This is a genomic window from Eubacterium ventriosum (genome assembly GCF_025150745.1).
Taxonomy (GTDB): domain Bacteria; phylum Bacillota; class Clostridia; order Lachnospirales; family Lachnospiraceae; genus Eubacterium_G; species Eubacterium_G ventriosum.
On the sequence record NZ_CP102282.1, the window covers coordinates 2,732,501 to 2,790,171 of the forward strand.

Annotated in this window: 50 protein-coding genes, 1 pseudogene and 1 riboswitch (2 of these 52 running past the window's edge); of the genes and pseudogenes, 7 read left to right on the top strand and 44 right to left on the bottom strand. The window is 34.4% G+C overall.

The window, feature by feature from the left end; translation table 11 throughout:
- The 13 genes from tsaD to NQ558_RS12550 form a co-directional block, all read right to left on the bottom strand.
- Nucleotides 1-603, bottom strand: the 5' portion of a protein-coding gene (gene tsaD / locus NQ558_RS12490; protein ID WP_005362056.1) for a tRNA (adenosine(37)-N6)-threonylcarbamoyltransferase complex transferase subunit TsaD. It extends 423 nt beyond the left edge of the window; the window shows 603 of its 1,026 coding nt (coding positions 1-603); its start codon is at nt 601-603; its stop codon lies off the left edge, out of view.
- Between the two features lie 42 nt (nt 604-645).
- Entirely contained in the window at nt 646-1,554 is a 909-nt protein-coding gene (locus NQ558_RS12495; protein WP_005362057.1) for a ribonuclease Z, read from the bottom strand.
- Between the two features lie 28 nt (nt 1,555-1,582).
- Nucleotides 1,583-1,822 carry a hypothetical protein gene (locus NQ558_RS12500; RefSeq protein WP_005362058.1) on the bottom strand — a complete coding sequence of 80 codons (240 nt, stop codon included), beginning with the start codon at nt 1,820-1,822 and terminating at the stop codon, nt 1,583-1,585.
- Between the two features lie 76 nt (nt 1,823-1,898).
- Entirely contained in the window at nt 1,899-2,318 is a 420-nt protein-coding gene (rimI, locus tag NQ558_RS12505) for a ribosomal protein S18-alanine N-acetyltransferase (protein WP_156774983.1), read from the bottom strand.
- 4 nt (nt 2,319-2,322) lie between these two features.
- Nucleotides 2,323-3,051: a tRNA (adenosine(37)-N6)-threonylcarbamoyltransferase complex dimerization subunit type 1 TsaB gene (gene tsaB / locus NQ558_RS12510; RefSeq protein WP_005362061.1), complete on the bottom strand. Its 729-nt coding sequence runs from the start codon at nt 3,049-3,051 to the stop codon at nt 2,323-2,325.
- A complete protein-coding gene (gene tsaE / locus NQ558_RS12515; protein WP_040446903.1) occupies nt 3,048-3,473 on the bottom strand; it encodes a tRNA (adenosine(37)-N6)-threonylcarbamoyltransferase complex ATPase subunit type 1 TsaE in 426 nt (141 codons plus the stop codon). Before tsaE ends, tsaB begins: the two co-directional genes overlap by 4 nt.
- Before the next feature lie 186 nt (nt 3,474-3,659).
- Nucleotides 3,660-4,265, bottom strand: a complete 606-nt coding sequence (locus NQ558_RS12520) for an ECF transporter S component (RefSeq protein ID WP_005362064.1) — start codon at nt 4,263-4,265, stop codon at nt 3,660-3,662.
- A gap of 210 nt (nt 4,266-4,475) precedes the next feature.
- Nucleotides 4,476-4,602: riboswitch (FMN riboswitch) on the bottom strand.
- Between the two features lie 71 nt (nt 4,603-4,673).
- Nucleotides 4,674-6,002: an aspartate kinase gene (locus tag NQ558_RS12525; protein ID WP_005362066.1), complete on the bottom strand. Its 1,329-nt coding sequence runs from the start codon at nt 6,000-6,002 to the stop codon at nt 4,674-4,676.
- A 62-nt stretch (nt 6,003-6,064) separates the two neighbouring features.
- On the bottom strand, nt 6,065-7,267 hold the full coding sequence (locus NQ558_RS12530) for a homoserine dehydrogenase (RefSeq protein ID WP_005362068.1): 1,203 nt from the start codon (nt 7,265-7,267) through the stop codon (nt 6,065-6,067).
- Between the two features lie 78 nt (nt 7,268-7,345).
- Nucleotides 7,346-8,461 carry a peptide chain release factor 2 gene (gene prfB, locus NQ558_RS12535; RefSeq protein WP_259907586.1) on the bottom strand — a complete coding sequence of 372 codons (1,116 nt, stop codon included), beginning with the start codon at nt 8,459-8,461 and terminating at the stop codon, nt 7,346-7,348.
- Between the two features lie 89 nt (nt 8,462-8,550).
- Complete coding sequence (gene secA, locus NQ558_RS12540) at nt 8,551-11,121, bottom strand: preprotein translocase subunit SecA (RefSeq protein ID WP_118025456.1); 2,571 nt, start codon at nt 11,119-11,121, stop codon at nt 8,551-8,553.
- A 236-nt stretch (nt 11,122-11,357) separates the two neighbouring features.
- On the bottom strand, nt 11,358-11,897 hold the full coding sequence (gene hpf / locus NQ558_RS12545; RefSeq protein ID WP_005362075.1) for a ribosome hibernation-promoting factor, HPF/YfiA family: 540 nt from the start codon (nt 11,895-11,897) through the stop codon (nt 11,358-11,360).
- 452 nt (nt 11,898-12,349) lie between these two features.
- The gene (locus NQ558_RS12550) at nt 12,350-13,744 is read right to left on the bottom strand and encodes a C40 family peptidase (protein ID WP_215725028.1); all 1,395 of its coding nucleotides are present in this window, start codon (nt 13,742-13,744) and stop codon (nt 12,350-12,352) included.
- A gap of 421 nt (nt 13,745-14,165) precedes the next feature.
- Between NQ558_RS12550 and ymfI the strand changes: the two genes are divergently transcribed.
- A complete protein-coding gene (ymfI, locus tag NQ558_RS12555; RefSeq protein ID WP_005362079.1) occupies nt 14,166-14,882 on the top strand; it encodes an elongation factor P 5-aminopentanone reductase in 717 nt (238 codons plus the stop codon).
- A 241-nt stretch (nt 14,883-15,123) separates the two neighbouring features.
- Here ymfI and NQ558_RS12560 read toward each other — a convergent pair whose 3' ends face one another.
- From NQ558_RS12560 to NQ558_RS12585, 6 genes are all read right to left on the bottom strand, one after another.
- Complete coding sequence (locus NQ558_RS12560; protein ID WP_050750974.1) at nt 15,124-16,965, bottom strand: hypothetical protein; 1,842 nt, start codon at nt 16,963-16,965, stop codon at nt 15,124-15,126.
- A 7-nt stretch (nt 16,966-16,972) separates the two neighbouring features.
- A complete protein-coding gene (locus NQ558_RS12565; protein WP_005362082.1) occupies nt 16,973-19,867 on the bottom strand; it encodes a glycosyl hydrolase family 28-related protein in 2,895 nt (964 codons plus the stop codon).
- A gap of 112 nt (nt 19,868-19,979) precedes the next feature.
- Nucleotides 19,980-20,309 (bottom strand): cupin domain-containing protein, encoded by a 330-nt coding sequence (locus tag NQ558_RS12570; RefSeq protein ID WP_005362084.1) that lies wholly within the window; start codon nt 20,307-20,309, stop codon nt 19,980-19,982.
- Nucleotides 20,310-20,370: 61 nt separating this feature from the next.
- On the bottom strand, nt 20,371-21,663 hold the full coding sequence (locus NQ558_RS12575; RefSeq protein ID WP_005362086.1) for a M14 family metallopeptidase: 1,293 nt from the start codon (nt 21,661-21,663) through the stop codon (nt 20,371-20,373).
- A 153-nt stretch (nt 21,664-21,816) separates the two neighbouring features.
- A complete protein-coding gene (gene nrdD / locus NQ558_RS12580; protein WP_215725025.1) occupies nt 21,817-24,006 on the bottom strand; it encodes an anaerobic ribonucleoside-triphosphate reductase in 2,190 nt (729 codons plus the stop codon).
- A 208-nt stretch (nt 24,007-24,214) separates the two neighbouring features.
- The gene (locus NQ558_RS12585; RefSeq protein ID WP_005362091.1) at nt 24,215-25,603 is read right to left on the bottom strand and encodes an MATE family efflux transporter; all 1,389 of its coding nucleotides are present in this window, start codon (nt 25,601-25,603) and stop codon (nt 24,215-24,217) included.
- A 235-nt stretch (nt 25,604-25,838) separates the two neighbouring features.
- Between NQ558_RS12585 and NQ558_RS12590 the strand changes: the two genes are divergently transcribed.
- Nucleotides 25,839-27,353 carry a 4Fe-4S dicluster domain-containing protein gene (locus NQ558_RS12590; RefSeq protein WP_005362093.1) on the top strand — a complete coding sequence of 505 codons (1,515 nt, stop codon included), beginning with the start codon at nt 25,839-25,841 and terminating at the stop codon, nt 27,351-27,353.
- A 2-nt stretch (nt 27,354-27,355) separates the two neighbouring features.
- Nucleotides 27,356-27,916 carry an ECF transporter S component gene (locus tag NQ558_RS12595; protein WP_005362095.1) on the top strand — a complete coding sequence of 187 codons (561 nt, stop codon included), beginning with the start codon at nt 27,356-27,358 and terminating at the stop codon, nt 27,914-27,916.
- Between the two features lie 226 nt (nt 27,917-28,142).
- Here the strand turns inward: NQ558_RS12595 and mgtE are convergent, their stop codons facing one another.
- Nucleotides 28,143-29,570: a magnesium transporter gene (mgtE, locus tag NQ558_RS12600; protein WP_005362096.1), complete on the bottom strand. Its 1,428-nt coding sequence runs from the start codon at nt 29,568-29,570 to the stop codon at nt 28,143-28,145.
- Between the two features lie 718 nt (nt 29,571-30,288).
- Here mgtE and NQ558_RS12605 point away from each other — a divergent pair.
- Entirely contained in the window at nt 30,289-31,368 is a 1,080-nt protein-coding gene (locus NQ558_RS12605) for a sensor histidine kinase (RefSeq protein WP_005362098.1), read from the top strand.
- Nucleotides 31,369-31,419: 51 nt separating this feature from the next.
- Nucleotides 31,420-32,130 carry a response regulator gene (locus NQ558_RS12610; RefSeq protein WP_005362099.1) on the top strand — a complete coding sequence of 237 codons (711 nt, stop codon included), beginning with the start codon at nt 31,420-31,422 and terminating at the stop codon, nt 32,128-32,130.
- A gap of 44 nt (nt 32,131-32,174) precedes the next feature.
- On the opposite strand, the gene pyk is transcribed toward NQ558_RS12610, so the two are convergent.
- Entirely contained in the window at nt 32,175-33,596 is a 1,422-nt protein-coding gene (gene pyk / locus NQ558_RS12615) for a pyruvate kinase (protein WP_005362100.1), read from the bottom strand.
- Between the two features lie 300 nt (nt 33,597-33,896).
- On the opposite strand from pyk, the gene NQ558_RS12620 reads away from it, so the two are divergent.
- Nucleotides 33,897-34,373, top strand: a complete 477-nt coding sequence (locus NQ558_RS12620) for an HD domain-containing protein (protein ID WP_005362101.1) — start codon at nt 33,897-33,899, stop codon at nt 34,371-34,373.
- 536 nt (nt 34,374-34,909) lie between these two features.
- Here the strand turns inward: NQ558_RS12620 and NQ558_RS12625 are convergent.
- The 21 genes and pseudogenes from NQ558_RS12625 to NQ558_RS12725 all read right to left on the bottom strand — a co-directional run bounded on the left by NQ558_RS12625 (nt 34,910) and on the right by NQ558_RS12725 (nt 54,577).
- Nucleotides 34,910-35,587: a YjjG family noncanonical pyrimidine nucleotidase gene (locus NQ558_RS12625; protein WP_005362102.1), complete on the bottom strand. Its 678-nt coding sequence runs from the start codon at nt 35,585-35,587 to the stop codon at nt 34,910-34,912.
- A 14-nt stretch (nt 35,588-35,601) separates the two neighbouring features.
- The gene (locus NQ558_RS12630) at nt 35,602-36,429 is read right to left on the bottom strand and encodes an undecaprenyl-diphosphate phosphatase (RefSeq protein ID WP_459539773.1); all 828 of its coding nucleotides are present in this window, start codon (nt 36,427-36,429) and stop codon (nt 35,602-35,604) included.
- A gap of 481 nt (nt 36,430-36,910) precedes the next feature.
- Entirely contained in the window at nt 36,911-37,666 is a 756-nt protein-coding gene (locus NQ558_RS12635) for an amino acid ABC transporter ATP-binding protein (RefSeq protein ID WP_005362106.1), read from the bottom strand.
- Between the two features lie 11 nt (nt 37,667-37,677).
- A complete protein-coding gene (locus NQ558_RS12640; RefSeq protein WP_040446927.1) occupies nt 37,678-38,328 on the bottom strand; it encodes an amino acid ABC transporter permease in 651 nt (216 codons plus the stop codon).
- 41 nt (nt 38,329-38,369) lie between these two features.
- Nucleotides 38,370-39,179, bottom strand: a complete 810-nt coding sequence (locus NQ558_RS12645; RefSeq protein WP_005362110.1) for a transporter substrate-binding domain-containing protein — start codon at nt 39,177-39,179, stop codon at nt 38,370-38,372.
- 343 nt (nt 39,180-39,522) lie between these two features.
- Nucleotides 39,523-40,350, bottom strand: a complete 828-nt coding sequence (locus tag NQ558_RS12650) for a Cof-type HAD-IIB family hydrolase (RefSeq protein ID WP_005362112.1) — start codon at nt 40,348-40,350, stop codon at nt 39,523-39,525.
- 32 nt (nt 40,351-40,382) lie between these two features.
- Nucleotides 40,383-40,640 (bottom strand): HPr family phosphocarrier protein, encoded by a 258-nt coding sequence (locus NQ558_RS12655; protein ID WP_040446906.1) that lies wholly within the window; start codon nt 40,638-40,640, stop codon nt 40,383-40,385.
- A 196-nt stretch (nt 40,641-40,836) separates the two neighbouring features.
- Entirely contained in the window at nt 40,837-41,781 is a 945-nt protein-coding gene (locus tag NQ558_RS12660; RefSeq protein WP_005362123.1) for a transketolase family protein, read from the bottom strand.
- Nucleotides 41,769-42,605, bottom strand: coding sequence for a transketolase (locus tag NQ558_RS12665; protein WP_005362125.1), 837 nt, complete (start codon nt 42,603-42,605; stop codon nt 41,769-41,771). Before NQ558_RS12665 ends, NQ558_RS12660 begins: the two co-directional genes overlap by 13 nt.
- A gap of 31 nt (nt 42,606-42,636) precedes the next feature.
- Nucleotides 42,637-43,290 (bottom strand): fructose-6-phosphate aldolase, encoded by a 654-nt coding sequence (fsa, locus tag NQ558_RS12670; RefSeq protein ID WP_005362127.1) that lies wholly within the window; start codon nt 43,288-43,290, stop codon nt 42,637-42,639.
- A gap of 339 nt (nt 43,291-43,629) precedes the next feature.
- Complete coding sequence (locus NQ558_RS12675; protein ID WP_040446907.1) at nt 43,630-43,914, bottom strand: PTS sugar transporter subunit IIB; 285 nt, start codon at nt 43,912-43,914, stop codon at nt 43,630-43,632.
- Nucleotides 43,915-44,026: 112 nt separating this feature from the next.
- Nucleotides 44,027-44,455 (bottom strand): annotated as a pseudogene (locus NQ558_RS12680) (PTS transporter subunit IIC); the annotation flags it as partial.
- The gene (locus tag NQ558_RS12685) at nt 44,425-44,877 is read right to left on the bottom strand and encodes a PTS sugar transporter subunit IIA (RefSeq protein ID WP_005362134.1); all 453 of its coding nucleotides are present in this window, start codon (nt 44,875-44,877) and stop codon (nt 44,425-44,427) included. The gene NQ558_RS12685 and the pseudogene NQ558_RS12680, both read right to left, overlap by 31 nt.
- Nucleotides 44,878-44,991: 114 nt before the next feature.
- Nucleotides 44,992-47,022, bottom strand: a complete 2,031-nt coding sequence (locus tag NQ558_RS12690; RefSeq protein WP_259907587.1) for a BglG family transcription antiterminator — start codon at nt 47,020-47,022, stop codon at nt 44,992-44,994.
- Nucleotides 47,023-47,154: 132 nt separating this feature from the next.
- A complete protein-coding gene (locus NQ558_RS12695; RefSeq protein ID WP_005362140.1) occupies nt 47,155-47,379 on the bottom strand; it encodes a hypothetical protein in 225 nt (74 codons plus the stop codon).
- 7 nt (nt 47,380-47,386) lie between these two features.
- On the bottom strand, nt 47,387-48,526 hold the full coding sequence (locus NQ558_RS12700; protein ID WP_005362142.1) for an aldo/keto reductase: 1,140 nt from the start codon (nt 48,524-48,526) through the stop codon (nt 47,387-47,389).
- A gap of 214 nt (nt 48,527-48,740) precedes the next feature.
- A complete protein-coding gene (locus NQ558_RS12705) occupies nt 48,741-49,637 on the bottom strand; it encodes an ROK family protein (RefSeq protein WP_005362144.1) in 897 nt (298 codons plus the stop codon).
- 10 nt (nt 49,638-49,647) lie between these two features.
- A complete protein-coding gene (gene mngB, locus NQ558_RS12710; protein ID WP_005362146.1) occupies nt 49,648-52,365 on the bottom strand; it encodes a mannosylglycerate hydrolase in 2,718 nt (905 codons plus the stop codon).
- Nucleotides 52,366-52,464: 99 nt separating this feature from the next.
- A complete protein-coding gene (locus NQ558_RS12715; protein WP_259907588.1) occupies nt 52,465-53,574 on the bottom strand; it encodes a PTS fructose transporter subunit IIC in 1,110 nt (369 codons plus the stop codon).
- A gap of 237 nt (nt 53,575-53,811) precedes the next feature.
- Nucleotides 53,812-54,123, bottom strand: coding sequence for a PTS fructose transporter subunit IIB (locus NQ558_RS12720; RefSeq protein ID WP_005362150.1), 312 nt, complete (start codon nt 54,121-54,123; stop codon nt 53,812-53,814).
- Between the two features lies 1 nt (nt 54,124).
- Nucleotides 54,125-54,577, bottom strand: a complete 453-nt coding sequence (locus tag NQ558_RS12725; protein WP_005362152.1) for a PTS sugar transporter subunit IIA — start codon at nt 54,575-54,577, stop codon at nt 54,125-54,127.
- A 523-nt stretch (nt 54,578-55,100) separates the two neighbouring features.
- On the opposite strand from NQ558_RS12725, the gene NQ558_RS12730 reads away from it, so the two are divergent.
- Nucleotides 55,101-57,029 carry a BglG family transcription antiterminator gene (locus tag NQ558_RS12730; RefSeq protein WP_005362154.1) on the top strand — a complete coding sequence of 643 codons (1,929 nt, stop codon included), beginning with the start codon at nt 55,101-55,103 and terminating at the stop codon, nt 57,027-57,029.
- Nucleotides 57,030-57,089: 60 nt separating this feature from the next.
- Here NQ558_RS12730 and NQ558_RS12735 read toward each other — a convergent pair whose 3' ends face one another.
- The gene (locus tag NQ558_RS12735) at nt 57,090-57,506 is read right to left on the bottom strand and encodes a hypothetical protein (RefSeq protein WP_259907589.1); all 417 of its coding nucleotides are present in this window, start codon (nt 57,504-57,506) and stop codon (nt 57,090-57,092) included.
- A gap of 30 nt (nt 57,507-57,536) precedes the next feature.
- On the bottom strand, nt 57,537-57,671 hold the final stretch of the coding sequence (locus NQ558_RS12740) for a PP-loop family protein (RefSeq protein ID WP_005362156.1). Its footprint extends 996 nt past the window's final position; the window shows 135 of its 1,131 coding nt (coding positions 997-1,131); the start codon falls outside the window, past its right edge — the gene reads right to left on this strand; its stop codon occupies nt 57,537-57,539.

Here is a 57,671-nt window from a genome sequence, read left to right on the forward strand (position 1 = left end):
TGGAAACTCATATGCATGAGGGTTGCCTTCTTTTGAGATTTTGTCAATTTTAGGGCCTCCCGGGTATCCTAAACCTATTGCTCTTGCAACCTTATCAAAAGCTTCACCTGCTGCATCATCTCTTGTTTTCCCAAGAATTTTGTATTTTCCATAATCTTCAACAACAACTAAATGAGTATGTCCACCTGATACTACAAGGCACACAAATGGGGGCTCTAATTCCTTGTTTTCTACATAATTAGCGCAAATATGTCCTTCAATATGGTGCACACCGATTAAAGGTATGTCCTTTGCAAAGCATATAGCCTTTGCTTCTGCCACACCTACCAATAAGGCTCCAACTAAGCCCGGTCCATATGTAACACCTATTGCATCTATGTCATCTAATGTGCAATTAGCGTCCGACAAAGCTTTTTCTATAACATAATTTATATTTTCAATATGTTTTCTTGATGCGATTTCAGGCACAACACCACCGTATAAAGTATGTAAATCTATCTGAGATGAAATAACATTAGATAATGCTTCTCTACCGTTAACTACTACTGCTGCCGCTGTTTCATCACAAGAACTTTCAATTGCTAATATTTTCACTTCTTCCATGTTAACACCTTTTCTTTTTCTGTCTAATTAATGTTAATAATTTTAGTCCTCAAAACATAAATTAACAGACATTCCATCCTTTCCTGCTTTAGCATTTTCAAATATATCCGTAACTGTATCCATATACTCTAAAGGTCTTACTAATGAAGGGCTGAAATGTGTAAGCCACATTTCCTTAGGTTGTGCCTCTTTTGCAATCTTTGCAGCCTCTTTAAATGTCATATGTTTATGTTCTCTTGCCTTGGCATCCTTATCAGGTTCGCCATACATCCCTTCGCATATAAAAAGATCCGCCCCTTTTGCCGCCTCTGCTATTACAGGCACTGGTCTTGTATCTGTTGTATAAGTAACTTTTAAACCTTTTCTTGGCGCACCAACTACCATATCAGGTGTAAATGTTACACCATCAACTTCAACCGTCTCACCTTTTTGAAGTTTTCCCCAACTTCTTATAGGTATGTTAAGTTTTTTTGCCGCTTCAGGGTTGAACTTTCCTCCACGATCTATTTCTATGGAATATCCGTAGCAAACTATATTATGCTTTACTCTAAAAGCTTTAATCCTGAAATCTTCAAATTCCAGTGTTTGCTCACCTTCAGTAAGTTCAATAAAATTAATGTCAAAAGGTAATTCAGGTGCTATGGTTCTAAGAGCATTGACAACTTTTGTCAATCCTCTTGGACCTATCATTGTAAGAGGTTCCGTTCTCTCTGCATTTCCCATTGTTAAAAGTAAACCCGGCAAACCACTAATATGATCTGCATGATAATGTGTAATGCAGATAACATCAATAGGCTTAAATGTCCAGCCTTTTTCTTTGATTGCAACCTGAGTACCCTCTCCACAATCTATTAATATATTTTTTCCATTATATCTGCACATAAGGGCTGTAAGCCATCTTCTTGGAAGTGGCATCATTCCCCCTGTGCCAAGTAAACAAACATCTAACATACCTTCTCCATTTTCTAAATGATTAAAATCATAACAATTCTGTATAATTTTTTGTATTTATTTTGTATAAAAATTTTTCTGTTATTTCATCATAGCATTTTTCGCACAAATCAAAAGTGTCTTCTCTTCCATCTTTTTTTGAAAAATACCCCCACTTATAATCTGCGAAAAATACACCTTCCTCTATTGTGAAATTATTTACTTTAATATTTTTTCCACAATTGTTACATACTACTTTCGTTAGTTTTTTATCTTTATATACTCTCATACTTTCCTCCTGTGTCAATAATTAGTCTTGTTTCATTCTAACTATAAACACTTTCAAATACTAGTGGAAAGTTCTTCTAATCATGTTTCCACATAATAAGAGCATTTTCAACAGGTTTTTCATAAAAATTCTTACGTATTCCCGCTTCTTCAAAGCCTAGTTTTTCATATAAACTTATTGCCGGAACATTAGTCTCTCTTACTTCCAAAGTAATATCTGACACTCCTTTTTTCCCGCATTCATAAAAAAGTTTATTTAACATATTCTCAGCCACATTCTTTCTTCTAAAATTTTCTTTGACTGCCACATTGCTAATGTCAGCTTCTTCAAAAGAAATATATGCTCCACAATATGCCACAATTTCATCTTTAATTTCTGCTACTATATATACAGTATTTTCGTTTTTTAAAGAATCCAAAAAGGATTTTTCAGACCATGGTAGAGAAAAAATTTCCTTTTCTATTGCTGCAACCTGTTTTATATCCCCTTCACTCATTAACCTATAGATTATTTCCTGCATCTTTTGTTCTTTCCATTTTTTCTTTTAATTCTCTTTCAGCCTGAGATAATCTTAAATATTCCGGTGCGTGCTCAGCTGCTGTTTCAGTCTTCCCTTCTTTGTAATAAATTTCTGCCAAAGATGCCAAAGATGAAGCCTTTGCTCTGTTTACAGATGCAGGCGCATAATAATGCTCTGTTGTCATTTCTTCTTCGATTATATCTTTGTAAGCATCCACGCCATCACCATTAAACATGACCGCCTGTGACATATTATTTAATTCTTTTACAAGATCTCTAATCATCATAATGCACTGTGGTTTTATAACTTCCATTGTTGTACCGTTAAACTTGTAAATTCCTGTGTAAACCTGTTCTCTTCTTGCATCCATAATAGGGCAGATAACAAAAGATGAAGAGAAAAGATTATATGCTAACGCATCCATTGTTGGAATATTTATAATTGGAATATTAAGTGCCAGTCCAAAACCTTTAGCTGTGGCACTTCCAATTCTAAGGCCTGTGTATGACCCCGGACCACCTGCAATTGCAATTGCATCTACCGTATTCATATCCAAATCTATATTCTTCTTTATTTCATCTATCATAGGCAATAAAGTCTGTGAATGTGTTTTTTTGTGATTAATTGTATATTCTGCTGTTAAGACACCATCTGTTACAACAGCTACAGTTGCCACCATAGATGAACTGTCTATTGCCAAAATTCTCATAGTCCTTCCACCGTAACCTTTCTATAATCAAGACCTTTTTCTAAATCTTTCTCTATTAATACAGTTGCTGCATCACTTGGAATTAATTCTTCAATTAATTTAGACCATTCTATTAAGCATACCCCTTCCCCAAAGAAATAGTCTTCATAACCGATTTCATACATTTCTTCGGGATCACCAATTCTATAAACGTCAAAATGATAAAGTGGTATTCTTCCTTCATCATACACCTGAATTATTGTAAAAGTAGGGCTGTTTACTGTTTCTTCGATTCCGAGTCCCTTAGCGAATCCTTGGGTAAATACAGTCTTTCCCACTCCTAAATCACCATTAAGACAAATAACCTGTCCTGGCTTTGCCTGTTGTCCTATTTTTTTCCCAAGATTAAATGTGTCTTCCCAACACATAGTCTCATAAACCATATATCCTCCAAACAAAATTTTTGATTGAATAAATTGCCAAGCAAAATTCACTTGTACAATCCTAATAAGCAATACCATTGTAACACAATATAATTTTTTTTCCACAAAAACTAAAAAGACGGCACTTTTAATGCCGCCCTCTAGGTTAAAATAATGGATTTTACTTGCTATTTAATTTTTTATACTTTATAACTTTATTGTTTTTACGAAAGCACTAATGTGCTTGTAAATTAATGCTGTTACCAAACTTACTATTATGCCCTTAACAATGTTAAACGGTGCCACACATACTATTGTAAAACTTAATTTGTTTGTAACTAAAGGCTGAATCTTTGCCCCTGCACCAATAATTGCTTCTAATGGCATTCCAAATGCCTTAACATAAAATGGTATCATTACGAAATAGTTAAGAACAACACCTGCTACAGCCATGAACAACGTTCCAACTAACATTCCAATGAAGGCATTCTTTTTTGTTTTGTGTTTCTGGTAAATTATACTTGCAGGTACTACCAAACATACTCCTATACAGAAGTTTGCGAAATCTCCAACATATGCTGTTGAAGTTCCCTTAATTAATAATTTAAGGATAATCTTTATTGCTTCCATAATTACTCCCGATACAGGTCCCATAATAAATGAACCTACAAGAATTGGAATCTCACTTAAATCAATTTCATAAAAGTTTGGTGCTATAAAAGGAATTGGAAATTCCCATAACATTAACACTGCGGCAAGTGCTGAGAACATTGCCATAAGAACCAGATTTTTTGTAGTAAATACTTTTTTCATTTTAAATCTCCTTTTTCTTTTTTCAAAATTCTTCAACACTTATTGGTGATTTGATTTGCCGTATCTTTCTTTTTGTGGCAAAAAGAAAACCCCGGAAATAGTTTCCAGGGCTTAAATACAAAGCAAATATAGAAATGTAATATTCATAAATTACTGATTGCAAGATTCCAGTGGCTTTTAGAATCCTTAATCAATCTACGATAATTACGCTCCTGTCTTCTCTCATCCAGACTTTACTGTCGGTTATGGATTCACACCATATCATGCCATTGGCTCGCTGACTTATGCATTCGCAATCACAGCCGGTAGGGAATTTCACCCTGCCCCGAAGAATTTTTTAATTTTTACTATGTCATTATAGTACTTATATAAATCTTTGTCAACTTTTTAACAAAGGTTGTCTGCTATTTATTTTTTTACCTTGATAAATGCATTGTAAATAGCTTTCATTGCTACTTCAAAGTCTTCCTCTGCAACACCGATAATGATGTTTAATTCTGAAGAACCCTGATCAATCATCTTAATATTTACTCTTGCATCTGCTAAAGCTGTAAATAAGATTGCCGCTGTACCTCTTGCACTCTTCATTCCACGACCTACAACTGCAATAAGAGCTAAGTTGCTTTCAATGTATAACTGGTCAGGATGCACTCTTGATCTAATTTCATCAAGAATTGTTGTTTCCTTGCCTGCTAACTTATCTGTCTGAATAACAACGCTCATTGTATCTACACCTGATGGCATATGTTCAAAACTTACATTGCTCTTTTCTAATGCACGAAGAACGTTTCTACCAAATCCAACTTCGCTGTTCATTTTGTCTTTTTCAATATTGATTACAGACATACCTTTTTTACCTGCAATACCTGTAATAATATGTTCACAAGGTTCTGCTGTTTCTGATACAATCATTGTTCCTCTATCCTGCGGGCAATTAGTATTCTTTATATTTACAGGAATGCCTGCTGCTCTTACTGGGAAAATAGCATCTTCATGAAGTACAGTTGCACCCATATATGCTAATTCTCTAAGTTCACTATATGTGATTGTGTTAATTGGAGCCGGATTGTTAACAATTCTAGGATCACAAATAAGGCATCCGCTAACATCTGTCCAGTTTTCATAAAGCTTAGCTTCTGCTGCTCTGGCAATAATAGAACCTGTTACGTCAGAACCTCCACGTGAAAATGTTTTGATTGTTCCATTTGGCATTGAGCCGTAGAATCCCGGTACTACTGCTTTCTCTGTTGCTGCAAGCTTTGGAATTAATTTTTCTGCTGTTTTGTCCCAGTCAAACTGTCCCATATCATCAAAGAAAATATATTTTGCAGCATCAATAAAGTCAAAGCCTAAATACTTAGCTAAAACCTTACTGTTAAGAAATTCACCACGGCTGGCTGCATAATCACGGCCTGCCATATGTGAAAAAGCTCCCTTTATAATTTCAAAATCTTCCTCTAAAGAAAAATCTTCAATTCCTAAGTCCATAATAATGTTATTATATCTGTCCTTAATCATCTGGAACTGCTCATCAAAGTTCTGTCCTTCTGACGCCATTTCATAGCATTTGTAGAGCATATCTGTTACTTTAATGTCTTCCACATATCTTTTTCCCGGTGCAGATGCTACAACAAAACGTCTTGTTGGATCATCTAATATTATTTCTGCAACCTTTTTAAACTGCTTAGCGTCAGCTAATGAACTTCCCCCAAACTTAACAACCTTTGTTTCCTTCATGTTATATTTTCCCCTTAATCTTATTTTATATTATGCGGTTATATGAGATATAGTTAATAAAATTAACCTTCTATTCTAATTCTAGAGATTACTGTGCCTAATTCATCTGCTTTTTTTGCAAACGTAGCTTCACTAATCTTTTCTGTAATAAATCCAAATTCTCCATCAATGTTAGCATCAACATATTCAACATTGCCAAATACCTTTTCAATGTCTTCTTTTGAACTACTACTTCTAACAAAGAATTTCTTCTTTGACTTTGAAAAGTCTTCTAATTCTAATTTTTCTTCATCCCACATTACTGTTGTTGATACATTAAGATGTCTTACACTATCCACCACGTCAGACACAACTGCGCTGGCTGTTGGAAGCTTTCCTGCACCACTACCGATAAATACTAAGTCACCTACCATATTTCCACGTACAAGTATTCCGTTTACAACACCACTAACGTTAAATAATGGATGATCCGGTGCCAAAAGTCTAGGTGCTACAGATGCAACTACCTGATTATCCTCGTTCTTGCACTTACCTAATAACTTAATTGATCGTCCCATAGCCTTAGCATATTTAAAATCTTCTGCTGTAATTTTTGAAATTCCTTCTGTATAAATTTCTTCAAAGTTTACAGTTTTACCTTTTGCTAAAGATGCTAATATAGCAATCTTTCTAACTGCGTCATAGCCTTCGATATCAGCTTCAGGATTTCTTTCAGCATAGCCTAAATCCTGTGCCTGTTTTAAAGTGCTGTCAAAGTCAGCTCCTTCTTTGTCCATTTTTGTTAAAATGTAATTTGTTGTACCATTTAAGATACCTGTTATTTCACATATCTTATCAGCTGTAATATGCATGTTAAGTGGACGTATAATAGGGATTCCACCACCTACTGCAGCTTCAAACAAGAAGTTTCTGTTATGCTGCTGGGCAATCTTAATTAATTCTGCACCATATTTTGCAACAAGTTCTTTGTTTGATGTACAAACACTCTTGCCTGCTTCTAATGCCGACTTAACAAAATCGTATGATGGTTTAAGCCCTCCCATTACTTCTATAATAACCTCAACTTCAGGGTCATTTAAAATAATATTGTAATCATGAACTAATACATTCTCACAAGGATCTCCTGGAAACTCTCTTAAATCAAGTACATATTTTATGTCAATTTCCTGTCCTGCTTTGTTTGTAATTAATTCTTTGTTCTCTTTAATAATCTGGAATACTCCTGAACCTACTGTTCCGTATCCTAAAATTGCCACTTTTATCATGTTTATTCCTCGCTTGTTAAAGTTTAGTTTATTTTACCATTGAATAATAGCACGGTTAATGGTAATCCGCAACAAAAATTAGTTATCTTTCTTAATATTAATCCATTTTAAGTATGCATTTATAAAGGGATCAATGTAACCATCCATTACTTTTCCAACGTCTGTTATCTCCTGATTTGTTCTGTGATCCTTTACCATTGTATATGGTTGCATAACGTAAGAACGTATCTGACTGCCCCATCCAATCTCTTTTATTTCTCCTCTAATTCCTGAACGTTTTTCCTCTTCTTCCTGTTTTTTTAGAACATAAAGTTTAGCTTTTAACATCTTCATAGCCTTATCTTTATTCTGAAGCTGAGATCTTTCATTCTGACACTGTACAACAATTCCTGTAGGGTTATGTGTTATTCTTACCGCCGATGATGTTTTGTTAATGTGCTGTCCACCGGCACCACTTGAACGGTAAGTATCAATTCTAATGTCATCATCATTTATTTCAACATCAAGGTCTTCCTCAATATCAGGCATTACATCACATGAAGCAAAAGAAGTCTGTCTTTTTCCTGCTGCATTAAAAGGAGATATTCTAACTAGTCTGTGAACTCCTTTTTCTGATTTCAAATAACCATATGCGTTTTCGCCGTTAACCTGAAATGTTATGGACTTTATTCCTGCCTCGTCTCCATCAAGGAAATCAAGTACTTCTGTTTTATATCCCTTACTTTCTGCCCAACGGGTATACATTCTATATAACATACTTGCCCAGTCACAAGACTCTGTTCCCCCTGCTCCTGCATTGATTTTTACAATGGCATTGTTTTTGTCATATTCTCCTGACAAAAGAGTCTCTATTTTAGTTTTTTCAAATTCATCTATAAACTCTTTCGTTTCCTGCTCAACTTCTTCTACTATTGAAGCATCATTTTCCTCTTCACCCATTTCAATTAAAGTTCCAAGATCTTCATATTTCTGCTGAAGGTGTTCAATGGTTTCAAGACTGTCTTTTAATTGTTTTAATTCTTTTGTTATTTCCTGAGACCTTGTTAAATTATCCCAAAATCCCTGTTCTTCCATTATTCCTTCAATTTCTTCTATTCTTTCTTTTTTTGCCTGTATGTCAAAGGCTTTGCGCAGTTCTTCCAATTGATCTGCATATTGATTCCATTGATATTTGTATTGTTCAAGTTCTACCACGTCATACCTCAATCTTACTTTTTCTAGATTTTTAAAAAAGAAAGGAGTCGTCTAAAGCAACCCCTTTCTTTATAATTCAAGCCGTTGTATTAAGCCTTACGTCCACAACAGTTTTTATACTTCTTTCCTGAACCACATGGACAAGGATCATTTGGATAAATCTTTTCAGATTCTCTGTGTTTAGTCTTGCTAACACCTGTATCATCCTTGTTTGTTCCTGTAACTTCTGCCACCTCTTCACGTTCAACTTTCTGTTCAACCTGAATATGATATAAAGTCTTAACAGTTTCAACTTTGATACCTTCAATCATGTCATTAAACATTTCAAAGCCCTGAATCTTGTATTCAACAGCAGGATCTCTCTGACCATAAGCCATAAGACCAATACCCTGTTTCAACTGTTCCATATCATCTAAGTGATCCATCCACTTTCTGTCGATTACTCTTAACAGAACGATTCTTTCTAATTCTCTAATATGTTCAGGTTCTGGGAACTCAGCTTCCTTAGCTTCGTAAAGCTTAACTGCAGCTTCCTTCAATAACTGTTTAAATTCAGCTTTTGAAAGATGTTCAATCTCGCTCTTTGGAATTTCAAGTTTTACAGGAATAATTTCAAATAATGACTGACTTAAACCTGCCACATCCCAATCCTTAGTCTCCTGATCATCGCCAACAAACATGTCAACCTGAGATTCAATTACTTCATTCATCATCTTGATAATTGCATCTCTCATATTCTCGCCGTTAAGAACTCTTGCTCTTTCAGCGTATATAATCTCTCTCTGGTCATTGTTAACCTTATCATATTCCATAAGGTTCTTTCTTATGCCAAAGTTATTTCCTTCTATCTTCTTCTGTGCTCTTTCAATAGTCTTAGTTAATGACTTATGGTGAATTTCTTCATTCTCTGGAACACCTAATGCATTAAAGATTGACATAAGCTTCTCTGAAGCAAACAATCTCATAATATCATCTTCCAATGAAATGTAAAACTTAGATTCACCAACATCACCCTGACGACCTGAACGACCTCTTAACTGGTTATCGATACGTCTTGATTCATGTCTTTCTGTACCTATAATCTTAAGACCGCCTGCTGCTCTTGCAGCATCATCAAGCTTAATATCAGTACCACGGCCTGCCATATTAGTAGCAATAGTTACTGCTCCATGCTGACCTGCCTGAGCAACGATTTCTGCTTCCTTCTCGTGGAATTTAGCATTTAATACATTGTGTGGAATACCTCTCTTCTTAAGCAAAGCACTGATTTCTTCTGAAGAATCAATGTTAATAGTACCAACCAATACAGGCTGTCCCTTTGCATGTGATTCAACAATGTCTTCTATAACTGCATGAAGTTTCTCTTTCTTAGTCTTAAACATGGCATCTTCATGGTCAATTCTTGCAATTGGCTTGTTTGTTGGAATTTCAACAACGTCCATACTATAAATATCTCTAAATTCTTTTTCTTCTGTTAAGGCTGTTCCTGTCATACCTGCCTTCTTGTCATATTTGTTAAAGAAGTTCTGGAATGTAATTGTTGCAAGAGTCTTGCTTTCTCTGTTAACTTTTACATGTTCCTTTGCTTCAATAGCCTGATGTAAACCATCAGAATATCTACGGCCCGGCATAATACGTCCTGTAAATTCATCTACAATAAGTACTTCATCATCCTTAACTACATAGTCCTGATCTCTATGCATAAGGTTGTGTGCTCTTAATGCCAAAATAACATTGTGCTGAAGTTCTAAGTTTTCAGCATCAGCATAGTTGTCAATGTGGAAGAATTTTTCAACTTTTTCAATACCCTGTGCTGTTAAAGTAACAATCTTGTCCTTTTCATTTACAAGGAAGTCTCCATCTTCTTCAATGTCAACACCCATAATGGCATCCATCTTGCTAAGTTCAGGATTAGCTGTGCCACGTTCCATCTGTCTTGCAAGAATGTCACACATTTCATATAACTTAGTTGACTTACCACTCTGTCCGGAAATAATAAGAGGTGTTCTTGCCTCATCAATAAGAACCGAGTCAACTTCGTCGATAATACAGTAATGAAGTCCACGCTGAACTAACTGTTCTTTGTAAACAACCATGTTATCTCTTAAGTAGTCAAATCCTAATTCGTTATTTGTAATATATGTGATGTCACAGTTATAGGCCGCTTTCTTTTCTTCATGTTCCATGTCTGAAAGAACACAGCCTACTGTTAATCCCAAAAATCTGTGAACCTGTCCCATCCACTCAGCATCTCGAGTAGCAAGGTATTCGTTAACTGTTACGATATGAACGCCCTTGCCTTCCAATGCATTAAGATATGCAGGCAACAAACATGTCTGTGTCTTACCTTCACCGGTTTTCATTTCTGCGATACGTCCCTGATGTAAGATAATACCACCCTGTAACTGACATGGATAATGTTCTGTTCCAAGTGTTCTTCTTGTTGCTTCTCTAACTAAGGCAAATGCCTCAGGAAGCAAATCGTCTAAAGTTTCACCTTTCTGTAATCTATTTCTAAATTCTGTTGTCTTAGCCTTCATCTCGTCGTCGGTAAGTTTTTCCATCTCCGGCTTAAGGCTTAAGATCTTCTCTATTGTATGATTATGTCTTTTTAATTCACGCTGACTATGCGTTCCTACGATTTTATTAATTACGCCCATGGTAATCTCCTCAAATATATTTGTTGTAAAATACAACACGCTAAGGAATATAATACCATTTAAATCGGTTTTATTCAATACAAGTATGTGTTATTTATTTGTTAAAAAAGTGTAAACGTAGGCATTTCATAACTTTTGTTCTTATAAACGCAAAAAAGAATCCCTAACTGATATATTTCAACCAATCAGGGACTCTTATTAGATATTATTTAGTTTTCTTAGTTACTTTTTATCTTTTAGTCAAGTTCAGGTTCTATTAAACCGTATGTATTACCTTTACGTTTGTAAACTACATTAACTTCTTCTGTCTCTGCATTAAGAAATACAAAAAAGTTATGTCCAAGTAATTCCATTTCTACGCAAGCTTCTTCAGGATCCATTGGCTTAATACCAAATCTCTTAGTCTTTTTGATTTTAATCTGATCCTCATCTTCGTCTTCGTAATCAGCTTCAATGTATGTCTCTGTAAAAGCTTCCTTAATTGATTTCTTCTTGTCAATAATCTTATTCTTATACTTAACAAGCTGTCTTTCAATTGTTTCCTCAACCATATCGATTGATACATACATATCATCACTTATTTCTTCCGCTCTGATAATACGTCCTTTGACTGGAATTGTTACCTCCACCTTCTGTTCATTCTTATTAACACTTAATGTAACGTCCACTCTAGTCTCTTCCGCGAAGTATTTATCGAGCTTTCCGATTTTCTCTTCTACTGCGCTTCTGATGCCTTCTGTTACTTCAATGTTCTTACCGAAAATCTTAATTTTCATGGTACCACTTCCTTTCGTTAACTAGTAATTAAATTATACCATTTAAGGTGATTTTCCACAAGAAAAAACACACTTTTTTCACTTATTTTTCTCTACTCTTTTTTCGACGCTATTTTTGTATATTTTATACAAATTTAACCCATTTTTAACTATCTGGCACAATTATAGTTAAAAAGTTATTAACATTGTTTTTTCAGTTTTTTTCAATAAAATTCTCCCTTAAAATAGGTTATTAACCCACTTATTAACATTATCAACATAAAAGTGTGTCATTTTATGTAAATCTTTGTCGACAGCTGTAAAGAACTAATGTTTTGTTGATATGTTCCAAACTTGTACATTTTACACATAAACTATTGACTTTTTTCTAAAATTCGCCACACTATTTTGCAAAAAAATAAGACCTGTATTGGTTGTTGCCAATTCAGGTCTTGTTTCTATATTATATTTAATTATCCAATAATTCTTCTAGCTGCACAAGGTGATCCCATGCCACTAATTATAATACCTGTTTCTTCTGTTGAAGCATGTATAATCTGTCCACCACCAATGTAAATAGCTACGTGGCTGATTGTAGAACCACCATACTTGTAGAATAACAAGTCACCTGGCTGTAAGCTACTCATTGATACAGCTCTACCGTTGTTAACCTGTGTATATGATGATCTGCTAAGTCCATACCCAAAGTGAGCGTATACTGACATTGTAAATCCTGAACAGTCTGTTCCGTTTGTAAGACTTGCTCCACCGTATACGTAAGGGTTACCAAGGAACTGCTTAGCATATGCTACAATTGCTGCACCTGTTCCCGAACCGCTTGAGCTGCTTGATGAGCTACTATGACTCTTCTTGCTTGAGCTACTGCTACTTGAACTACTTGATGAACTACTGCTTGATGATGAGTTGCTGTAGTTGCTTCTTGAACTTGAGTTTGAGCTGTTCGAATATGTACCGTCGCTTGAACTCTGGCTGTTATCATTTGATGCCTGCTGTTCCTGCTGTTCAGCCTGCTTTCTTGCCTCTTCTTCAGCTGCCGCTTTTGCTGCCGCTTTTGCTGCCTCACGTTCTTTCTTAATCTTAGCTTTTTCTTCTTTTCTTGTTATAGCTGTTTCCATGTTAATGTTGACATTGGCATACTGTGCTGAAATCCAACCACTAACACCGGCTTTAATTTTAACCTTAATCCATTCGCCAGTCTTGTCAAACTTCTTAATAGTATATGTTTCATTCTTGTAAACGTTAGTTACTACTTTAGAATTAGTACTAGCTTCTGCTCTAACATGGATAGCATCCTTAGCTTCTGCCTGTACATAACCATTATCTAAAGCTCTGCTCTTAGCACTACTTCCTGTTACAAAGAAATCTGACTTAATATAACCTGTACAGTTACCTGATACAATCTTGTACCAACCGTTATTAGTCTTTTCAAGAATTTTTGCACCACTGTTGTTATAAATTTTTCCAACAACCTTTGATTCTGTTGTTGGTTTCTTTCTTACATTAACATAATCTTCTGCACCACCTGAAACCTTAGTAATTGCTATGTTAGCAAATAACTTGTCCTCACTTGATGTTGCTGTATTAGATGTCTGTGTCTTTTCAGTCTGATTTTCTGTCTTTGTTGTCTCATTAGCTGTTGCTGTACTATCTGTTGCTTCTGTAGGAAGTAACTTCTCAATATCAGTTTCTTTACCACTATTATTGATGTAATCTTCAACAATAACTGCTGCACCTGCGCTAGGTATTTCTGTTGCTAATTCATCTGCAAACAATGGCATAGACGCTGTGATTGTCATAGATGCCACAAGTGTACCTGCTACAAGTTTCTTAGCATAATTACTTCTCATGAAAATTCTGCCTCCATTTGTTTTAATTCTGTTCTAAAATTTCGGTATATGTTTAAATCCATATCAAGTAAATATTTTAATACATATTGATTACATATTCAATACATTTTTTAATATAATCTTAAAAATATACCTAAAGTTATTCTCAATCAATTCTAAATATTACAATTTTGTTACAATTATAACAACTCTTATATAGATTGTCAACCTACATATATTAGCAATTTATTCCTATTTAATTTCATTTCCCGGTTCACTTTTACTTTTTTAATATTAATTTCATAAAAAAAGTAGTACCTAAGTACTATTTTTTCCTATAATTATGGTACTATAGTACTAAAGTACCAGGGTACTACTTTTTTCTAATAAGTACAGTACTAAGGTACTATATGGCACTATCTATTATAAAGGATGATATATTATGAAGAAAACAATATTAATTACAGGAGCTTCCGGAGATATCGGAAGTGAAATTTGCCGTTTTTTTATAAAAAACAATTATAAAGTAATAGGAACTTACAACAAAAATAAAGCTACTATTGAAGCGCTTGCAGAAGAGCTTGGAAGTGATTTTTCTTATTATCAGTGCGACTTATCTGATTTTAATAATGCTGAAAAGCTATTTAAGAATTTAGGAGATATTTCCATTGATATTCTTGTTAACAATAGTGGAATTTCTGTGTTGGGATTGCTTCAGGATATAACGGATAGTGAATGGAGCAGACTTTGGAACACTAATGTTACCTCTGCCATTGCTATGAGCAAAATGATTATTCCTATTTTTCTAAAGCAAGGTTATGGAAAAATAATCAACATTTCTTCTGTCTGGGGGCAGCGCGGTGCTTCCTATGAAGTTTGCTACTCCACAACCAAGGGTGCCATTGATTCTTTCACTAAGGCTCTTGCCAAGGAACTTGCCCCTTCAAACATTCAGGTTAACGCTATTTCCTGTGGAATAATAGACACCAAAATGAACGGACATCTTACACAGGAAGATGTTGACTCTATTATAGAAGAAATACCTGCATCAAGACTTGGCACAACTGAAGATGTTGCAAATGCTGTATATGGTCTTGTCAATTCAGGCTCCTATATTACAGGACAGATTATTACCGTTGACGGCGGATGGCAGGTATAATTTTTTTAATTTCAAGTTTCATCGTTATTAAGTCAAATCATGATATGGTACAAGTTATTGTTTTACGCGATACTCATTCGCATTTTGTGTACGCTACATGCTCATAACGCGCTGTCGCGCTATGCATTAAGGACGAAATACAACTGTTGGCGAGCAAGCTCTCCACGTCTGTATTTCGTCCTTAATTTGCATTGCTTGTAAGAACGCGCAAATTATTATTTAAGTTCGGTTATTCTTCTTTTTAATATTTTTCTTTCTCACCATTTTCGTAAGATTGGATTCTTGCTGTATCTCCCGATGAAGTAACTGAATCTCCCTTATCGTTTATGACATGTGTAATCTGTCCCTGACCGTTAAGTTTTACAGTTACAATATTTCTAATTTCTACTCCATCCTTGTTAGGAATCTCTGCTCCACTGAATATTTCTATGTTCGCATCTCTATTGTAACAATAAATTCCAAGTCCACAGCCGTAAAAATCATTAACTTCATCGCCTATTTTAAATGATGCATAACCTTTCACCTTACCATTATGGCTCATATAATATTTCTGGTTAGGTGCATCGTAAGGCATTTCGCTTTGATAGAAATATAGCTTACCGCCATTACCATTCCATATGGTCTGATATTCCTGAAAATGTTCAACAAACAATCCATACATTGTAACATTGTCACCATTTATCACAATACCATTAGGTGCTGTATTCATATCCCAGCCTACATTGTCTCCGTGGTCAGCTCTCCAAACCCAAAAATTGTCTCCAATTACATCATTACTGTTAATGGTAACACAATTCTTAACTTTGCCCTTGTAATTTGCGCCTCCTACTCTAAAGTACACATCACTAAAGCAAATAGGGTTGTCGCTATGGGAAACTTCTGCTTTTTCATTTCCAACTTTAAGCAATGTTTCTGACTGCTTATCCCCTGCTTCAAATAAAACTCCGCATACTTTAATTCCATCTACATCTGATGTTACCATACACGCATTTCCATTAGTTGAAACAAGAGTAGCAAGTCCCATGCCGTATATAATAGTATCTTTTTCTTCTACAGTAATAGGTTTGTCTAAAGTATAAATTCCAGGTGTCAAAAGAAGATTTTTTCCTTCTTTAAGAGCCTTGTTAATTGTATCTGCGTTATCCTTTTGGGCATCTGCCACGTAAAACATATTCAGGCTATAAAAAGTACCTTTAACTCCGTTCTCCCACGAAATTCCCTGACATTCTGTTCGTTTTTCAGGAACCATAACGCCATATCCATTGTCCTCATCATAAACCAAATAAGGCTTCTCCTGAATCTTTGGAACTGTTTCTTCTTTAGTATATGGTTCATATGGCCATCCGCCTGTAGGAATAGTATCAACATTTACACCTGTAAAAACCATATTCCACACGCCATTTTCAAAATATCCCCAATTGTTATTTCTAAAAAGATACTGTTGCTGTGAACCTGAGGAAACCATCTTTTCCACTTTGCAGTCTGCCATAAAGCCACCTGATGACCAGCCCTCGCCATCGCTTAAAACAATACCGTCATTAAAATTAACACGTCTAAGAGATACTGCCTGTGAATTAGCCCACATACAGTAATCATTTACCGAAAAATTCTCTGCACTTCTCCAGAAATTGCAGGTAGCATTGTGAAACATCCAATCTGCATTAACCCATAATTTATTAATATTAGTATCTGTAGGCAAAATTCCAAGTCCCAAAACCTGTGTATAAAATCCTACATTAATTTCTAATGAAGTTCCATAATCTCCCGGCTTAAAAAGTAATGCATATCTTTCATCTCCAAACTGGTTAGATTCCTGTCTTGCAAAAATCTGACTTACTTTTTCCTGAATTTCATCCTTATTGTCTGTAGGAGAAAATACATATGTATTCTTTCCTAAAACACTATCATCCTTTACCGGCTCTCCGTCAGACTTAAATTCAATATTATTTTCAACTTTATTTTCTGTTGTTTCCACCTGAGTTGTTGTCTGTTGCTGCTTTTTCTCATTGTTACAGCCAATAAGTCCTGTTGACAATGTAACCAAAGCTACTGTCATTAATAAAGCTTTTAGTTGCTTTCTCATACTTTTATTACTTCTCCTCATCCTTTTTTTGTTGCATATTAATTGCATAAACGCTATGTCTTGATGTAACAAAAAGAGTATTACGCTTAATCCCTCCAAAATCAAAAGTTGTAGGTCTTTCCGGAACCCTGATAATATCTATTAACTTTCCATCTTTATAAACCTTAATGTTATCATCACCAACATAGATTTTTTCGTCAAACTTCTTAACCCTAAAGTCACCCTCTTCAATAATAACCTGAGGGTTTGTTAATAAGCCTTCTTTGTTAATGTCACATTGGAAAACTCTCTTATACATTTCATCAACTGAATATAATTTACGTCCCGGCTTTGATCTTGAAAGATTGTTAGCTCTAATCAAATCATAGTGACAAGGAATAATTGTTACCCCATCCGGTGCTAAGAATGCTTTTTTCGGATTATACTGAATAACATCCTTAAAGTCTGAACCGTCACGCCATCTGTTTCCCGGATATAAAACTCTTGCCGGCTCTATGTCGCCAATGTTTACTTTTTCTAATTTTACACATTCTCTGTTACTGTCAATTGTAAATGCCACAATCTGAGCCTGACTGTTGTACCAGAATCCATAAGATGTTCCATATGAATCCTCCGGCAAAACATTAATGTTAGGCTTTCCATTTATTGTTGCATCTCTTGGAATGGCATACTCGCCAATAACAATAATATTATCCCTTGTATCAAATCCTATAGAATTAATTTTATAAGGAGATTCAAAAATCATAGACAGCTCCAATGTTTCCCTGTCCACTCTGTAAATCTGCTTATATAAGCTGTCAAGGAAATAGAAATTGCCCTTTCCGTCACAGCTTCCACCATCAGCAAACTGGAAGCCTGAATACAGCTTTTCTGTTTTTGGCTGTTTCTCGCCTTTTCCTGTTATTTCTATTGAAACTGCCTGCCATGGTCTTATTTCAATGCCGGTATTCACATCTAATAAGAAATTATCCATGGTGTATTTCATCTGTGAAAAATTATGAACGTTCAAAAATTTAATATTTTCACAATTCCATGTTTTTACACAATAAGGAAATGGTTTCTGCACAAAAACAGTTCTAAAACAATATGTAGTTGCAAAAGTAATATCCTTACAATTATGTAATTCTATTGGAAGTGCAAACTCACCCTCTGCTTTTTCTTCTTCACTTTGGAAACCATATATTGTTACATTCTTTGCATTTATCATTCTAAGTTCACATCTGCAATGATGCTCTAATGACAGACAATATATTCTTGTAGGAGTTTCAGTATTCTGAATCTGAACACCCACTGAAACATATGGACTTGCTGACCATATATCCTTAAAGGTTCCGCCACCTCCGTTACAAATAAGAAGACTTGCATACTGGTAGTCCCATATTTTCTTAAGGTCTGCATCTCTGCATCTTCCCTCATCATATGGCTGTTCAAAAGCTCCTGTCATCTTTACAAGGTTACCGTGACCGCCAAAGAATTTCACATCATTCATATATGAATTTTTGTTACTCATCCATTTAACGCCACAGGCTCTTGGATTTCGTCCACCTGTATTAACACCGAGACCAAACATAATATTTCTTCCCTTTGAAGTTTCAATAAAAGCCTTAGCCTTGCCAAATCCTGTAAACTTTTCAGAATTTTCTTTTAAAATAAGTTGCGTTGAAACCGGATTCATTCCTATAAGAGATGTATTTTCTTTTAACTTAATTGTATCTGAAAAAATATATTCACCCTGCGGAAAATATATTGTTTCATATTTTTCAATTGCCTCTTTTAAAGCCTGTGTGTCATCAGTTACACCATCACCTTTAAGTCCTACTTCCTTGGCATTAACCCAAGTTAACATATCAGGCAACGGCTGTATATCTGTTTTTAAGATTCTATAATCTACGTCTTTTGCATATCTGTAAATCTGGTCGTGAATCTGTTTATCATGATAAATATCGCTAACTGTAGTTCCATGAATGTATTTCTTTATAATGCACTGATAATCTTCATTAGCAATCTGTCTGCCACTGCTCTTATATTCAACAACATTTTCCACTGCCTTAAGCTGACAATTTTTAACATAAACCTGTGTTAGTGAGTTGTTGTCCATTGCCACGTTTAAAATACAATTCATATCTTCAAAAACAGAATTTTCTATATATATTTTTTCGAAATAATCATCATCAACTTCAATAAATTTAGCTGTATTAACACAATGGGTACGAATAATATTAAAGCCTGCCTCTCTTGTCTTAATTGCTCCAACGGTCTGCCCGAAAAATCTTGTATCAACCATTACAAAAGGCCAGCCCGGAGAGCACTTTGTTGTTATAATTCCGTACTTTCCTCCGTTAATATAGATGTCTTCCATTTCATTTCCAACATCATAAATGCCTGCCATACCTGACTGCACATTGATGTCAATATGGTTAATAAAACAGTGCTGTGCGTAATGAGTTCTAAAAGCTACTGCATATTCATTGCCCTGGCCAAGACTTACATTAATATTGGAAATGGCACTGTAAAAAGTTCCCGGATTGGCATCTGCAATTTCCGCCTCATTCTCTTTTAGTTCGTTAACAAACCAGAATAAATATTTAAATCCACCCTTGTTCTCAGGATGTGGTTCATTAAATCCTTCTGCATTATCTTTTAATATAAAATGTGGTCTGTTGTCACCGTATCCTATAAGTCTGACTGCCTTTGGCACATAAATAGTCTTGCTTAACAAATACTCACCTTCAGGTATAAAAAGAACACCATAACCGGCCTTATCCACAACCGTCTTTATGGCGTTCTGTAATTCATTAGACACATCGATGCTGCCGTCGTTTTTTACATTAAAAAACTCCTCTGTAAAATAGACAGCATTACAGTCTCTTATTTCTTCTTTGTAAAATGATATTCCGTTCATATTATTTCCTCTTTTCCAAAATATAATCTGTATCTTACTAACTTCTCTGTCGTACTTTCTTATGAAATAATTTTACCAAATACCATTACTATATTCAATTTTAAAATTGTTTTTATTGCTTTGGCACAACGCCGAAGATTATAAGGTCTTCTGTCCCCTCATTCTTCATTCCATGCTTGTGTCCCTTTGGACAATAATGTGCCTGACCTGCTTTTAAAATTTCTGTTTTTCCATCAATATAAACTGTAGCCTGGCCTGAAACACAAAAGACTTCTTCGCTGTTGTCTGTATGCTCATGAATACCAATAGATGCTCCCGGCTCTAATACTCCGTATAAAATTCTCATGTTTTCATCATTGTACATTTTCGCCCTTGTGTCTTTTTCACCACCATTAAAATTGTGAATTACTGTTTCTTCCATATTTTCAAAATCTAATAACATTGTGAACCTCCTTGTAGTTTTGCAGTGCAACAGGAGTTACATCAACTGTAACTCCTATTTTTTATAAATACATTTTTGCAACTGCTACTAATACATTCTTATTTGTCTTGTATATTTTTTTGTACTGCCTATTCTTTACCGGTGCAGGTACTAATCCTGTTTCCAATGTACAGTTTAGTATGTTTCTGTCATCAAGATAATCACTAAATGTTCCATACTGAACCTTACCGCTTAAAACGTGAGTATAATGTGTCATTGAATAAAGCATATTGCTAAGCTTTGTGTGATTAAGGTGATACATTACTTCTCCTGCCTGATGATAACAAATTACTACGTTAGGTTTTACTTTTTCTACTACTGAGATCTGTGCCTTTGTTTCCGGTTCAGATACCGGTGTTTTGCCCGTATAATTCTTGTGCGCCGGTGCTTTTGCTCCTTTTCTGTTAAATCCTTCTGCATAGTTTCTATTAATATCTACACCTCTGGCATTAGCTTTCCACTCTTTAAAGCTGAATCCTTTTGCTATTTTGTAGAGATTCTTGCGTAATGTGGCATTTCTTATTTTCTTTGGTCCATACTGACTGATTGTTACTCCATCAGGATTTACCATTGGCATAATTACCATTTTAACATTGTTAAAGATTTTGCTGTATTTTTTTCCCTGATACTTCTTGGAGTCATATCCTCTACAGTAATCCTCAATAACATTCATTATAAACTTAGTGTTCATATACTCTCTTGCATGTACAGATGTTTCAACATAAACTGTTTTCTTAGCTTTTGCATTACCAAGTGTAACATAGTATAAGTTTCTTTTATCTAAACTTTTTCCTGCAATGTCAACTTTAAATATTGAGCCATAAGCATTTTCCAACTTTTTAAGGTCTCTCTTCATATCATTATATGAATATTTCTTATCTGCTGCATTTACAATCTTCTTGGCATTGCATTTGTATGTAATGTACTTTGATTCAACTAATAATTTCTGATTGCCTACCTGAATCAATGAATATCCATTGTTGCATTTCTTGTAAACATAATAACGGATACCTTTTTTTACTTTTGTTACTTTCTCTAACTTTAAGTTATATGCTGTAACTGTTTTCTTTACATAACCACCTTTTTTTACGTTCTTTCCTGTTGTGTCAACATCCGGCTTAGTAGTTGGCTGTACCGTAGTTGGCTGTTCAACCTTTGTAGTGGTTTCCTGTGGTGTTGTTGTTTCAGGTGCTGTAGTTGTTTCCTGAGGCGCTGTTGTTACCGGAGCTGTTACTTCTTCGGCCTTTACCTCAGTCAAATTAATTCCCAATGCAATGATACCAATTAGCATTAGAATTTTTAATGTTTTTTTCATAAGTTCTTTCCTTTCAACTTTTTTCTCCCATATGTAAGTATTGTATCATAAAATGACCTTTAAATGTTCTTTATTTTGCTTATATAGCCATTGAATCTAAAAAAGACAAAGTCTCCAAACTGTTGAAAACTTTGCCTTTCCTATTAGAATATATTACAAATGTAGAACTCTATCTTTTATTTCCTGAGTTCTTCCCTGATTCCAGAACTGTGTTCCAATATAACCGCATGTTCTTCTTGCAACACTCATCTTGTCCTGATTACGGTTTCCGCAACTTGGACATTCCCATACAAGTTTTCCATTCTTTTCATCAGTTACTATTTGTATTTCCCCATTGTATCCACAGCATTCACAATAATCTGACTTAGTGTTAAGCTCTGCATACATAATATTGTCATAAATAAATTTCATAACCTGAATTACAGCTTCGATATTATCCTGAAGGTTAGGAACTTCAACATAACTGATAGCTCCACCAGGAGATAACTTCTGAAATTCAGATTCGAATTTAAGCTTGCTAAAAGCATCAATCTTCTCTGTTACATGAACATGGTAACTGTTAGTAATATAGTTCTTGTCTGTTACACCTTTTATAATGCCAAATCTCTTCTGAAGGCATTTAGCAAACTTATAAGTTGTTGATTCCATAGGTGTTCCATAAACAGAATAGCTAATATTTTCTGCTGCTTTCCATTCTGCACATTTATCATTAAGTTTCTGCATAACCTTTAAAGCAAATGGCTTAGCTTCGGGATCTGTGTGTGACTTTCCTGTCATTCTTACACACATTTCGTAAAGTCCTGCGTAACCTAATGAGATAGTTGAATATCCATTGTATAATAACTTGTCTAATGTTTCACCCTTCTTAAGTCTTGCCAAAGCACCATTCTGCCAAAGAATAGGGGCAACATCTGAAGGTGTTCCAAGTAATCTTTCATGTCTGCATCTTAAAGCTCTGTGACAAAGCTCTAATCTTTCATCTAATATCTTCCAGAATAGATCCATATCTCCATTAGAAGAACATGCCACATCAACCAAGTTGATTGTTACAACGCCCTGATTAAATCGTCCATAGAACTTGTAGCTTCCGTCAGGATTTCTCTGGCTGTCTTCAACTGTTAAGAATGAACGACATCCCATACATGGATATACACATCCGTTCTTCATTTCACGCATAACCTTAGCTGAAATGTAGTCAGGAACCATTCTCTTTGCTGTACATTTAGCTGATAAAACTGTTAAATCCCAATATTTAGAATCAGGTGTAACATTATCTTCATCAAGTACATATATAATCTTAGGGAATGCAGGTGTAATCCAAACACCTTTTTCATTTTTTACACCCTGTATTCTCTGTTTTAAAACTTCTTCAATTAATACTGCAAGGTCATCTCTTGTCTGTCCTTCAGGAACTTCATCCAAATACATAAACATTGTAACAAAAGGTGCCTGTCCATTACATGTCATTAATGTAATAAGCTGGTACTGAATAGTCTGAATACCTCTTGTGATTTCATCACGAAGTCTTCTTTCAACAATCATCTTAAGCTGTTCGTCTGAGTAGTTAACTCCCACTTCATCACGTTCCTTCATTACTTCCTCAGTAATCTTGTCACGGCTAACCTGTACAAAAGGTGCAAGATGTCCTAATGAAAATGACTGTCCGCCGTACTGGTTACTTGCAACCTGTGCCACAATCTGAGTTGTAACGTTACAAGCTGTATAAAAACTATGAGGTGGATCAATCTTTGTTTCTGAAATGCATGTTCCATTCTCTAACATATCCTTTAAGTTAATAAGGTCACAGTTATGTTCCTTCTGTGCAAAATAGTCAGAATCATGGAAATGAATAATCCCCTGTTCATGTGCCTGCGTAATTTCATCAGGTAATAAAATACGTCTAGTTAAATCCTTGCTAACCTCACCCGCCATATAATCACGCTGAGTTGAGTTAATCGTAGGATTCTTGTTTGAGTTCTCCTGTTTCACCTCTTCATTAATCTGATCAATAAGTGCGAGTATTCCATCATCAGTTGTGTTAGCCTTTCTTGCCATATCTCTCTTATATCTGTAACGAACGTAAATCTGCGCAACTTCATATCCACGCATCTCCATAATGCCACGTTCTACCATATCCTGAATATCTTCTACTGCTGTAGCATGGTTTGACTGACAAATCTGATCCATAACAATCTTGCCAACAGCCTCAATCTGGTACTCATTAAGTCTATGTATCGGTTCTACTTCGTTATTAGCCTTTCTGATGGCATTAAGAATCTTTTGCACATCAAAAACCACTTCTTCACCATTTCTTTTAATTACTCTACGTGTTATCGTCTCCATCTTGTTTCTCCCACAATGTATTATCTTTATATATCTTTATTTTTTAAATGTACTATATCTTGTGTCCACCTAAAGGATTATAGCACAATATATTCCAAATTGTATAGTGCCAATTGCAACAAATTTTATTAAATATTTTATTAAATATTTTTTTATTTTTCTTATTTTCCCATAAATAAAGGCTTTTTCAGATTAAATGGTTTACATATTATCTGCCTGATTTTTTTTCAAAATTTTTAAATACTCCATTTATCACAATCAATGAGATAACTGCTGCCACGAAATCTGCTATAGGAGCTGAAAACATTATGCCCTCTACACCTTCTAAGCCTATTTTTATAAATATAATAGGTAATATTACTAACAACGGAAGTAAGAATATAATCTGCCTTGTAAGTGACAAAAATGTTCCCTTGTTAGGTTCTCCAATTACAGTACAGAATGTTGATGTAATTGGCTGTATTCCGTTTAAGAATGTCATAAATAAGAATATTCTAAAGAATTTTTCCGCAAACATAAAATATTCATTGGAACCTGAACCGAATATTCCGATAATCTGTCTTGGAAATAACTGAAAAATCAGGAACGCTATAGTGGACACCACTGTATTGCATGTTACTGCTATCTTGTACGTCTTCTTTACACGGTCATAATTGCCTGCTCCTGTGTTAAAACTCGCTATAGGCTGTATCCCCTGGGCCACACCAATACATATTGAAAAATATAACTGGTTAACTTTCATAATAATACCTGCACAGGCAATTGGAATTGATGCGCCATAAATTGACAATCCACCGTAATACTTTAATGACTTGTTCATTACAATCTGAACAATCATCATGGCAAGCTGATTAAGTCCCTGCGCCATTCCCAAATGTAATGTTCTAAAAACAAATTCTTTGCAAGGTATTAAATGCTTACGTTCTATCTTAGCTGTTTTGTAATGACGCATATACCACACTACCATCATAAAAGACACAATCTGTCCTATAACAGTTGCAAGAGCTGCTCCTGACATTCCCCATCCAAATCTCATTACAAATAAATAATCTAATATAACATTAATAATTGCTCCCACAAGGTTGCAATACATTGAAAATTTAGGGCTGCCGTCTGCTCTTACAAGATGTGAGCCTCCATTGGCTACCATTACAAATGGGAAGCCAAAAGCAACCACTCCCACATACTCTTTTGCGTAAGGCAAAACTGAGTCAGGTGAACCGAAAAACTTAAGCAAAGGTTCCATAAAAAAAAGTGAGATTAATGCTATTACCACACCTACTCCAAACATTACCGTAAGTGCATTTCCAATAAAATACATAGCCTTCTTCTTATCTCCTGCACCCATATTAAGGTTAAACCCTGCCGCACCACCAATTCCCAGTGCAAGCATTGCGGCAAGACACATAGTTGTTAGGGGAAATGCTATATTTGTTGCTGCATTACCTAACTCACCAACAGTTCTTCCTATAAAGAATTGGTCAACAATATTATATAAAGAAGTTACAAGCATTGATATAATGCTTGGTATTGCAAACTTTCTTAAAAGCCTTCCAACCGGCTCTGTTCCCAATGGATTAACTTTATCTTTTTCCATATTGATTTCCTTTCCCAAATTGCATTTTTTGGCAAAGCGCCAGCGCTATTAATAATACCACTTTTACATATATAATTTCCAGTAAATTAATTAAATTAATAAAAAATATTTAAAATATTTATTTTAGAAGATTGTTATTTTTTTAACATTCTTTTTCTTGTATTGTATTTTCTCCTATGTTATAATTATTTTGATTGCGATTCAATCACGCTATAGATTAACAAAGGAGTAAAAGATGAGAGGAATTTATTCTAATAAAACAGAAATCCGTCACAAGGTATTTACTGAAATTGCCCGTATGGCATATGATGACAGTCCATTGTCACGAATTGAAGATTTACCATATGAAATTGTTCCCGGAGAAATCGGAAAATATTACGATAATATCTTTTTGGAACGTGCCATCGTTGGTGAACGTCTTCGTACAACAATGGGACTTCCTATTAGAAAGATGTCAGAACATGCACCTCTTTCTGAAGGAATTGATGCCAGCGCAATTGACGAGAAATACTACGATCCCCCACTTATTAACATTATTAAGTTTGCATGCCATGCATGTCCTGAGAAACGTGTTTTTATTACAAACGCATGTCAGGGATGTTTAGAGCATCCTTGTATTGAGGTTTGTCCTAAAGATGCAATTAAGATGGTTAAAGGCCGTTCTGTAATCGACCAGGACAAATGTATAAAGTGCGGTAAATGTGCCAGTGCCTGCCCATACAATGCAGTTGTAAAACAGGAACGTCCATGTGCCAAAGCTTGTGGCATGAACGCCATTAAGTCAGACGAATATGGTAGAGCTGATATTGATTATGATCAATGTGTATCCTGTGGTATGTGTTTAGTAAGTTGTCCTTTTAGTGCAATTGTGGACAAGAGTCAGATTTATCAGACTGTTCTTGCATTAAAAAGTGAAGCACCGGTTTATGCTGCCATTGCTCCATCATTTGTACGTCAGTTTGGTGCTGATGTTACACCTGAAATGGTTCGTGCCGCATTAAAAGTATTAGGTTTTGAAGACATGGTTGAAGTTGCCATTGGTGCTGACCTTTGTTCTTTACAGGAAGCTGAGGACTTTCTTGAAAATGTTCCTGCCAATCAGAAATGGATGGGAACTTCATGTTGTCCTGCATGGTCAGTTATGGCTAAGAAGACTTTGCCTGAATATGCCCATTATATTTCAATGTCACTTACACCTATGGTTCTTACTGCAAGAATGATTAAAAAACAACATCCTGAATGTAAGGTTGTATTTATCGGACCTTGTGCTGCCAAGAAATTAGAGGCAAGCAGACGTTCAGTACGAAGCGATGTTGATTTTGTATTAACTTTTGAAGAAACAATGGGATTATTTGATGCCAAAGCTGTTGACTTTAAATCTCTTGAAGTTGAAGAACCACTTCAGACATCAAGTGCACTTGGAAAAGGATTTGCTTCAAGTGGTGGTGTTGCCCAGGCTGTTGTTAAGGTTATTAATGAAATGCGACCTGATATGGAAGTTAAAACAGTTAAGGCTGAAGGTTTGGCCGAATGTAAAAAGATGCTTATGATGGCCAAAGCCGGAAAATATGACGGATATTTATTAGAAGGAATGGCTTGTCCCGGCGGTTGTGTAGGTGGTGCCGGCGTACTTTCAGATGCACGAAAGACTGCAATGGACTTACAAAAAGATATGGCCCGTTCAGAATTAAAAGATCCTACAGAAACACAATACAAAGATTTCTTAGAATTAATAACATCGGAGGATTAGAAATGAAATTAAAAACTAAACATATTACAGTTACTGCAGTCATGATAGCTTTAAGCATTGTTGTAATACAATTTATTAAAGCTCCTCTTATGATTGCCGGACAGAATGTTGCCATCTCAGGTGCCCTCATTAATCTTATACTCATAATTGATACACTTTACTGCGGATTAGTAAGTGGAATTATATTATCAGTAATTATCCCTGTGTTCTCATTTATTTTAACACAGAGTCCACTTATCTCAGCAGTTCCTGTTATACTTCCATGCATCATGATTGGAAACATTGTTTTCGTTCTTTTTGCCTGGTTTGTAAGAAACAAAAAAATCGAACTTAACTTATTACCATTAAGCCTTGTTGTTGGCTCAATTGCAAAAGCCGGAATAATGACACTACTTATTGTACAGTGGGCAATCCCACAGTTTGGTGCTTCACTTGCTCCAAAAATGGTTACAATGGCAAAAGTTACATATTCTACAACACAGTTAGTTGCTGCACTTTTTGGTTCATTCCTTGCTATTATCATTTGGCCAATCGTAAGAGTTGCAGTAAAAGGCATAAAATAAGAATATTTATGTAATAAAACAAAAATGATGTTAGTTTAATTGCTGACATCATTTTTTATGTCTTTTAACTACAGGTATCCTTTCCAAAAATATACATAATTATATTTTCACTTTACAATAGACGGCGGAGCAAAATAAGAAAAGCAACGTGTTTGCATGCAGCCCTTTTCCGGCGATACTAAACCAAAATAAAACAGGAGCTACAACCAATGCAACTCCTGCGTTTTTATGCCATATGAACTATATTTAATAATAATGTCCATGCCAAACCGTAATATGTTACTACGGCCACCAAATCGTTTACTGTTGAAATAAGTGGACCTGAAGCAACTGCCGGGTCTACTTTAATCTTTGTAAAGAAGATAGGAATTATTGTTCCTACAACACTTGAGATTATCATTGCAAGCCATAATGCTCCTCCGATACATCCTGACATTGCAAAGGCATTTACTACCGTCTGTCCTTTTGCAAGCCATATAAATAGTCCTGTTATCATAAATGAAATGGAACCTATTATCATTCCGTTAAAGAATCCTACTTTTAGTTCCTTAAGAACAAAACCTAACTGTTGCTTTAATGTAAGTTCCTCATCTGTTAATACTCTGATTGTTACAGCCAGTGACTGTGTTCCAACGTTACCTGACATTCCAAGTATTACTGACTGGAAACTTACTATGATAGGAAGTGTTGCTATAACGTGTTCAAACATTCCTGTTACTGATGAAACTCCAAGTCCTAGCATTAGTAATATTACAAGCCATGGGATTCTCTTTTTTAAACTTTCAAGCAAAGGTTCTTCCAAATCTTCTTCTGATGTCAAAGCAGCCAACTTAGCGTAGTCTTCACCCATCTCTTCATCTACTACTTCCAATAAGTCCTGAGATGTAATAACACCAAGTATGTGCTGGTCCCTGTCAAGTACAGGAATTGAATCTTCTGAGTAGTCCTTCAAATCTTCAATACAGTCATCTACTGTTTCATGATCGTATACAAAAGGATATGATGTTGTAACCAATGTTTCAAGTACAACATATTCTCTTGCCACAATAAGGTCTGTTAAATCTATTGCTCCGTAAAATTTATTTTCACCGTCAAGTACATATAATGTTGATATATTGTCATTGTCTGCAGCCTGTTCAACTACACGCTTCATTGCCTGCTTAATTGTAAGGTTAAGTGTTAATGTAACATAGTTAGTTGTCATCTTGCTACCGATTTCATCGTCATCATATGACTGAATCAGGTCAATGTCTTTTTTTGCTTCCTTATCCATTAACTGGATAAGTTCCTCGCTCTTTTCATCCTCCAATTCATCAAGAATATCTACTGCATCGTCAGCTTCCATGTTTTCAAGAATGTCTGCCGCAAGTTCTGAATCCAATTCTTCGATAAATTCTTCCGGATCATCTAAATAAGCGAAAACCTCTGAAACTCTTTCAAGTCCCATGATAGAGTAAAGTTTTCTTCTTTCCTTTACATCTAACTTCTCTAAAACTGCTGCTATATCATTCTCATGATAATCATCCAGTTCTTCTTTCTTCTTATACGCAGGTTCGTCGCTTTTTATAATCTGTATAATTTCGTCTTCATAATCATCCCTCTGTGGATTTATATCTTTTAATTCTTTGTCATCGATTTTATCTTCCACTGTCATATACCTCCTCTATCATTTTGTGCCATTCTAATGTGCCCTGTGTATATGCGGGAAAACTGATGTCAGATTCTTATTTTGAGAGAAAAAGCATAATGGATATTTTCTCTGTTTTCTTCAAAATATCTAACATTACAGCTTCGCCCCCAACTGTCAGAACTATCCATTATCTTCACCTCCAAAATTTAATAATTATTTATTAGCACAGAAAAGACTTATGGTCTTAAACCACAAGTCTTCCTACTATATTCTTCACTATTAAATTTAACACTTTTTTCATGATTATGTCAACCTAACCATGACTTTATTATGTACTTTTTTTTCAAGAATTAATCGTTTTTTCTTAAAAACTCATCCCATAGTGCAAATCCGAATCCTAACACTAAAAATATAATTCCCAATACTGTACAAATAGTTCCCATACTTCCCATTGTTTCATTTCCTCCTTCTATTTTTCTTTTTGATTTTTAACTGTCTTTTTCAAGCTTTTTCCATATGATTTTTTATGTTTTTTACTTTTCCACGAATTTAACACTTATGATTTTATTTAACAATATGTTTTGGCACACCTTAACGGCTTATTAATATCAGGCGATAAGTTTTTAACATATTATTAGCTTATAGGGTTTGTTCCTTAGCACTATTTTTACATTTATAATTATTTTCATTTTTCTGTTAAAAGGTTATACTATTTATTAGATTTTTAATTTGGAGAAAAGCTATGAAGTTAATTAAGAACATATCAAAAAAGGATTTTGCAAGAAACACTATTATTACTTTTTTGCTTATGACTGTGGCAACAATTATTTCTTTTGTATTATTTTATACGCCAAATTTTTCGCCGGCTGTTATTGCACCTATATACATTCTTGGATTAATACTTATCGGAACCTTAACTACGGGATATTTACCGGGAATTATTGCAGCAATAATAAGTGTTATATGTATTAATTTTCTTTTTACATATCCTTATTTTCAGCTTAATTTTACAATAACCGGCTATCCTCTTACTTTTATTGTGATGTTGTCAATCTCTCTTATAATAAGTACATATATGACAAGATTTAAGAAACAGGGCATAGCACTTGCCGAAAAAGAGAAGCTTATTGCAGAAGGTGAAAAGGAAAAAATGCGTGCCAACCTGCTTCGCTCTATTTCTCACGACCTACGCACTCCCCTTACAAGCATAATTGGTGCCTCTTCTTCTCTTACTAACGATAGTCTTAACCTATCGGAAGAGGAACGTAGTCATCTTATGCGTAACATTACTGAGGATGCAGCATGGCTGCTTAATATGGTTGAAAATATTTTGTCTGTTACAAAGATTCAGGACGACAACAGAACTCTTAATAAAAGTTCTGAGCCTTTAGAGGAAATTATGTCTGATTCAGTTCACAGAGTTAAAAGACGTATTCCTGACGCAAACATTAAGATAACATTGCCTGATGAGTTTGTTTTGGTTCCAATGGACGCTCTTCTAATTGAGCAGGTTATTATCAATCTTTTAGAAAATGCCCTAAAGCATTCTCATTCCAAGAAGCCTATTGAACTTTATGCCACTATTGAGCCAAAAACTGTTACCGTTTATGTAAAGGACTATGGCATTGGCATTAGTAATGATAAAAAAGATGAGATATTTAAGTCTTATACCCGCAGAAACAACAGCCCTGACAGGGACAAGGGTATGGGCATTGGGCTTTCTATTTGCCAGACTATTATAGAAGCCCACAATGGTGAAATTCATGCAGACACCCATGATGAAGGTTCTGTATTTTATTTTTCACTGCCTAAAGAGGATTAATTTTTGATTAGTTTTACAATCAACATTTTTCAAAAAATTTGGAGGATTATTATGAAAGATTACACTATTCTACTTATTGAAGATGAAAAAAATATTGCAGATTTTGTTGAAAAGATTCTGCGTTCTAATGATTATAAAGTTGTAACAGCTTCCACCGGTGGCGAGGGGCTTTCACTTATAAAATCAAGATGTCCTGACATTATTCTTCTTGACCTTGGACTTCCTGATATGGACGGTCTTGATGTAATTTCAAGTGTGCGTTCATGGTCTTTATGTCCCATTATTGTTCTTTCTGCAAGAACTACTGATAATGATAAAGTATCTTCCTTAGACCTTGGTGCAGATGATTACATAACTAAGCCCTTTAGCACTAATGAACTACTTGCAAGAATAAGAACTTCATTAAGACATAGCAACCGTGTTGTTACTAACGATTCAGTAAGTGAAAAACCTTACGCTGCCCTTGGCCTTAAAATAGATTTTATGAAAAGAATTATTACAAGGGACGGTGAGCCTATTCATCTTACCCCTGTTGAGTACAAAATTGTTGCCTACATTGCCAAAAACTCCGGCAAGGTAATTACATACTCCTCTATTCTTAAAAACGTTTGGGGACCAAATATGGACGAAAATGATAATAAGATTCTGCGAGTTAACATGGCTAACATTCGAAGAAAGATTGAGCCAAATCCTGCGGAACCTACTTATATTCTTACTGAACTGGGTGTGGGATACAGAATGCTGGAAGATTCTTCACTATAAAAAAATGGTTACGTTCTACGAAAATCTGAACGTAACCATTTTTCTTATTCTACAGTCTGAACTTTCATCATATTAGTTGTTCCTGATGTTCCAAGTGGTACACCTGAAGTAATTACTACAATGTCACCCTGATTTACTAACTTGTTCTCTTTTGCAACTTCAACTGCGTAATCAAAAAGTTCCAATACGTCTTCCTTTTCTTTAAGAAGTACAGGAGTCACTCCCCATGAAAGGCTAAGCTGTCTGCAGGTTTTCTCATCTGTTGTACCTGCAATAACCATACAATCAGGTCTACAACTTGAAATCATTCGTGCTGATCTTCCTGACTTAGTAACTGTAAGGATAGCCTTAGCTTCCAAGTCATAAGCTGTTGTACATGTGGCATGGCAAACAGCCTGTGTAATATTTCTTTCTGTATGAATATTCTGGTTGAAAAATCTCTGCTTGTAATTGATATCCATCTCTGTTCTTTCAGCTATTCTAACCATAGTCTGTAATGCGTCAATTGGATACTTACCTGCCGCTGTTTCTCCCGAAAGCATAATTGCACTTGTACCATCATAAATAGCATTGGCAACATCTGTTGTCTCAGCTCTTGTAGGTCTTGGGTTATTCATCATTGAGTCAAGCATCTGTGTAGCTGTTATAACCTTCTTGCCTGCCTGATATACTTTCTTAATAATCATCTTCTGGATAATTGGGACTTCTTCTTCCGGAAGCTCTACTCCCATATCACCTCTGGCAACCATAATGCCATCAGCAGCTTCAATAATTGAATCTATGTTGAGTATTCCTTCACTGTTTTCAATCTTTGCAATAATGTTAATATTTTCGCCACCGTTTTCTTTTAAAATAGCACGAATCTGTTCTACATCTTCTGCACATCTTACAAATGATGCTGCAATATACTCAACATCCTGCTCTATACCAAAAATAATGTCTTTCTTGTCCTGTTCACTTAAATATTCCATGTTAATATGAATGTCAGGAACATTGACACCTTTCTTATCTGAAATCTTTCCGTCGTTCTTTACTTTACAAACAACGTCCTGTCCAACTATTTTTTCAACTTCCATCTTAATAAGACCATCATCTATCAAAATAACTGAACCCGGCTCTACGTCCTTATACAAATCAGGATATGTTATGTTTACACGGTTTTCGTCACCAATGATTTTTTCACCTCCAACCAATGTAAATGTCTGACCTGAAAAAACGTGAACCTTACCATTTTCAAAGTTACCTGTTCTGATTTCAGGTCCCTTTGTATCCAACAATATGGCTACCGGCTTGTTACACTTTTCTCTTAATTCCTTAACTTTGTTCATTCTTCCCAAATGCTCTTCGTGAGAACCGTGAGAGAAATTACATCTTGCTACATTTAAACCATTCTTAATTAATTCTTCTAATACATTGTCCTTATCTGTTGCAGGACCTAATGTACAAACAATTTTAGTTTTTCTCATATCTGCCTTTACCTCTTGTCTTTTTTCTTTTTATAATATAACAATGAACCTATATTTATACAAGTTAAAAATATGTAAAAAAATGAGAAGTAATTTTATTAATTTTTACTTTTGCCTTTTACTACGCTAAAATCAATAATCAAAATTCACAAAATTTTAACCTTTTTTCTCTATACATTTTATATTGATTGGAGTATTATGGTCTTAGATTGTAATATTTTTTATTAACAATTATGAAATGAAAAATAATTGTTTAGAATTAGCAAAATTATTTGATTATTTTGTGAAAGGCATATTTTAATGGAAATTAATTTAGTTTATAGGAATGAGTTTATTAAATTAGTAACACCTATTATTGAGAATGAAAAAGTAAAACGTATGGACAAATATATACAACACGGAACAACAAGTACTTTGGATCATTGCATCGCAGTAGCTTATGTTAGTTTTGCAATGGCAAAGAAACTTAATATCCATTGCGATTACAATAGTTTAATCAGAGGCGCTCTATTGCACGACTACTTCTTATACGACTGGCATGTAAGTGATGAATCACATAAATGGCACGGTTTCAGCCACGCAAGAACAGCTCTTGAGAATGCCTCTCATGACTTTGAACTTACGCCTATAGAAAAGGATATAATTGAGAAGCATATGTTTCCGCTTAACATCAAACTTCCTAAATATAGAGAAAGCTATCTTGTAACAATCGCTGACAAGATTTGTTCTTCATATGAAACAATATATAAAGTTCCGTATGTTGCAATTTATAATTAGGATACAATTTAATTAGATTTAAGAAGTCATATGGATTCAAGTTGAATCTGTATGGCTTTTTGTTTTGTTTGGTGTAATCTTTGTGGAATTTTAAGATATTTTGTTTGTTATTAACTTTGCTGATTCTGGATTTTTAGAAGATTTAATATATTTTATGCTCTATGGATTTCATTTTCTATACTGATAAGATTATCTCACCGAAAAACCCGGAATATGGTTTACATAACATCGTTAAAATGTTACCAAATCTAAAACGTACCCCAAATTTTCACTATTTCATTATTTTTGGGGTACGCAAATTTAATTGTTGTCTGTATAAGTAACATTTTAGTTAACATAACTTCCAAAGTAAAAATCAATATGTGATAATCTTCTCTTTAAAGCAAGCATATGTGACCTAGCCAGTTTACATAACTTGAAAACGTACCCCAAAAAATCGAATATTTCAATATTTTGGGGTACGCAGCCCAAAATTTCAACGACAAGCATCACATCAATTAGAAAATTGCAACAGTAGTCATTACCCACTAAATCTCTTACAGCACATCAAATATTTTATCCAAACTATCTATTTCATATTCAGGCTTTATCTCTGTCATATTCTCGCTTCTTTTCGGATTGTACCAGCAAGTATGAATTCCTGCATTAATTCCACCTAGAATATCTGAACTTAAACTATCCCCAATAATAATCATTCCTTCAATATTAGGATTATTCATCTTTTCAAAACAACCATTGAAAAATTCTATTTTAGGCTTGTTATATCCAATTCTCTGAGAAATAAAAATATCTTCAAAATATTTTGAGATATCAGCACCGGCAATTCTTTTGTCCTGAACTGATGCTGTTCCATTAGATACAATAAACAATCGATATTTGTTCTTTAGTTTTTCCAAAACATCAATTGTTCCATCAATTATGAAGTAACTGTTGCTTAAGTTGTTTTCATAAAGTTGCCATGCCTTATCTCCTGACTGGTTAACTCCTAACTCTTTAAAAAGAATCTCGAATCTGCCTGTCAAAACCTGCTCTCTTGTAATCTTTCCAAGCTCCAACAATTTCCACTGGGCGTCATTTATTTCACTATATCTTTCAATAGTTGATGACAGCGGTTCTATGCCTAGCTCTTCCAATGTTTTCTTCAAAGCAAAAGCCTCTGACTTGTGAAAATCCAATATTGTATCATCTAAATCCAAAAGTACTGTATCTATCATTTATTCTCCTTATTCTACACAAAACTAAAATACAGCATCACTAATATGCCAAGCACTATTCTGTACCATCCAAAAATCTGGAAGTCATGCTTTTTAATATATCCCATAAGGAACTTTATTACAAGAATTGAAACAAGAAATGCCACAACTGTTCCAATCACCAAAACCGTAAGCTCTGTTGCAGAAAATGCCAGTCCGAATTTTATTATCTTAAGAAAACTTAATCCAAACATTACCGGCACTGCAAGGAAAAACGTAAATTCTGCTGCTGCCACTCTTGAAACGCCAATCAATAATGCACCTATAATAGTTGAGCCTGAACGTGAAGTTCCCGGTATAATTGACAAAATCTGAAACAGCCCGATAATAAATGCAGTCTTATATGTAATGTCATTTAAAGTTAAAACTTTAGGTGTTCTTGTTTTATTCCATCTTTCGATTACGATAAAAGCAATACCATATACAATTAATGTAATGGCAATCACAATAGGTGTGTGAAGATGTGCCTCAATAAAATCATCAAACAAAATAGTTACAACAGCTCCCGGAATACAAGCAACAACTACCTTAAACCACATTGAAAAAATATCTTTTTCAATAACAGGCTTGCTCTTATCCTTAAACTGAAATGGAAACATCTTGTTCCAAAACAAAACAACAACCGCTAGAATTGCACCCAACTGAATAACCACAAAAAACATCTCTTTAAAGTCAGCACTTACATTCATCTTAATAAACTCGTCAACCAAAAGCATATGCCCTGTACTACTAATTGGAAGCCATTCAGTTATCCCTTCAACAATTCCTAAAAAAATAACTTTAATAATCTCAATAAAATCCAACATACTCTATCCTCTCTTATAATTCAAATATTAGGAAAACATAATTTCCCTTTTTTACTGCAACTAATAATAGCATATATAATCTATTATGAAAATAAAATTTTGCCTATTACTTTTTAATTTATAATTTCGTTAGCTTTTTTAAGCAAACCTTAATATTTAATTAAATTGCAAATAGTTCTCCCTCGTATTATATATAAAGACATCATTCATTAGTCATTCATGGTTCTTTTACTTTCGCTTGGAATCACCAGAGATAGGCTACCTAGCAAATAATAGTCAGATTTTTGAAATTTTGCGAGTATAGTGTAAGGCGTAAAACCTACTGTCTGAGCCATAGGCGAGTTTAGGTTTTCGCCTTACAATAGACGACAAAGCAAAATAAGAAAATCAATGTGTTTGCAGGCAGTCTATCTCTGGTGAGTTCCTGAAAATACAAAAAGGGAAGTCACTAACTAAATGGTGGCTTCCCTTTTAAATACTAATTATATTTCCCTATAAATTCTCTAGTTCTTGCATTCTGTGAATTAAATACCTGCTCAGGTGTTCCATCCTCAACGATTACTCCATTTTCCATGAAGATTATTCGATTGGATACTTCCTTGGCAAATGACATTTCGTGAGTAACTATTACCATTGTCATATGTTCACTTGCAAGTTCTTTTATGACTTTTAGTACTTCCTTTGTAAGTTCAGGATCTAATGCTGATGTTGGTTCATCGAAAAATAGTATATCCGGATTCATTGCCAATGCTCTTGCAATGGAAACTCGCTGCTGCTGTCCACCTGACAGTTCGCATGGGTAAGCGTCTTTCTTGTTGGCTATTCCCATTTTTTCAAGAAGTCGGTTGGCTGTTTCTTCCACTTCCTTCTTGTCTCTTTTTTGAACATTTAAAGGAGCATCTGTAATGTTTTTCCAAACTGAATAGTGTGGAAAAAGGTTAAAGTTCTGAAATACCAATCCGTATGTTGATTTCAATTCCTTAAGCTGAGACTTAGGTGCATATGTTACTATGCCATTCTCGTTTGTGTCAGCCATTAATTTGTCATTGTATTCAATCTTTCCACCTGAAATTTTTTCAAGGTTTACTGCACATCTTAATAAAGTAGACTTACCTGAACCTGACGGTCCGATAATAGAAAGAACATCTCCCTTATTTACTTCAAGGGAAATATCTTTTAACACTTCAAATTCGCCAAAACTTTTTTGGATGTGTTTCATTTCTAATACACTCATGTTTCTTCTCCCTATCTGTAATAACTTAATTTCTTTTCAATTAATCCCATAATCCAAGCTACCAAAGCATTAAATACAAAGTAAAATACTCCGGCAACAAAGAATGGTGTCAAACTTGATGTTGATGAAGCTATCTGTTTTGCAATACTGAACATTTCCATATAAGCTATTGAAAATGCAAGTGATGTATCTTTTACAAGACAAATTACTTCATTAGTAATTGATGGCAATATTCTCTTAATTACCTGTGGTAATATAATCTTCATAAAAGTCTGTGCCTTGTTGTATCCGAGCATATTTGCTGCTTCGTACTGTCCTCTTGGCATTGACTCAATACCTGAACGGTATATTTCAGCAAAGTATGCTGCGTAGTTAAGCACAAATGAAATTATTACCGCATAAAATCTGTAATCTCTTGAAATCTGTATTTTTAATAAATAGCTTGGTCCAAAATATATTGCCATAACCTGTAACATAAGAGGTGTTCCTCTCATTATTGATATGTAGATGTTAACCAACCATTTTACTATTTTAATTCTGGACATTCGTCCCCATGCCACAACAAGACCAAATGGTAATGAGAAAAGCAGTGTTAAAACAAATATCTTTACTGTTTCTATCATACCTAATGACATCTTCTCTAACATCATATTCATCGGCATTGTAGTAGCAACTATCATAAATCCTGTTCCTATAGTCATTTTTATTTATCTCCAAGACAAATCATATCTTCTATTCCGTATTTTTTAGCTAATTCATCAACTTTACCTTCATCATAAAGTTTCTTTAAATCAGCATTAACTTTATCTCTAAGTTCTGTATTTCCTTTTTTGAAGCCAATTCCATACTGTTCTGAATTAAGGTTTTCATCAAGAATAACATAATTGTTATTTCTGTTGTTAACCTGATATTTTGCAACACCTACATCCATTGCTACAGCATCAACTGTACCTGCTTCTAATTCTGAGAAAGCTGTGTTGTAATCAGGAAATTCCTGAATCTCTTTAAATGTCTTTCCAAGCTTCTCCTGATCTCCACCTTTCTGTAATAACTGAAGGGCTGCACTTGCTGACTGAGCTGCAACATACTTATCCTTTAAATCTGCTAACTTAGTAATTCCTGAATTCTTTGCTACAACTACAACCTGCTGATTGTTTACATATGGATCTGACCATTCATACTTATCTTCCTTACCGTTAATAGTAAATCCATTCCAAATACAATCAATGTTTCCATTATTTAATTCAGCATCTTTAGAAGCCCATTCAATAGGTGTCTTTACTAATTCCCAACCTTCCATGTCACAAACAGCCTGTGCCAATTCAAGGTCAAATCCTGTATATTCACCTGTATCTGAATCCATATATCCATATGGTGGATATTCTGCATCAAAACCTACTGTAAATTTCTTTTTTGAAGAATCGCTATCGCTCTTCTTTGTTTCTTTATTTCCACAAGCTGAAAGTGATAAAACCATAGCTAATGAAAGAACTAAAACTAATAATTTTTTCATTTTATTTTCCTCCTGGATTTTCGTTCTCTAATACTTTACTAAACTAAAGTTTACTAACAAATGCTATCAAATGTACTGTAAAAAGTCAAGCAATATTCATCATTTTCTATCATTTTTTTATATTGTAGAAATCCGAAGCACAAAACAGTCCAAATAATCGTGTTATGCTTTAAAATTATATTTTTATTTACATATATTTTTTGCTCAGAAAAGCAAAAATTTAAAGCTGCCACTGTACCGAATTTCTCAGCATAGTGACAGCTTCATCGCCGTAAAATGGCTTTATATAATGTGGACCAAAAGACGGGAATCTGTGGACAAATGGTCCAACATTTTAACATATTTAATTATTAGAATTAATTAATTCCTTAATGGCATATGCCACACCATTTTCATCGTTACTTAAAGTTATGAAATCTCCAAGCTTTTTTATTTCATCTCTGGCATTATACATAACTACTGAAACCCCTGCAGTTTTTAAAATATCTACGTCATTAAGGTTGTCACCTATTGCCATAGTTTCTTCTATAGAAATGCCTAAATATTCTGCCAAAGCCATAAGCCCTTTTGCTTTAGTAGTTCCCTTAACATTAAATTCCAAATTAGTACCTTCTGAATACGAAAGGTCGTAATTTATATCTTTAATCTTCTCAACTACTTCATCTCTTATTTCAGCAGTTGGGAAAAAAATATTAACCTTGGCAACCGGCTTATCTCTTGAAGCAATATACTCACCAATGTTCTCAACAGGCACTCTGGTCTTCTTTATAAACTCATCTATGTGATAAACATTGTATCTCTTAGTATCTTCTATACATCTTCTCTCTGAATAAATTACACCATCAGCCTGCAACTCAAACATCATATCCATGTCCATAGCTTTTACTGTATCATATATATATCTAACATCACTCATATCCAGCAAATCTGAATAGAGCATTTTATTATTTTCAAAATCAATTACATATGCGCCATTGCACATTATTCCATATTTAACATATGGCATTTTCGAGGACACTTCTTCTAACTCGTTATCTATTCTTCCTGTAGAAAAAGTAAACTTTATACCTCTTTCTTCATATTCTTTAACTGTCGTTTTATTTTCTTCTGACAAATTCTTGTTGCTGTCTAACAAAGTTCCATCTATATCCATAGCTACTAATTTAATCATAAAAACCTCCTGAATTTGCTCAAAAGAAAATTCTACTTCATATTAGAAATAGCTTCTATTAACTGTTCTACTGCCAACTCTTCATCTTCGCCTTCGGCTTCAACAACTACGGTATCATCACATCGTACTGCCAGCCCAAGTACACGCAAAACATTCTTCATATCAATGCCATTGCTTCCTTTGTAAAGTTTTATGTCAGACTTATAACTTCTTGCCTGATTAACCAAAACAATAGCCGGAGTTGCATGTATACCCTGTTTCGCCTTAACTGTTATTTCCTGTCTCTTCATTTCTATACCTCCCATTATTATCAAAACACAACTTTAAGTTCTGATTATCTGTCTATTAAATTTCATTCCTGTTTAGTATAGATTTTTTAACTGTTTGTGTAAAGTAATATTCCGGTAACATTTTACCGCCACCGGAATATTATACACTGAGCAAATATATTTAATACTATTTTGATGTTAAACATCAAATTTCTGATTACTTATTTAAATAATCTTTGATATTGTTATAAATTCCTTTAGCATCTAAACCATGTTTTTCAAGTAATTCTTCAGCTAATGCTGATTCACCGAATACATCCTGAACACCAATTTTATGTACAGGTGCAAGATTTTCTTCGCTTACAACATCTGCAACAGCACTTCCAAGGCCACCAATTACTGAATGTTCTTCAACTGTAACAATCTTTCCTGTTTCCTTAGCTGCTTTGATTACTAAATCCTTGTCTAATGGTTTAATTGTATGTATATTAATAACTCTTGCATTAATACCATCTTTAGCTAACATTTCTGCTGCCTGTAAAGCTTCTGATACTAAAATTCCGTTAGCAATAATTGTTAAATCATTACCATCCTTTAATGTAACACCTTTTCCAATTTCAAACTTGTAATCAGGATTATCATTAATTACAGGAACTGCTACTCTACCGAATCTCATATATACAGGTCCTTTATATTCATAAGCTGCTTTTACTGCTGCTCTTGCTTCAACATCATCACTTGGACAAATAACAACCATTCCCGGAATAGTTCTCATTAATGCAAAATCTTCGTTACACTGATGTGTAGCACCATCCTGTCCTACTGAAATACCACCGTGTGTAGCACCAACTTTTACATTTAAGTGAGGATAACCAACTGAGTTTCTAAGTTGGTCAAACGCTCTACCTGCTGTAAACATTGCAAATGATGATACAAAAGGTACGATTCCTGTTGTTGAAATACCTGCTGCCATGCCAACCATATTGGCTTCAGCTATACCACATTCAATATGTCTGTCAGGGAAAACATCTCTAAAAATTGTTGTCTTTGTAGCTCCACCAAGGTCAGCTTCAAAAACAAGTAAGTCATCATGTTCTTTTCCCAATTCTACTAATGCGTTACCATAACTCATTCTAGTTGCAATCTTCTTTACTTCTGACATAATGCTTCACCTGCCTTTTCTAATTCTTCCATTGCCTGTTTGTACTGCTCATCATTAGGTGCAGCTCCATGCCATGAAACATTATTTTCCATAAATGAAACGCCTTTACCTTTTACAGTCTTAGCAATGATTACTGTTGGCTGTCCCTTAACAGTTTTTGCTTCGTTAAAAGCTTTTTCAAGTGAATCAAAATTATGTCCGTCTGCTTTGATAACATGACATCCAAATGATTCGAATTTTTCATCTAATGGATTTGGTCCAATGATTTCATCAATTGTTCCATCAAGCTGTAATCCATTATTATCAACGATAACACAAAGATTGTCTAACTTTCTGTGTGAAGCAAACATAAGAGCTTCCCAAACCTGTCCTTCGTCAATCTCTCCGTCACCTACTAATGTATATACTCTGTAATCTTTATTCTTAAGCTTTCCGCCTAAAGCCATTCCAACTGCTGCTGAAATACCCTGTCCTAAAGATCCTGTTGACATATCAAGACCAGGTGTTTTCTTAATATCAGGATGTCCCTGAAGAATTGTACCCATCTTTCTGTATGTCATAAGAATATCCTTTGAAAAATATCCTTTTTCTGCTAATACGGCATAAAGTGCAGGAACTGTATGTCCCTTTGATAAAACGAATCTGTCTCTGTCAGGATTCTTTTCATCCTTAGGATCTACGTTCATTTCATTAAAATATAAGTATGTAAAAATATCTGTTGCTGATAATGCTCCACCCGGATGTCCTGACTTTGCATTATGAATCATTGATATTGTTTCTTTTCGAATGTTATTGGCAATTTTCTCTAATTCTAACTTCTCCATAACAATGTTACCTTTCTATAATAACTATATATTATTCTCCAAATACTGCTTTGTAATCAGCCTGGAACTTTTCAATTCCCTGATCCGTTAATGGATGTTTTGTCATCTGTTCAATTACCTTGTAAGGTACTGTTGCAATATCTGCTCCTGCCAATGCACAGTCTGTAACATGGATTGGGTTACGTACTGATGCTGCAATGATTTCTGTATCATATCCGTAGATGTCAAAGATTTCTGAAATGTTTCTGATTAAGTCGATTCCAGGTGTGTTAATGTCATCTAATCTTCCAAGGAATGGTGATACATATGCTGCTCCTGCATTTGCTGCAAGTATTGCCTGATTTGCTGAGAAAATTAATGTTACGTTTACTGGTATTCCTTCTGATGAAAGTACCTTTGTTGCTTTTAATCCTTCCACTGTCATTGGAATCTTTACTACCATGTTTGGATGGATTTTTGCAATTTCACGTCCTTCGGCAATCATACCTTCTGCATCAACAGTTGTAGCTTTTACTTCTCCACTGATTGGTCCGTCTACAATTGTAGTAATTTCTTTGATTACCTCATTGAAATCTCTTCCTTCTTTTGCAATTAATGATGGGTTTGTTGTTACACCACAAATTACTCCCATATCATTTGCTTTTCTAATATCTTCTACATTTGCTGTATCAATAAAAAACTTCATATCATTGCCTCCTAAACCTTTATTTCTATTTTGTTACATTTCCTGTTCGTTTTCCATGTTAATAAATTTTAAAAGTTTTTTCTTTTGTATATTATAACTTTTACATTTGTATTTTAATTTCTTTAGTCTTCTATTTGTTATCTTTCGTATACTTTAATTTGTCTTATGTACACTTTTATTCTCTCTTGTGTTTTTTATCTAAGAAATTCACTTTTTTGCTTATTACGTTTCCTTTCTAACGGATGCTGACGTTTGGCATTCAATTGACTGGAGCTTAGAACCCTTGCGACAGCATCCAAAAGAAAGAGGTTAAATCTAAAATGACTTTAATTTTTAATTTTACTGTGCTTCGTCAAAAGCCTTCTTTAACTTTTCTTCAAGTTCAGGCATTGACATAATATTCTCTAAAAGAACTACCTTAGGGAATGAGTGAGTAAAGTTTTCAAGGTCGCCACCTACAACAAACAAATCTGCTGCGTTAGCTGATGCATCTGATAAAGATGAATGCATAACTTCAACTCCACTAATTCCTAATTTTTTTAATGCCTTTTCTACATTAAGTCTAATCATTAATGATGATCCAAGTCCTGAACCACAACAACACATTATTTTTTTGATTCCCATGATAAACATCTCCTTTTATAAAAAATTTTATTGTTATTAAGTTTTACCCCCTGCTAAAAGTTGCAGGGGATAATTTTTATTTAGTTTTCAAATATTAAATTGTCAATAATTATTATTCAGCTTTTGCTGCAGGTTTCTTTGCAACAAAGTTGTAAATAATTGGGATTAAGAATAAGATTACACAAACAATTAATAATAAGTTACCTGTTGTAAATCTTGCAATGTTTCCTAAAATAATACCTACACCACAGAAGTCAGCATCTGAGAATGTTGTTCCTGCGTAATGTAAAGCACCAAGTACCGGCATACAGAATACTGGTAAGAATGTAATTAATAAACCGTGGAAGAAAGCACCTACGATACATCCTTTTAAACCACCTTCAGCATTTGCAAATACACCGGCTGTAGCACCACAGAAGAAGTGAGGTACAACACCTGGAAGAATAATTGGAACTGCTGCAAGAGCTGCACCCTTAATACCAAATAAGATGAACATACCAACGATACCACCTACGAATGATACAATGAAACCAATAAGTACTCATATACATCTTCAGCTGTCTCTGCCTGGATTAATTCCTTTAACGCTTCCTCATCCATAAAAAGCTGAGCCAATGTCTGAATTACTGACATATGAGATTCTGAGTCCGTAGCTGCTAACGCTACCAGCAAACGAACGGGTTTTCCGTCTTCTGAAAACTTGATTGGTTTTCTAAGAACAGTTACTGCCAGCTGTTTTTTCAGCACTCCCGTTTCAGGTCTCCCATGGATTAATGCAACATCATCAGTTAATACATAATATGGACCCATCTCATTTGTGATGTCGATGATACCCTTTGCATAATCTGGCGTTACATAACCCTGTTCCTCTAGGGAACGTAGGCTGACGGTAATCGCTTCTTTCCAGTCGTCAACATGATCAAGAATTTGAACATTCTCTTTTTTTAACATGTCAAGAATCATCCGTGAACCTCCTTATCAATTTGTAAATCCATAGTAACACTTACTTTTGCAAAAAAGAAGTCCAACCTTTTGCACATTTTTTGTGCAAAGTGTTGGACTTTTTTTGTATCGTTTTTATTTTATTAGTAATTTTAACGAATCCAGTATTTCATCAGGGTTTTCAGCCATTTCCAGTTTTTCAACGTTTTTTTCAACTGAAAAGACACCCATTATATCTTTCAATACTCTAAGATGTTTTTCCTGGTCTTTTGCAGACATAACAATGATAATCTTGGCTTCATGGAAGTTAGAAAACTGTACCTGTTCCTTAAACACACCTATTGAAACACCTAAATCATTTACATTGTCTTTAGGCTGACTGTGTGCAAGAACAACATCTTTGGTGATGAACATATATGGTCCATAATATCTTAAACTGTCAATTATGCTTTCAATATACTGTTCATTAATTGTACCTCTTTCCTCTAACGGTTTTGCAGATTTCCTGAGAGCTTCCTCCCATCTGCATTTTTTATTTTCAACAAAAACCAAATCCTTTGACAATAAATCAAGAAGACCTTTCTTTTTCTTGTCAAGATATACAGTCATTCTCTGATTTCTGCTTTCAAAGTATTTCTGTAATTCATTGTATAAGTCATCTCTTTTGTCATTGTCAACAAACTTCTTTATAGTCTGGAACAATTCATCTACATCAACATTACCCTGTAAGTTTTTAAATACTGAATGATTTAAAATAAGCTTCTTATCAAAATCAGTAAGTATAGGATGTACAACTATCACAGGAACCAAGCAGTTAATCTTGTGAGTTGAAATAACTACATCACAAATGTTATGTACGTTAATTGCTTCCTTGTTGGATACTACTCCCACAATGTCTACCTGTGGAAGCATCTTTAAAAGCTCATGTTTTATCATGTTTCCTGATGATATACCGTTAGTACATACTATAAGAACTCTTATTTTCTCATTTTGTTCCTCTTCCTTCTTAAGATGAGCGCCAAAATGAAGTGTAAGATATGCAACTTCTCCCTCCGGAACCGGAAGACCTATCTGCTGCTCTAAATAGTGACACACTATCTTAGTTAAATCAAATAATTCCGAATACTCTCTTACAACATCCTCAAGCATAGGATTTCCTACCTGAATACCATATTGGAACCTATACATTGATGTATTAAGGTGATAATATAATGCTTTTTCAAGGTCATCCTTATCTTCAAATTTAACACATGCTACCTTTTCAAATTCAGCAACAAGAGCCTTTGATAATTCGTAATTAGATTCCTTAGAATAGTTGTTAAATACATCCATTGTATTCATTGAAACTCTCGAACCTAATAAATGAAGACATAAGTATATTTTTTCTTTCTCTATTAAATTCGGAAACTCCTCTTCAATAAGCCTGTATTCCTGAGAATTTTCAAGTTCTTCTTTCTTTAAGTCAGGGAAATATAATCCTTCATTGCCTTTTTCCATTAACGGAATAAGCATTGCAATGGATCTTAATGTTCCCTCAACATAGCTTGTATTTAATTTAGTTTCAATTTTCTGTAATTTTTTTAAGTTTTCTTCTACACTGTTATCTTTCAAGTATGAAAAAGTTTCGCTTTCGTACACTGGTTTCAACATATTAATGTATAGCATAAACAATGCTCTTATTCTTATGCTGTCCCCATCAATAAAATATCCTTGCTTGGATTTATAACCTAATGTTAAGTCAAAATCCTGTAACTGCTTAACAACTACTCTAATATCATTGAAAATAGTATTTCTACTTACCTGAAGATATTCCGCTAATTGTTCAACATTTACTGCTTCCTTAGATTTTATAATATAGCAAATTATAAAATATATTCTTTCCATTGGTGAAAATATATATTCTTCTTTTGCGCCTCCCTTTTCCATTACCTGTTCAATTTGTTGTTTTTCTTCTTCTGTTAGTTTAATTCCCTTGCCACGAACAACAGTGATTTCATTTATTCCCTGAACACTTAACCAATCATTAATTTTGCATAATTCATAATAAATGCTTCTTTTTGATAGTTTGAATTCTTCTGAAATCTGTGGTAACGAAACGTAAGTATCACTTGCCATAATCATATATAATATCTTCTTACATCTAGTACTTATATATGCTTCTGTCATTACCTGAACTCCCTTTTCTTATTTTAAAAGTTCTAACTAACTTTTATATATTTTAATTAAAATGCAAAACACCAAAATCTTGATTACGCTGATTGCTCTGCGCTTCACAATTTTAATTTTTTTCGTATATATTTACTTACTTTCTTCATCTAACATAGGTGCATCTACACATTCAGGATTTTTTACTTTCCCTGTTGCCCATGCACTTCCCACATCACATCTGCCGTGATGCTTTAACTTTCGTATTTCACCATCGTTACCATCTTCTGCAACATTCAAATTAATTCTAGCTGTTGTAGCTGATGCTTCATCTAGCATCTTAATAATGTTTTCAATGTCTTTTTCGCTTGCTGCCATAATACACCTACTTTCCAAAATATTCTGCAACCTTTTTAAGGTCTTCTATTATTGATAAATGCTGTGGGCATACCTTCTCACACTGTCCACATGCAACACAATCACTTGCCTTTCCAAATGTATGAGTTAATCTGTCATAATACTCACCCTGTGGAGTCCATCCTTTTTCTTTAACTTCCTGCAAATCCGCATTATATAATGAAAAATATTTAGGAATTGCAATCTTCTTTGGACATCCTTCCGTACAATATGAACAGCCTGTACAAGGTATGGCAATATTACTATTAATCGCATCTACAGCCTTCATAATAATATCTTGTTCTTCATTATTAAGTGGCTTAAAATCTTTCATATAACTCATATTGTCCATTAACTGTTCCATATTGCTCATTCCACTTAGTACCATCTTCACATTTTCATGACTTGCTGCAAATCTAATTGCCCAAGATGGAATTGATGCTTCACTGTTGTAATCTTTAAACATCTTTTCCACATCATCAGGTACTTTTGCCAAAGTTCCACCCTTTACAGGTTCCATCACAATAACAGGCTTATTGTGTTTTTTTGCTACTTCATAACATTTTCTTGACTGAATCCCTTCGCTATTCCAATCCAAATAATTAATCTGAAGCTGAACAAATTCCATTTCAGGATGCTCTGTTAACACTTTATCAAGTAACTGGGCATTGTCATGGAAAGAAAATCCCACATGTTTTACAAGACCTTTTTCCTTCTTATCCATAATCCAGTTAAAACAATCAAGGTCATTATATATTTTATAATGATCCTGACCTATATCATGCAACAGATAATAATCAAAAAATTCTACACCTGTCTTTTCTAACTGCTTATTAAATACCGCATCTCTGTCTTCTTTTGTCTTAATGAAACCTGCGTGAAGCTTTGTTGCTAATGTATAACTATCTCTAGGATATCTTTTAACCAAAACCTCTTTTGTTGCATTTTCACTGGCAAATCCACAATACATCCATGCTGTATCGAAATATGTAAATCCATTTTTAATAAAGGCATCTACCATCTTCTTAGTAAGCTCAAGATCAATGCTAGCTCCATCATTTTCGTCTAACAATGGTAAACGCATAAGTCCAAAACCAAGTTTCTTATTTCCAAAAAATAATTCACTCATAACATACCTCCAAAAAATATAGCCTTATTTATTTTTAATTCGAGTCATAACACGTAAGTTCAATTCTACAACTTTTAATAAATAAAATCAACTTTCTTGTATTGCTCCTTACCTATGTGCCTCCTTACCTATATGGTATTGTCAGAGATTAAGGAGCATACCAATTCTGATATGCTCCCATAATTAAACCCTATTCAATTTAAAATGTGAAATATTATTCTGCCTTTGAGAATGCAAGATAAGCTGCTCCAATAAGTCCTGAGTCTTCGTTTAATGTAGATTTTCTTACCTTTACATATGGCTTCATTATTTCGTAAACTCTTTCTTTTGCAAGAGCTTCAACTTCTTCTACAAAGCCATCTATCTTTAATGCTACGGAACCGCCTAAAATTACTATTTCAGGATCTGCGTATCCGTAAACTACACCGATAAAGTTTGCAAGATATTCTTTTGCATCATCCATTATCTGCTTTGCAACTTCATTTCCTGCTTTTGCAAGGTCATTTACTTCTCCTGCATGTTTTACATCAAGTCCTGCCTTAACAGCTCTTGATGTAATGGCTGTACCACTGCTTATTGCTTCAATTCCTCCGGGAATTATTGAGCCATGGCTTGGTCCATCTTTCATCATTACGCAGTTAGCTACTTCGTTACCAAAACCGTGTGCGCCGTGATAGATTTCTTTATTTATTACAAATCCTGCGCCAAGTCCTGTTGATACAGTAAAGAACTGAACATAATTATAATCCTTTCCTTCACCTACAACTGCTTCTGCAAGACCTGCAAGGTTAGCATCATTTTCAAGATATACAGGCTTGTTAATAAGCTTGCTTAATTCTTCTGCAACTTTAAGATTATGCCACTGTCCCTTAAGGTTAGGCGGTGTTAAAATCTTTCCATTAATTAAGTCAAGTGGACCCGGACATGACATTCCTGCACCAACAATATCACAGTCGAAACTTTTTATAACTTCTGCAATTTTGCCAAGTGTTACATCAGGATTTTCACTGTCTGTTGCAAACTGCTTTCTCTCGATTATATTTAATTCTTCGTCAGCTAATGCCACTCTTGTATTTGTGCCACCAATATCAATTGCTACTGAGTACTTCATGTTTTTTCTCCTATTTAGCTTTTACACAAATTGTTACAAACTTACAATGTGATAATTCTTTAACATTAATTGTATTGTTTTCTACCTTAATGTCTTCAGTCTTTTCTTCTCTTAAGTTAGTGTAGTAAGCTTCTTTTACATCAAAGTTAAACTTGATTGTATCACTTATGTTTTCATGATTCTTACCATTAAAAAGTCTGATAATATATCCGTCATTGTCTTCAGCTTTCTTCATTGCAGAAACAACAAGTTTGTTTTCTGTTTCAAATAATGAATAACGTGATTCTTTTGTTCCTTCAATTTCACGCTGTGAGAAGATTAATCTTCCGTTTAAGAATTCTGCATAAGTATAAACTTCAATGTTAGTATTATATGCTTTTGCCAATGTGTCAACGTTAGCTTCGTTAATGTCTGAAGCGTATGTTGTAAATCCGAAAGCAAAGTCCATTTCTTTTAATAGTTGAGCTGCAGGTGTTTCAATAATTCTTTCACCACTTGCACGGCCCGGACGATAAATAAGATTTTCCTTACCCATAAATCCATAAGTACGGAATAATGTAAGTCTAATCATATGATCATCAAGAACTTCGTATTCTCTTACGCCCTGTGGAATTACAGCAATACCCTGTTTGCCATCTGTTAATGAAACATATGACTGTGTAGGTTCAATGCTAATAGGTGGTTCCTGCCATGTTGACTGGTCATTAGCCCAGTTAGCAAGTTCCTGAACTCCTGTTTTCTTTTCTGTTTTGTTTTCCGCACTTGCCATGTAAAGTTTCATTTCCTTTTCATAGTAGTTTGGACGTTTAATTGAACCGAACTGTTCATCAGCATAGTTAAATGATGAAACAATCTGGCTGTCAAATAATACACATAAACGGTGTGATAAACCTTTGTTATCAACATGTACGTTAAAATCAATAACCTTAGAATCTTTTCTAAGAGCTACAGTCATAGTAATTGGAAGATTTACACTTACCTTACCTTCTGCACGTTCTTCTAAGTCTTTTGGTACTACCATGTTAAACTTAATTACTGCCTGATCATAAATATCACTACCACTTACTTCAACGCTACATTCTGATTTATTAGAAAATACTTCTAAATCTTTTCTTGGTGGTGAATAGTTAAAGCTGTCGCCATCATCTCCGTTTTCTACAAGAACACCCTGGTTCTTATAAGTAACGTTATTTTCTTTATCTGTTATAGTTAATGAACCGTCTTCTTCAACGTTAATTGCGTAGAATTCATTTTCTAATGTATTCTTCTTTTCTAAATTCTTAGCACTGTTGCCCTTTGTATCAAGTGTGTACTGAACATAACCAAATGCAGGTACATCACTAGTCTTAATAGCTATTGTAGCTTCAAGAACCTTACTTGGAACATAGAACTTACGTGAAGGGTCAAGTTTAATTGTCTGTGATAAAACATAATCTGTTAAATCTCTTGATTCAATAACTGTATAGTCTACTTTGTTACCCTTTTCATCTAAAATTGCAAAATTTCCACCCGGAATATATGTCTTAACAACAACTGTATCATTTCTCTTCTGAGGTAAAGTATTAATAAGTGTAAATGTCATCTCTGCATCATTCTTTACACTTGTTGCAATAAGACGTGAATGTAATTCAACTAAGTTTACTGCAATATCTCTTGCCTGCTTATATCTTACATAAACATCTTCATTAGCTGTATCTGAAATACATGAACCAATTGAATCGTGAGCTGCATTTTCAAATAATAATTTCCAGATTTCTCCTACTGCTTCGTGAGGATAATCATTTCCTAAATTGTATGATAATGTAAGAAGTGGTTCCATTACGTTAGTTACATAGTTCTGAATCTGTGTATTCATAACCTTTAAGTCTGAACGTGATGAGAAAATAGATTTGTGAATTCTCATATGCTTAGCAATAACAAGTTCACCACTTACTTCTTCTAATTCAGGATTTTCGCTCTTTACATCTTTAATATAATCTTCAATACAACTGATTACATATTCATTTTCAGGATCTTTTTCGTTTCTTTCCTTAATAATTTCAGGAAGATTTGTTCTAATTGGAGCCTGATCAAATCCGTTAGGGAAGTAGATATGCTTTGTAGCACTACGTCCGCCTGCTTTTTCGAAACATTCCTTCTGCCAAAATTCTTCACTCTGCTTTGGATCTTCAGGAATATTTCCACCAATATAATATCCGAAAGGAATCTGTGTTGTGAATACAACGCTTCCGTCGTCACCTCTCCAGTTATAGTCAGTGTGATTTACCATATCATCACTTACGCCTCTCCAGAATAAAGTATCCTCAATACCAAATTCCTTGTAAATCTGAGGCATGTTACCTGACTGTCCAAATGAATCAGGAACATATCCGACATTCATATATCCGCCAAAAGTTTCGCAACGCTTCATTCCGTAATACATATTACGAACAATGCTTTCACCTGAAATAACTAACTGGTCAGTCTGTGTATACCAAGGTCCGATTACTAACTTCTTTTCCTTAACTAATTTTGTTATTCTGTCTTTATCCTGTGGCATCCACTTAATATAGTCATCAAGTAATGACCCCTGTGCGTCAACCATAAAATATTTAAAATCAGGGTTGCTTTCTAAAGTATCTAATACGTCCTTTAAATCTTTCATAAGATAAACTTTAGATCTTGATGTTGTAAAATACCATTCTCTGTCCCAATGTGAATGAGGTACTACATGTACTTTTCTTTTCATTACAATCCTCCTAATGTTTTTAAAAAAAGCAGGGGCAACCCGGCCCCTGCCCTAATAGTTTTGAAAGTTATTATTTAAAATTGATTTTAGTTTTTTTAATTACTTGATGTCTTCAAATGAGATGTCAATTTCGTCTATATCTACATCTTCTGAACCTGCTTCGCTCTTATCATTGAAATCTACGAAAAGTGTAGCAAGAATAGCTATAACGAATGCACCAACTAAGATACCTACAAGGTAAGCCCATCCGTGTGTTATTGATACGAATCCGTAAACACCACCTACTGGAGGGATATCACCCTTACCACCTAAGATAGCGATAACTGCTGCACCAATTGCTGCACCGAACATATTTACAGGAATTAAAATCTGTGGCTTAACAAGTGTAAATGGAATAGCACCTTCTGTGATTCCTACAAATCCCATAGCCCAGTTACTCTTACCTGTTTCTCTAAATTCAGCTGAGAATCTCTTCTTTTTGATTACTGTTGCAATAGCGTATGCTAAAGGTGGCATACAAATTGCTGCGTTGATGAATACGTTTGGCTGATAAATTCCTTCTGCCATTAATGCGTTTCCTGCCATCCAAGCTGACTTGTTGATAGGGCCACCCATATCACTGGCGATCATTGCACCAAGGATCATAGCCATTACTAACTGTGCGCTCTGGTTCTGGCACATTGAACTAATCCAATTTACTAACCATGTGTTAATTGCTGCAAGTGGTGTAGCAAGAATAACACCCATTATTATTGCAACAAAACCTGTTGCTATTAAAGGACAAACAACAAGTGGCATTACTGAACCCATTGATTCTGGAAGGTGAATGTGCTTCTTAGCCCATTTTACTGTGTAACCAGCGATGAAAGCTGCGATTACGGCACCTAAGAAACCTGCGTAAGTACTTGATGCAACTGCACCACCGATGAAACCAGCACCGATAGCCGGCTTATCTGCAATACTGTAAGCTATAAATCCTGCTAATACAGTATTAACCATTCCAATACCTGTCCAACCTACGTTTTCAATTAACTTCATGATGTGCCATACGCCTGTTCCATCTGCATATGGATCTAATGAAGTAATACCAAAGCATAATGCTATAAGTTTTGGTATGGCAACTACTAATGATGCTCCGATAATAAGAGGAAGCATGTAGCCGATACCAGTCATCAAATGACCTTTTGCGTCTTTAAAAAATTGTTTCATGTCTCTTAATCTCCTTTTTTATTTAGTTATCTTTTGTATTTTTTACATATATGAATATGTATTTTTCTTTTGTAATTAAACATTAATTGTTTAATTCATCTTTTGTGTATTTCAGTAATTTTATCTTTTGTATTTAGTATTTAATTTTATCTTTTGTATTTAGTTTTGTAAAAAATTTGTCTTTAGTATTTTTGATTATCTTTTGTACTTTATCTATCTAAAAATACTTTTTGGCTATTATTTGCTAACTGCTGCAACACATTTCTTTAATACAGCCTCAGGTGCCTTAATGCAGATATTAATATCTACACGGATAACCTTCTTGCCTTCGAAACGATCCATGCCAACAATCTTCTGGTCAGAAGCGATAATTACGAAATCAGCTGCCTGAGCTTCTTCTTTTGTAATTTCGTTAACCTGTCCCATACTACCCTGCTGTTCCATCTTCACATCATAACCTAATGCTTTACCAGCTTTTTCTAAAGCCTTAGCTGCCATTGGTGTATGTGCAAGTCCTGCTGGACATGCTGAAATTCCTACAATTTTCATATTAATTGTCCTCCTTCATAATTTTTAATATATATTCCTTTAGCTCTGCCTTATCAGTTGATGATTTAACCTTATCCTTAAATTCATCTTCCAAAAGACTAGTTGCCAATTTTGAAATCATTAATAAGTGTTCGTTCCCTGCATTTTCCATTGGTACAATAAGTGCAAACAGATACTTAACCTTTGAATCATCTAATGTTTCCCAATCAAGTTCGTTCTTACACTTAACAAAGAAAATAGCAACTTCCTTAGCGTGAGTTGACTTTGCGTGAGGTATTGCGAATTCATCCTGTAAGCCTGTAGAATACTCTTCTTCTCTCTTTAAGAAATCTCCAAGCAAACCGTCCTTATCATCAGTAATGCCATATTCAAAAGCCTTGCTGCTGACAAAGTCTAAAGCTTCTTCTTTGTTCTTAGCATCAATGTCAAAAAAAATATAATTTTCTTTAATCATTATTTCCTCCAAATAAATGTTTTATCTTGCTGTCTTGCATTAAGTATACCCACAACCTGCTTCCGTTTCAATTCATCCAATTTCCAACTTAAAACGGAAAAACATCACCTTCACTACCCCAACTTCCGTTTCAAAACGGAAACCCATTTCACACCACTGTCACACATTTCCGATTCAAAACGGAAAAAAATACATTTGCTCTTTAAAGCCAGATATCATATACTAATACTATAAAAACCAAACTATACTATTATAAAGTAATAGTAGAAATACAAATTTAGATTATTGCAATATTACCTGTATTTCACGGAAGTTTTAGTGTGCAAACAATAGGCAGATTCCCGAAGTTTTGTGAGCATAGCGTAAGGCAAAAAACAACTGTCTGAGCCGTAGGCGAGTTTTGTTTTTTGTCTTACTGTGGGCGGCGGAGCAAAACAAGGAGAATCAACGTGTTTGCCACAAAACTTCCGTGGGATACAGGGTGGGTTGCAATGAACAATACTTTCATTAAGAGGAGGCAGAAATGTTTCAGTACAGTCGTTTAGACGTTATGTTTAACAGAATCAGAATAAACGAATATACATCTGTTAATGATTTAGAATCCTTGCTTGGTATAACGGACAGAACTATAAGAAATGACATCCAGGAGATAAACAATGACCTTGAAAAGAACGGGGCAATTATTAAACTAAAGAGAAATCACGGTTATTATATTTCTATTTTGGATGAAGACAAGTACAACAAATTTGTAAAGGAAATGGATACAGAAGAGGATAACACTTCTCTTCTTGATTCTTCGGAAGACAGAATCAAATCCATTCTTTATTCCTTATTATCCACTAACGAATATGTTACAATGAATGATTTGGCTGAATCTGTATTTATTTCGAAGAATACTTTAAATAAATACATTAAAACAATTAAAGAGATTATTGGTAAATATGATTTGGAGTATATTACCAAACTTAATGCCGGCATTAAAATAATCGGCTCTGAAGATTCTAAGAGAAAATGTATATTCGACAATGTTTTGTACACTGATTTTGATCACTACATTACAGGATTTACTAAAGAGGAACGAACAATATTTAAAGATATTGATCTTGATTTACTTAAAGATATAACAATAAAGCAATTGGACGAACATTTTGTTAAGACAAGCGATTTTAACCTGAAAAATATAATCATTCATTTAGCTCTTATGACTACAAGAGTTCTTGGAAATAATTACATAAGCATTCAGAATATTAACACTGATGCTTCAATTATGGGACTTGTTAACGGTCTTTGCCGTGAATTAGAAGAGCATTACGATATTGCTATTTCCAAAGGTGAAAAGAACTATATTTATCTTCAGATTGTGGCCAATACACACCTTGAAATAACTGATATTGACGATGACCATTTGCGTACTTCCATATTAAAGGTCCTTGATGTTATTTATCAGGATTACAACTTTGATTTAAGAAATGACGAAATATTAATCGCTGACCTTTTTAGACATTTAAAGTCTATTTTTACAAGTAAGCTTTATGACTTAAACAGTACCAACCCTCTTTTGGAAACAATAAAGACTAACTATCCTTTGGAATACGAAATTACATTAACTGCAATTTCCAAGGTTTTCGTATGTGAACCTTACGTTCTAAAAGAAGAAGATGTTGGATACGTGTCAATTTATATAGGTGCCGCCATTGAAAGATGCTATTATAAGTCACCTAAAAAGAAAAATGTTATTCTTGTATGCGGAAGCGGTCACGCCACAACGCGTATGTTAGAAGCCCGTTTAAATGTTGTTTTTCCGGACAAGATTAACATTGTTAAATGCGTTTCATATAATGAATATTCAAACTACACCAAAGAGAACGTTAAAGACATCGATTTTGTTATTACAACTGTTGTTCTAAAAAGCAATCTGCTGCCTTCAATTATGGTAGACTTTGCACTGAACAATAAAGATGTGGAATCAATTAACAGATATCTTTCAAAACTTTTGAGAAAACGACTTCAAATGTTTGACCAGTTCTTTGACAAGGATTTGTTCTTTAGATTTAACGAACAGCTAGACAAAGAAACAGTTATCAAGATGATGTGTAACAAACTTCAGGAGAAAAATTTTGTAAACGAAGACTTCCTTCAGTCTGTTCTTAAAAGAGAAACAATTGGAAAAACAAATATGAATGATGTATTTGCCCTTCCGCATCCTATGGAAATGTGTGCCAATGACACAAAAGTTGCCGTGGCATTGCTTAAAAATCCTGTAAAATGGAACGACAGCAACAAAATACAGATAGTGTTCATGCTTGTTCTAAAACATGGAGAACAGAAAGATTTTGAACATTTGTATGATATATTCATAGAAATAATCAACACACCAAAACTACAGCAGAATATTTTGAAGGCTAAGTCATATGAAGAGTTCTTGGATGTGCTGTATGATGGGATAAAGTAAAAAAGTCAAAGTTCATATATTAATAATGGCAAGCACTAAGTATAATGCTTGCCATTTTAACTATATTAAACTTCTTATATACGTCGCTAATTTCAGAGCCTCTTTGTTTTTATTTCTTCTAAATATAACTGCATAATCATTAGTAACAGCTCCAAATATTGTATACGGTGCAAATACCACTATTAACAGTGATGTAATTGCAGCAAAAATTGGCTTTTTGTATATCACTGACAGCATCATCGTAATATACACAATTACTAACATTACAAAAGATAGCAAAACAGAATTTACAAGAGTGACTTTTACATTATAATTGTTTTTTAATATTGATGATGACACTATATAATACATATTATATATAACAAATACTGGAAATGACATTCCTGCACTATAAACAATTGATTTTGAATGTAGTAACATTTTCTTTGTATAGCCTGCCCATATTCCCCAAATCCATACAAAAAAGCTGCCACACAATGTGACAGCCTACCATAATTTTAATCTTTTTTATTTTTCATCATATGTTTCAAGAAAATGATGTTTAACGCCATCTTTCTTATAAGCAACTACTGTATTTAAGTTTACATTTTCTATGCTCTTAAATATGTTGCCTTCCACATATGGATTAACCTTTTTAAGTTC

Bases quoted from the DNA above. Each gene is read 5' to 3' on its own strand.
- NQ558_RS12675 (WP_040446907.1), bottom strand. From the start codon at position 43,914: ATGGGAATCAAAAAAATAATGTGTTGTTGTGGTTCAGGACTTGGATCA.
- NQ558_RS12625 (WP_005362102.1), bottom strand. From the start codon at position 35,587: ATGATAGATACAGTACTTTTGGATTTAGATGATACAATATTGGATTTT.
- NQ558_RS12525 (WP_005362066.1), bottom strand. From the start codon at position 6,002: ATGAAGGAAACAAAGGTTGTTAAGTTTGGGGGAAGTTCATTAGCTGAC.
- tsaE (WP_040446903.1), bottom strand. From the start codon at position 3,473: ATGGTTTATGAGACTATGTGTTGGGAAGACACATTTAATCTTGGGAAA.
- NQ558_RS12660 (WP_005362123.1), bottom strand. From the start codon at position 41,781: ATGTCAGAAGTAAAGAAGATTGCAACTAGAATGAGTTATGGTAACGCA.
- NQ558_RS12575 (WP_005362086.1), bottom strand. From the start codon at position 21,663: ATGAAAAAAACATTAAAAATTCTAATGCTAATTGGTATCATTGCATTG.
- mgtE (WP_005362096.1), bottom strand. From the start codon at position 29,570: ATGACAGTGGAAGATAAAATCGATGACAAAGAATTAAAAGATATAAAT.
- tsaB (WP_005362061.1), bottom strand. From the start codon at position 3,051: ATGAGAATTTTGGCAATAGACAGTTCATCTATGGTGGCAACTGTAGCT.
- fsa (WP_005362127.1), bottom strand. From the start codon at position 43,290: ATGAAGTTTTTTATTGATACAGCAAATGTAGAAGATATTAGAAAAGCA.
- NQ558_RS12725 (WP_005362152.1), bottom strand. From the start codon at position 54,577: ATGATTAAAGAAAATTATATTTTTTTTGACATTGATGCTAAGAACAAA.
- nrdD (WP_215725025.1), bottom strand. From the start codon at position 24,006: ATGGAGACGATAACACGTAGAGTAATTAAAAGAAATGGTGAAGAAGTG.
- ymfI (WP_005362079.1), top strand. From the start codon at position 14,166: ATGAAGAAAACAATATTAATTACAGGAGCTTCCGGAGATATCGGAAGT.
- pyk (WP_005362100.1), bottom strand. From the start codon at position 33,596: ATGAGAAAAACTAAAATTGTTTGTACATTAGGTCCTGCAACAGATAAG.
- NQ558_RS12620 (WP_005362101.1), top strand. From the start codon at position 33,897: ATGGAAATTAATTTAGTTTATAGGAATGAGTTTATTAAATTAGTAACA.
- NQ558_RS12700 (WP_005362142.1), bottom strand. From the start codon at position 48,526: ATGAGTGAATTATTTTTTGGAAATAAGAAACTTGGTTTTGGACTTATG.
- NQ558_RS12645 (WP_005362110.1), bottom strand. From the start codon at position 39,179: ATGAAAAAATTATTAGTTTTAGTTCTTTCATTAGCTATGGTTTTATCA.
- NQ558_RS12715 (WP_259907588.1), bottom strand. From the start codon at position 53,574: ATGAAACAATTTTTTAAAGACGCAAAAGGTCATTTGATGACTGGTATC.
- NQ558_RS12520 (WP_005362064.1), bottom strand. From the start codon at position 4,265: ATGAAAAAAGTATTTACTACAAAAAATCTGGTTCTTATGGCAATGTTC.
- secA (WP_118025456.1), bottom strand. From the start codon at position 11,121: ATGGGCGTAATTAATAAAATCGTAGGAACGCATAGTCAGCGTGAATTA.
- NQ558_RS12650 (WP_005362112.1), bottom strand. From the start codon at position 40,350: ATGATTAAATTAGTAGCTATGGATATAGATGGAACTTTGTTAGACAGC.
- NQ558_RS12495 (WP_005362057.1), bottom strand. From the start codon at position 1,554: ATGTTAGATGTTTGTTTACTTGGCACAGGGGGAATGATGCCACTTCCA.
- NQ558_RS12610 (WP_005362099.1), top strand. From the start codon at position 31,420: ATGAAAGATTACACTATTCTACTTATTGAAGATGAAAAAAATATTGCA.
- rimI (WP_156774983.1), bottom strand. From the start codon at position 2,318: ATGAGTGAAGGGGATATAAAACAGGTTGCAGCAATAGAAAAGGAAATT.
- NQ558_RS12730 (WP_005362154.1), top strand. From the start codon at position 55,101: ATGTTTCAGTACAGTCGTTTAGACGTTATGTTTAACAGAATCAGAATA.
- NQ558_RS12685 (WP_005362134.1), bottom strand. From the start codon at position 44,877: ATGATTCTTGACATGTTAAAAAAAGAGAATGTTCAAATTCTTGATCAT.
- NQ558_RS12705 (WP_005362144.1), bottom strand. From the start codon at position 49,637: ATGAAGTACTCAGTAGCAATTGATATTGGTGGCACAAATACAAGAGTG.
- mngB (WP_005362146.1), bottom strand. From the start codon at position 52,365: ATGAAAAGAAAAGTACATGTAGTACCTCATTCACATTGGGACAGAGAA.
- NQ558_RS12605 (WP_005362098.1), top strand. From the start codon at position 30,289: ATGAAGTTAATTAAGAACATATCAAAAAAGGATTTTGCAAGAAACACT.
- NQ558_RS12720 (WP_005362150.1), bottom strand. From the start codon at position 54,123: ATGAAAATTGTAGGAATTTCAGCATGTCCAGCAGGACTTGCACATACA.
- hpf (WP_005362075.1), bottom strand. From the start codon at position 11,897: ATGAAAATTAAGATTTTCGGTAAGAACATTGAAGTAACAGAAGGCATC.
- NQ558_RS12500 (WP_005362058.1), bottom strand. From the start codon at position 1,822: ATGAGAGTATATAAAGATAAAAAACTAACGAAAGTAGTATGTAACAAT.
- NQ558_RS12565 (WP_005362082.1), bottom strand. From the start codon at position 19,867: ATGAACGGAATATCATTTTACAAAGAAGAAATAAGAGACTGTAATGCT.
- NQ558_RS12560 (WP_050750974.1), bottom strand. From the start codon at position 16,965: ATGAGAAAGCAACTAAAAGCTTTATTAATGACAGTAGCTTTGGTTACA.
- NQ558_RS12570 (WP_005362084.1), bottom strand. From the start codon at position 20,309: ATGTTATTAGATTTTGAAAATATGGAAGAAACAGTAATTCACAATTTT.
- NQ558_RS12640 (WP_040446927.1), bottom strand. From the start codon at position 38,328: ATGCCGATGAATATGATGTTAGAGAAGATGTCATTAGGTATGATAGAA.
- NQ558_RS12550 (WP_215725028.1), bottom strand. From the start codon at position 13,744: ATGAGAAGTAATTATGCTAAGAAACTTGTAGCAGGTACACTTGTGGCA.
- NQ558_RS12695 (WP_005362140.1), bottom strand. From the start codon at position 47,379: ATGGCAGCAAGCGAAAAAGACATTGAAAACATTATTAAGATGCTAGAT.
- NQ558_RS12665 (WP_005362125.1), bottom strand. From the start codon at position 42,605: ATGGAGAAGTTAGAATTAGAGAAAATTGCCAATAACATTCGAAAAGAA.
- NQ558_RS12690 (WP_259907587.1), bottom strand. From the start codon at position 47,022: ATGACAGAAGCATATATAAGTACTAGATGTAAGAAGATATTATATATG.
- NQ558_RS12590 (WP_005362093.1), top strand. From the start codon at position 25,839: ATGAGAGGAATTTATTCTAATAAAACAGAAATCCGTCACAAGGTATTT.
- NQ558_RS12595 (WP_005362095.1), top strand. From the start codon at position 27,356: ATGAAATTAAAAACTAAACATATTACAGTTACTGCAGTCATGATAGCT.
- NQ558_RS12635 (WP_005362106.1), bottom strand. From the start codon at position 37,666: ATGAGTGTATTAGAAATGAAACACATCCAAAAAAGTTTTGGCGAATTT.
- NQ558_RS12530 (WP_005362068.1), bottom strand. From the start codon at position 7,267: ATGATAAAAGTGGCAATTTTAGGATACGGAACAGTAGGTTCAGGAGTA.
- NQ558_RS12585 (WP_005362091.1), bottom strand. From the start codon at position 25,603: ATGGAAAAAGATAAAGTTAATCCATTGGGAACAGAGCCGGTTGGAAGG.
- NQ558_RS12655 (WP_040446906.1), bottom strand. From the start codon at position 40,640: ATGAAGAGACAGGAAATAACAGTTAAGGCGAAACAGGGTATACATGCA.